Here is a 57,671-nt window from a genome sequence, read left to right on the forward strand (position 1 = left end):
TGCATCTACCTGCCGCGTTACTTTGGGGAGCCGCTGCAAAATCAAGACGACAAGGACACCGCGCCGGCGGCATTGCCCAAGGCCGGCGAGACGATCCTGGTGGTGGATGACGAACCGACGGTGCGCGCGCTGCTGACCGAAGTGCTCGGTGATCTGGGCTTTACCCTGATTGAAGCCGCCGACAGTGTTGTCGGGCTGAAACTGTTGCGATCCGATGTGCACATTGACTTGCTGATCACTGATGTGGGCTTGCCGGGCGGCATGAACGGTCGGCAACTGGCCGACGCTGGTCGGGAAGTCCGTTCGAACCTCAAGACCCTGTTCATTACCGGGTATGCGGAGAACGCAGTGATCGGCGCCGGGCAGCTCGGCCCGGGCATGCAAGTGCTGACAAAGCCCTTTGCCGTCGACACGCTGGTGTCGCGAGTCAGTGATCTGATGTCGTCGAAAACCGAATGAACAGCCGTTGCGGCGGTGCAACCCAAGCAGACTGGCTGCGGCCAAGGAGCGACACATGGTGAATTTTCTGATCTTTCTGATTGCCTGCGGTGCGGCGGCAACCACCGGGATGATCTTCAAACCCGGGCAATGGTATGCAGGGCTCAACAAACCCGCGTTCACCCCGCCCAACTGGGTGTTTCCGGTGGCCTGGACGACGATCTATCTGCTGCTGGCGTGGGTGGGCTACCGCTTGACGCTCATTCCCGGCGGACAACAGGTGCTGGCGTTGTGGGCGGCGCAGATCGCCCTGAACACGCTGTGGACGCCGGTGTTCTTCGGTGCGCAGCGGATTGTCGCGGCGATGATCATTCTTGTGCTGCTGTGGCTGGTTGTTGCGGTGATGGTGGTTCTGGCATTGCGCCTGGACGTGATCACCGGGTTGTTGCTGTTTCCTTACCTGGCCTGGCTGTGTGTGGCTGCGGCGTTGAATTTCTCGATTCTGCGCAATAACCGTGGCACGGAACGCCAGCTGTCATAAATCACATTTTTCCTGACAAAAATTCTCTTTGGCAGGCTTTCAAAAATGTCTTTGCAGCCCGTTGAAAGCGCAAGTCCCCGCTCATGAAGGGGATTTCGCAATGAACAACAGTTCATTGCTGAATTAGTGATTTAACTAGGTAGTTACCTATCTATATAATGCGCGTCTCATTTCAACGGGACATTCAACGTGAAGCAGAGTCAACGCCTCTCGGGCATATCAACATTCATTCTGGTCGGGCTGGGCGTAGTCATCGCCCTGCTCGGTCTGGCACTCGCTGCTGGTGGCGTGAAATTGGTCAGCCTGGGAGGCTCGTGGTACTTCCTGCTGGGTGGCTTGGCGATGGCCGTTTCCGGCCTGCTGATTGCGCGCTTCAAGCCGGCCGGTGCGTGGTTGTTCGCAGCGTTCCTGGTCGCAACGGCGATCTGGGCGGTGAGCGACGCCGGGCTGGTGTTCTGGCCGGTGTTCTCGCGCCTGTTCATGTTCAGTGCCATCGGCGTGGTCGTGGCGCTGGTGTATCCATTGCTCAAGCGTGCCAACGGCGGCGTACCAGGGCGCGGCGCTTATGCGCTGGCCGCTGTGCTCGCTATCGGTGTGGCTGTCGCGGCCGGCAACATGTTCGTCGCGCACCCGACTGTCGCCGCCACAGGCACAGGCCCGGGCCTGACTCCGGTTGAGCCGGAAAACGCGCAAAAAGACTGGGCGCACTACGGTAATACCGAAGGCGGCAGCCGCTTTGCTGCGCTGGACCAGATCAACCGCAATAACGTCGACAAGCTGAAAGTGGCGTGGACCTACCACACCGGAGACATCGCCGAGAGCGATGGCAACGGCGCTGAAGACCAGCTCACCCCGCTGCAGATCGGCAACAAGGTGTTCATCTGCACCCCGCACAACAACCTGATTGCGCTGGATGCCGACACCGGCAAAGAACTCTGGAAAAACCCGATCAACGCCCAGTCGAAAGTCTGGCAGCGCTGCCGTGGCATGGCTTATTTTGATGCCACTAAAGCCATCGCTCAGCCCAGCAATTCGAGCATCATCGAAGCCAAACCCGCGCCGGCCGCCAACTGCCAGCGCCGTTTGCTGACCAACACCATCGATGCGCGTCTGATTGCGGTCGATGCCGATACCGGTGAGTTCTGCCAGGGTTTCGGCACCAACGGCCAGGTTGATCTGAAGGCCGGTCTGGGGGATGTTCCGGACAGCTACTATCAGCTCTCCTCCGCGCCGCTGATGGCCGGTACCACCGTGGTGGTTGGCGGTCGCGTGGCCGACAACGTGCAAACCGACATGCCGGGCGGCGTGATCCGTGGTTTCGACGTGATTACCGGAGCCATGCGCTGGGCCTTCGACCCGGGCAACCCGCAGGATAAAAAGGCCCCGGCCGACGGCAGCACCTATGTGCGCAGCACGCCGAACAGCTGGGCTCCGATGTCCTACGACCCGGCGACCAACACCGTGTTCCTGCCGATGGGCAGCTCGTCCACCGATATCTACGGTGTCGAGCGCAGCAAACTCGATCACACCTACGGCGCCTCGATTCTCGCGCTGGACGCCACCACTGGCGATGAACGCTGGGTGTTCCAGACCGTGCACAACGACCTCTGGGACTTCGACCTGCCGATGCAGCCGAGTCTGATCGACTTCGACAAGGACGGCAAAACCGTACCGGCAGTGGTCATCGGCACCAAAGCCGGGCAGATCTATGTGTTGGATCGTGCCACTGGCAAACCGCTGACCGACGTTAAAGAAGTGCCGGTCAAAGCCGCGAACATCCCTGGCGAGCCCTACTCGCCAACCCAGCCGAAATCGCTGGGCATGCCGCAGATCGGTGCTCAGCACCTGACCGAATCCGACATGTGGGGCGCAACGCCGTACGACCAGCTGCTATGCCGGATCGATTTCAAATCGATGCGTTATGACGGCCTGTACACCGCGCCGGGCACCGACAAATCGCTGAGTTTCCCGGGTTCGCTGGGCGGCATGAATTGGGGCAGTCTCTCGACTGACCCGGTCCACGGTTTCATCTTCGTCAATGACATGCGCCTGGGCCTGTGGATTCAGATGATCCCGTCGCAGAACAAGGCTCAGGCCTCTTCCGGTGGCGAAGCGCTGAACACCGGCATGGGCGCCGTGCCGCTCAAAGGCACGCCGTATGCGGTGAACAAGAACCGCTTCCTGTCGGTCGCCGGCATTCCTTGCCAAGCTCCGCCGTTCGGCACGTTGACCGCCATCGACATGAAGACGCAGAAAATCGCCTGGCAGGTTCCAGTCGGCACCGTTGAAGACACCGGTCCTCTGGGTATCCGCATGCACCTGCCAATCAAGATCGGCCTGCCGACCCTCGGTGGCACCCTGTCAACGCAAGGTGGCTTGATCTTCATCGCCGGTACTCAGGACTTCTACCTGCGCGCCTTCAACAGCGGCAACGGTGAAGAAGTCTGGAAGGCACGTCTGCCAGTGGGCAGTCAGGGCGGCCCGATGACTTATGTTTCGCCGAAAACCGGCAAGCAGTACATCGTCATCACCGCCGGTGGTGCGCGCCAGTCGACCGATCGCGGCGACTACGTGATGGCTTACGCCTTGCCGTAAGCCGCAGTGCCCGCCTCGCTGGCGGGCATGCTCTCTGTGCGCGGCACCTGCGGGTGCGGCGCCGCTTTCCGATATCGCTATAGATTTGCGCAGGAAGATCTCCATGTTTCGTTTTACTCAATCGGCCTGGGTCAACGGTGTGCTGTTGGGCCTGACCTGCAGTGCCGCCCTGCCCGCCTTCGCGGATACCGATTCAAACCTGTTGACCCGTAATACCCTGACTGGCGACTGGGGCGGCCTGCGTCACCAGATGGACGAGGACGGCATCAAGTTCACCGGCGACTACAGCGGCGAAACCGCCTACAACGCCGAGGGTGGCCTGCACCGTTCGGCGCGCTACTCGCAGAACATCAAGCTCGGCGTGCAGTTCGACCTGAGCAAACTGTACGGCGTGGACAACGCGGGCAAGGTTCAGTTGACCATCAACGACCGACGCGGCAACAGCGCCTCCGAAGACCTGGTCGGCAACCGTCTGCCAATCCAGGAAAACTACGGTGGGCTCTACACCCGCCTGACCGAACTGAGTTACGAGCGCAGCCTGTTCACCCCGGCGCTCAACGTGAAGCTGGGCTATATGGCCATGGGCAACGACCTCGGCGGCCTGGACAGCGGCATTCTCTGCAACTTCATGAACGCCGGTTTCTGCGGCCACCCCCTGAACATGTCCGGCGGCAGCGGCTGGACCAACTACCCCAACGCCCACTTGGGTGTGCGCGTTAAGTACGACCTGTCGCCGTCCTGGCAACTGCGTGTGGCCGCATTCAATGTCGATCCCGAGAGCAACGGCAACTCCAGCCGTGCCTGGCATCTGGGCCCGAAACACACCACCGGCACCGTGGTGCCGCTCGAGCTGGTGTACAAGCACGCGGGCGAACTGCCGGGCGAGTACAAGCTTGGCTACTACTACGACAGCTCCGACGTGAAACGCATCGGCAGCGACAAAGAAGTCTCCGGTCGTGGCGGTCATTACCTGCTGATCGATCAGGCCGTGTGGCGTTCGCAATCGTCCGAGGGCCGCAGCCTGCACGCCTTCGGCCAGTATTCGGCGGCCAGTGAAGCGGCTTCGCCGTTCAGCAAGTGGTATGGCACCGGTCTGGTTCTGTACAAGCCGTTCGAAGGTCGCCCGCGTGACACCGTCGCCCTGGGCTACGGTCGCGCCGTGCCCAACCCGCGCAGCCGCGACGTGCAGCAGGATGCCGCGCTGGCCAATGGCGCAGCGTTCCCGAACCTGGACAGTGGCGAGCAATTGATCGAACTCGGCTACGGCTATCAGGCCACCCCGTGGCTGACGTTGCGTCCGAATGTGCAATACATCATCGAACCGGGCGCGTTTTCCGGGCAAGACATCGACAATGCACTGGTGCTGGGATTGCAGGTGAAAGCGGCGCTCTGAGGCATGCGAAGCAAAAAAAACGGCGCAAGGCCTAATGCCGATCAGTCAAGTGAACTCAATGCTCAAAGCAACGAAGATCAATTGTGGGCGCCGGCTTGCTCGCGAAGACGTCGGCCCAGCAAACATTGACGTTGACTGCCCCAACGCTTTCGCGAGCAAGCCCGCTCCCACAAAGGGGCCGCGCTTGACTGATCGGCATTCGGCGCAAGGCAGGTTTTTTTGTGCGCGATGATTACGCCTGATCCAAGGCCTCCACCACGCCCTTGTCCTCCCCCAGGAACCCGCCGCTCTGATGCTGCCACAGCCGCGCATAGACGCCGTTCTTCTCAAGCAGTTCGGAGTGAGTGCCCTGTTCGATGATGCGTCCGTCGTCCATGACGATGAGCCGGTCCATGGCGGCAATCGTCGACAAGCGGTGGGCGATCGCGATCACGGTCTTGCCCTGCATCATCTCGTCGAGGCTTTCCTGAATCGCCACTTCGACTTCCGAGTCCAGCGCGCTGGTGGCCTCGTCGAGCAGCAGGATCGGCGCGTTCTTGAGCATGACCCGGGCAATCGCGACACGTTGGCGCTGGCCGCCCGAGAGCTTGATCCCCCGCTCACCCACCAGCGTGTCGTAGCCTGTATGGCCTTGCCGATCGCTGAGTTGGCTGATGAACTCGTCGGCCTGAGCATTGGCCGCCGCGCGGCGGATCTGCGCGTCGGTTGCATCGGGTCGGCCGTAGGCGATGTTGTCGCGAATGGAACGGTGCAGCAACGAAGTGTCCTGCGTGACCATGCCGATGGCGCTCCGCAGGCTGTCTTGCGTCACGTGCGCGATATTTTGCCCGTCGATGCGAATCTCCCCGCTGTCGACGTCATAAAAGCGAAGCAACAAGTTGATCAGCGTGGACTTGCCCGCACCCGAGCGGCCCACCAGACCGATTTTTTCGCCCGGGCGGATACTCAGGCTCAGGCCATCGAGCACCTGGCGTTCGCCGCCGTAGTTGAAACGCACCTTGTCGAAGATGACTGCGCCACCGGAGGTCACCAGTTCACCGGCATCAGGCGCGTCCTGCACTTTGGTGCCTTGGGTTAGCGTCGCCATGCCGTCCTGGACGGTGCCGATGCTTTCGAACAGCGAAGTCATTTGCCACATGATCCAGTTCGACATGCCATTGATCCGCAACGCCATGGCGGTGATCGCCGCCACGGCGCCGGCGCCGACATCCCCCTGGTGCCACAGCCACAGGGCATAGCCCCCGGCCGACATGATCAACCCCACCACCAGTGCCTGATTGACGATTTCGAACAGACTGACCAGACGCATCTGGCGAAAGCCGGTTTGCTTGAAATCCTCCATCGCGGCCCGTGCGAAATGCGCTTCCCGATTGGAGTGGGAGAATAGCTTCACCGTGGTGATGTTGGTGTAGGCGTCGGCGATACGCCCAGTCATCATCGAGCGCGCGTTGGCCTGCTCCTGCCCGACCTTCCCCAGGCGCGGCACGAAGTACCACATGGCCAGACCGAACAACACGACCCAGGCCAGGAACGGCAGCATCAGTTTCAGCGCAAAGCCGCCGGCCAGCGCAATGATCGCAATGAAATAAACGCCGATCCCCGGCAAAATCTCGATCATGGTAAACAGCACGTCGCGCACCGCCAGCGCGGTCTGCATCACCTTGGTCGTGACCCGGCCGGAAAACTCATCGGAAAAAAACGAAAGGCTCTGCCGCAGCATCAACCGATGGAAATCCCAGCGCAGGCGCAGCGGCAGGTTAATCGCCAACACCTGATGCTGGACCATGGTGCGCAACGCCACCAGCCCGACGCTGAACACCATGACGATGCCCATGCCCCACAACACGCGACTTTCCTGCACCGCCGCTTCACCGCCGGCCTGCCACGTCGAAAGCAGGTCAACGACCTGGCCGAGGAAGGAAAACAGCCACGCCTCATAAATCGACACGCCGGCACTGAGCAGCGCCAGCGCCAGGATGTAACCGCGGGCACCCCGGGTGCAGGCCCAGAGAAATTTTGCCAGGCCATTGGGCGGCGGTGGTACCTCGTCAGGCGGGAAAGGGTCGAGTCTTCGTTCAAACACACGAAGCATGGTGTTCTCCAAAACAATCAAGTCAGGGAGATTCTGCCATTGAATGGATGTCAGGGGTGTTTTGCACGATGGTGGACGTTCATCAGTCCAGTCCTGCGAACAGTTTGAACCCCCGCCTCCTGTATGGCTCCGCTGTCATGCTCAGACCGCAATACCTTCGCTGTCGAGCCCGGTTACGCGGCGCCGGCGTTCGAACCAGAGATAGACCACAGGTGTCGTGTACAACGTCAGCACCTGCGAAACCGTCAGGCCACCGACGATCGCGATACCCAATGGCTGTCTCAGTTCCGACCCGGCGCCATGCCCGAACGCGAGAGGAACAGCCCCGAGAAGTGCAGCAAGTGACGTCATCAGAATCGGCCGCAGGCGCAGCAGGCAGGCTTCTCTGACGGCGTCGCGGGCTGACAGACCTTGCTGCTGCGCCTGCAACGTGAAGTCGACGATCATGATCGCGTTTTTCTTGACGATGCCAATCAGCAAAATGATCCCGATCATGCCCAATACCGAGAGATCCTGGCCACAGAGCATCAGTGCCAGCAGCGCGCCAAACCCGGCGGAAGGCAGCGTGGAGATGATCGTCAGCGGGTGGATGGCATTTTCATACAGCACGCCAAGCACGATGTAGACCGTCAGGATCGCCGCCAGAATCAGCCAGGGTTGCGACTTGAGCGAGTCCTGAAACGCCTGGGCTGTGCCCTGGAAACTGCCCGTCACCGTATCGGGCAGCGCGACCGCCAGGGATGCCTGGTTGATTGCGCTGACTGCGTCACTCAAGGCATGACCGGGGGCGAGATCGAACGACAGGGTAATGGCCGGGAATACGCCCTGATGGTTGATGATGATCGGCACCTGCTCGGTCTTGACGCTGGCCAGCAGATTCAGCGGCACCAGCGCTCCGGAACCGGCGCGGACGAACAGATGCGCAAGCGTCGCAGTGGATGTCTGCCAGGCTGGATCGAGTTCCAGAATCACGTGGTTCTGATCCAGTTGCGTGAACATCGTCGCAATCTGCCGCTGACCGAACGCGTCATATAGCACATCGTCGATGGCTTGTACCGTCACCCCCAGGCGTGCCGCCGTCGGTCGGTCGATGACCAGGGTCGATTGCGCAATGGCCTGCTGCTGGTCGGACGTCACATGTTGCAACTGAGGCAGGCTCTTGAGTTTGGCCAGCAGCACCGCGCTCCAGTGATCCAGCTCGGCGCTGTCCGGGTCCTGCAAGGTGTATTGATACTGGGTTTTACTGGCCCGGCCGCCAATCTGGATATCCTGGTTGGCCTGCATGTACACCTTGATCCCGGACAACGCGTCGAGCGCCGGTTGCAGGCGCCGGATGACTTCAGCGGCGCTGACGGTGCGCTCGCTGAACGGCTTGAGGTTGATCATCACCTTGCCCTGGCTCACGGTCGGATTCGGGCCGATCCAGAAGTACACTCGGGCGACCGCCGGATCTTCACCGATCACTTGCGCGGCGCGATTGACCTGCGCGCGCATGGCGAGCGGAGAAATGTCCGCCGCTGCTTCGGCCACGCCCTGAATCAAGCCGTTGTCCTGTTGTGGAAAGAAGCCCTTGGGGATGCCGACATACAGGATTGCCGTCGCGACTACGGTCGCGATGGCCACGGCCAGGGTCGTGCGCTGATGATCGAGTACCCAGTCCAGACTGCGGCGATAGCCGTTGTGCACGCGTGCGAACCCTCGTTCGCAGGCCTGGGCAAAACGTCCTTCCACCTGGTCGTCATGAGGCTTGAGCAACCAGGCACAAAGCATGGGCGTAAGCGTCAGGGAGACGATGCACGACATGCTGATTGCCACACTGACCGTGACCGCAAACTCACGCATCAGGCGCCCGACAATTCCCGACATCAGCAGGATCGGCAGGAATACCGCAATCAGCGACACCGTCATCGAAACAATGGTGAAGGCCACTTCCCGCATCCCGTCAACGGCCGACTGCAGTCGGGATTTACCCATTTCCAGATGCCGGACAATGTTCTCCATGACCACGATGGCGTCGTCCACCACGAACCCGACGGCAATCGCCAGGCCCATGATCGACAGATTGTCGAGGCTGTAGCCCAGCAGGTACATGACGCCGAACGTGGCCACCAGCGACAGCGGAATGGTCAGGCTCGGAATCAGTGTCGCCGTGGCTTTGCGCAGGAAGACAAAGATCACCACGACCACCAGGGCGATGGACAACAGCAACGTGAACTGCATGTCATTGACTGACGCTTCGATGGTCTGGGTGCGATCACCCACCACCTGCACTTGCACATCGCGCGGCAGCGAGGCTGTCAACTCGGGCAATTTGGCCTTGATCGTGGCAATGGTCGACAGCAGGTTGAAACCCGGTTGCTTGTGAATGTCGACGATGACGGTCGGGTCGGCCCCCAATTGCGCCGCCTGCTGGGTGTCCTCGGCCCCGGCGATGACCCTGCCGAGATCGCCCAGTTTGATCGGCATGCCGTTCTTGTAGGCGATGACCTGATCGCGATAATGCTGCGGGTCCAGCAACTGATCGGTTGCACCCAGCGTGATCGAACGGCTTGGGCCATCGAGGCTGCCCTTGGGCTGATCCAGAGTGCTGACGCCAATGACGCTGCGCACGTCTTCAAGGGTCAGCCCCCGGGCAGCGAGTGCATCAGGATCAATCTGTACGCGCACCGCCGGTTTCTGTTCGCCATGGAAATCCACCAGGCCCACCCCGGGCATCTGCGACAGACGCTGGGCGATGTAGTTGTCGGCGAAGCGATCGAGCTCCGGCAAGGTGCGCGTTGGCGAAGTGACCGCCAGTGACAACACAGTGCCTTCGGCCGGGTTGACCTTGTTGAAGGTCGGCAAGCTGGACATGGTCTTGGGCAGGTTGGGAGTGGCGGTGTTGATCGCCGTCTGCACGTCCTGCGCAGCGCCATCGATGTCTCGGGACAGATCGAATTGCAGCACGATCTGGGTCTTGCCGGCGGCGCTCGAAGAGGTCATCGAGGCGACTTGGGGCACAGCGGCAAACGCGCGCTCCAGCGGCGTGGCAACCGACGACGCCATGGTTTCTGCACTGGCGCCGGAGAGCTTGGCCGTGACCTGAATGGTCGGGAAATCCACCGTCGGCAAGGGCGCCACCGGCAATTGAGAGTAGGCAAAAGCACCGAGCAGCATCACGCCCAGTGCCAACAGGCTCAGGCCCACCCGTCGTTGAATCAAACCGGCCAGGGCGTTCATGGATTCACCTGCGCCAGATCAGCATTGGCATCCGTTTTGACCGGCACGACTTTCAGTCCCGGCGCAACGCGGGATTGACCCTGCACAACCACCGTTTCACCGGCCGTCAGTCCCTGGCGTATCCATTGTTTGCCGCCGACCACGGTCGCTGCATCCACCTGTCGCGGTTGCACGCGTTGCTGCGCATCGACCACGTAAACGAAATGGCCCTGACGTCCCAACTGCACGGCTTCAGCCGGCACGACCGCCACATTGCGCCGGGTTTGTACCAGCAGGCGCGCACTTACCAGTTCACCGGGCCAGAGTTTTGCAGCGCTGTTGTCGAACTGGGCCTTGAGCTGGATCTGACCACTGGCGGCGGTCACCTGGCTGTCGATGAAACTCAGTTGACCACGGGCGATTTCCTGTTGACCGTCGCGGCTCATCGCAACCACTTGTAACGCGCCCTTGGCGTTTTCTTCGAGGATCTCTGCAAGGTCGTCCTGCGACACGGCAAACGCCACGGAGATCGGATTCATCTGCGTGATCGTTACCAGCCCGGAAGCTTCCGCACCATGAGCTATCGCGCCGACATCCAGCAGGCGCTGGCCGGTTCGGCCGGTCAGCGGAGCCTTGACCTGAGTGAACTCCAACTGCAGGCGCGCAGTGTCCAGCGCCGCCTGATCGGCCTGTACCGTGGCCTGCTGGGCCGCCAACTCCGCGCGATACGTGTCGACGTCCTGAGTCGGCCCGGCCTTGGCGGTGGCAAGTTTCCCGGCTCGCTCGAGATTGACCCGCAGGTTGGCCAACTGGGCCTGATCCTTGGCGACCAGCGCCTGGGCCTGAGCCACCTGGGCTTGATAGACGCGCGGGTCGATCACCGCCAGCAGGCTGCCGGCATTGACTGTCTGCCCTTCGGCGAACAGCACTTTCTGCAGCTCGCCGTCGACCCTCACCCGCACATTGACGCTGTTGAGTGCCTGCACATTGCCGATGGCACTGATCCAGATCGGCAAGTCCTCGACGCTGACCCGAGCCATTTGAACCGGCACCGCGCCTGCCTCGGTGTTTACCGGTGTGGCCTGGGCACGGCGGACCCATTGCGCAGTACCGAGGACAGTGGCCAGCACGACCAACAACAGACTGCCCAACACAATCGGACGACGTAAGCGGGAGACATTCATGGGTAAGCCACCTGGGCAGGAGAGAGAGAAGCGAGGGTGTTCGGCGCGAAGTCCCCGCCCAGCGCGCGGAACAGTCCGACGGCGGCTTGCAGGTGTTGCAGGTGTACCTGCAACAGCGTGTCTTCGGCCTGATATTGAGTGCGTTCGACGATCAGCAGAGTCTGGAAATCGGTTGCCCCCAGTCGATAACGCACTTGCGCCAACCGCGCCGCTTCGCGCGCCGACGCCACCGCCGACTGGTTCAGCGCGTAGCTTTTATCCAGTTCGCGCGCGGCGCTGAGCTGGGTTTCGACGTCTTGCAAGGCTTCGATGATCGACTCGCGGTAACTGGCAGTCAGCTCCTCGACATGCGCCTGATCAAAATGCAGTTGTCCATTGAGCTGGCCACCGGCGAATACCGGCTGGCTGAGGGTGCCGATGGCGCTCCAGATTTTTCCACCGGCGATCGTGTCGATACCGCCCAGCAAGTCCAGCGACAGATTGGGCAGAAACGCCGCGCGAGCCACCCCGACATCGAAATTGGCCGACACCAGCCGCGCCTCGGCAGCTTGAATGTCCGGACGCTGGCGCAGCAGACCGATCGGCAGCCCCGATGCCGGGTGCGGCACTTGCAGAGCGCCCAGACCGTTACCTTGCACATGGAAACCCTGAGGCTGCGCGCCTACCAGCACCGCCAATTGATACAGGGCCAGATCGCGCTGCTGACGCAACGCAGGCATCGCGGCTTCGAACGTCTGCATGGCGTTGCGCTGCTGCTCGACTTCGAGGTTCGACACGGAGCCCTGGCTGGCCTGGACTTCCACCAGTTGCAGAACCTGCCGGGCATCGTCGGCAATCGACTGCGCCAACCGCAGCCGATCTTCCAGGGACAGCACCTGAAAGTAACTGTCGGCGATATTCGCGCCCAGGCTCATACGCAAAGTATGGGCATCAAATACCGTCGCTTTGGTCAGGGCATCCGCAGAATCGGCGGCAGCGCGCTGCTTGCCCCAGAAGTCCACTTCATAAGTGGCCTCGGCAAATACACTGCGTTTTTGTGTGGTGCCGTAATTGTTCTGGCGTTGGAAGTTGCCGCCCAGGTTCAGCGCCGGGTATTGCCCGGCACCGACCACCTGCGCCGATGCTCGCGCTTCGTCGATGCGGCTGGCCGCCGCTTTGAGGGTGTAATTGGATGTCAGGCCCCGGGCGATCAACGCGTCCAATTCAGCGCTGTGAAACTGCAGCCACCACTGCCCTCCTCCCGCTGAAGACGAGTCAGCAACGCCGTCCCATTGCCGAGCCAGTGGTAAATCCGGTTGCCGGTATTCAGGCACCATCGAGCATCCGCCGATCGTCATCGCGCCGGCAAGCACTAACATCACAGATAAATGCAACGCCCGGAGTACACGGCGCGTCGGCAAGGTTGTAACTGACATGGGCAAGCTATCCCCCGCTTGAGCCTCTGTGGCCTGCGCCACGAATGCGGGAAAGATAGCGAGGGGCGCCTGCCAGAGCGTTCGCCGGCAGATAAACTTTTATTTAACTGTCCCGAGCGCGGGCTTCACTCCTCGACCGGCGCGACCTGAAAACTGTACCCGGCGCCCGGTACCGTCCTGATCAGCGAGTACGCGAAGCCCTCATCAAGTTTGCGGCGCAAGCGGTGGATGTGTTTATCGATGACGTTGTCGTTGGGGTCGAAATCGTAATTCCAGGCACTGTCGAGCAACATGTCGCGCGTTACCACCTGCCCGCTGTGGCGCATCAGTTTTTCCAGCAACAAGGCTTCGCGGTGCTGCAGGGCAATGACCCGCCCGCCGCGCACGGCGGTACGCGTGGCGCAGTCCAGTTGCAGTTCGCCAACCGCCAGTTGCCGCGCCGGACCGCTGACTTGATCGCGACCACGCAACAAGGCATCCAGACGCGCCAGCACTTCGGCGAACGCATAAGGTTTGCCCAGATAGTCATCGCACCCGGCTTGCAGCCCTTCAACCTTTTGCGCAGTGGTCGACTGCGCGCTGAGCATCAGAATCGGCACGCGCAACTGTTGTGCACGGATGGCTTTGATCAGGCCAATGCCATCCAGGCCGGGTAGGCGCCGATCGACAATCAAGGCGTCATGAATCCGCTCCAGGGCCATGTCCATACCGCTGTTGCCATCGCTGGCGATATCCACCACGTGGCCACTTTCACTCAATCCGCGCTCCAGATAAGCCGCCGTCTGAGCGTCGTCTTCAACCACTAGAATGCGCAAGGAAAACTCTCCATCGATCGAACCTGAACTTTTATTTACCTGGCGGGAACGTGGCGCCCCGCCAAGCTTTGCCACACTATGCCATCTCAGTCTGACAATGTGAGCGGTTCAACTGCCATGACCCATGTTCTGGTCGTCGAGGACGACTTGCCTACCTGCCGTGAAATCGAAGCGGCGCTGTCTGATCACGGATTTACGGTGAGTTGCGTCAACAATGGGCGCGATGGCTTGCTCAAGGCCTTGAGTGAACCGTTCGATCTGATCGTGCTTGACCGGATGTTGCCCGGTGGCCTCGACGGCCTGGGCGTGCTGACGTCCTTGCGCGCCGCGAGTGTGACCACGCCGGTGCTGATTCTCAGCGCCCTCAGTGCGCTCGATGAGCGAGTCCGTGGCCTGCGCGCCGGTGGTGACGATTACCTGACCAAACCGTTCGAGTTCATCGAGTTGACCGCTCGCCTGGATGCCTTGAATCGTCGCCGCAACGAAGTGCCGACGCAGGCCCGCGAAACCCGTCTACGGGTTGCCAGCCTGGAAGTCGACCTGCTGAGCCGGACCGTGCGACGCGGTGAGCGGGTCATTGATCTGGTGCCGCGCGAGTACGCCCTGCTCGAACACTTGATCCGCAACGCCGGTCAGGTCGTCACGCGCACCATGCTGTTCGAGGCCGTGTGGAATTACAGCTACGACGAACGTACCAACGTGATTGAAGTTCACATGAGTCGTCTGCGCCGCAAGATCGACGGTGAAGGCGAACTGCCGATGATCCATACCATTCGGGGAGCCGGTTATGTTTTACGTTCACCTGAGTGAAATTCCGCGCACCATCAGCTTTCGCACCGGGCTGTTGTTTCTCGGCCTGTTCGGCGCCTCGTTCTTGGCGTTGTTCGGCTACATCTATTGGCAAACCGCGTTCTACCTGAAAACCGAAGCCGATACGGCGTTGTATCGCCAGGTGGAAAACCGCAGTGCGCAGCCCCCCGAGTTGCAGCTCCAGGAGATCCGCAAACATGCCGTGCAGGATGCCGAAGCGCGTTTGCCGCATAGCCTGTTCGATGCGCAGGGCAAGTTCATCGCCGGTGCCATACAGGAACTGCCGCCCTACTCTGCTTTTGACAAACCGCAGGAGTTTCGCTGGCTCAAGGCCAACGGTCACCACCGCCCTGTGCGGTTCATCGTGCACCGTCAGGCCGACGGCAAGCTCCTGATGGTGGCGCAAGATGTTCATGACATCCGCGAGTTCGATGAACTGTTGATCAATGCACTGATTTCCGGCGGTGTGCTGTTACTGGTTGTCGGTCTGTGTGGAGCAGTCGCCCTGGGGTATTCGGCTCACCGGCGCCTGGACAAAGTCAGTCGTTCGATCAAGGGCATCATCGAAGGCGATCTCACCGGACGGCTGCCCATTCAAGGGACCAACGACGATATCGACCGCCTCGCGGATGTGGTCAACGGCATGCTGGATGAGCTGGAACGCCTGATGAGCGAAGTCAAAGGCGTGTGCGACGACATTGCTCACGATTTGCGTACACCGCTGACCCGGCTGATCGCCGGGCTTGAACGTGCCCAGCGTCGCGGACTGGATGAAGCGCAATACGCTGCCAGCATCAACGCCGCTTTGACTGAAGCCAAGGCGCTGCTGCTGACGTTCAAGGCGCTGCTGCGTATCTCGGAAATCGAAAACAGTGCACGCCGCAGCCACTTCGCGACGCTGGACCTGAACCTGATCTGCGCCGACGCCGCCGAGCTCTATGAGCCGTTGGCCGAAGAGCGCGGTATCAGCCTGACGCTGACTGAAAGCCGGCTTCCGGCGATGATCGCCGGCGATGCGCAACTGTTGTTCGATGCGGTCTGCAACTTGCTGGATAACGCCATCAAGTTCAGCCCGGACCATAGCCAGGTACGCCTGAGCGTTATCGCTGATCAGGAGTCGACAGGCATTCAGGTAGCGGACAACGGCCCGGGAATTGCGCCGGCGGAACGTGAAGCGGTGTTGCGCCGACTTTACCGGGCCGAATCAAGCCGTCATACACCGGGCAACGGCCTGGGGCTGAGCATGGTAGCGGCCGTTGCACGCCTGCATGATATGAAACTCAGCGTCAGCGATGCGTCTCCGGGCTGCCGGATCGATCTGCTCGGCAAGACCGGAGCAAACGCCCTCGCGTGATTGCTATGATGCTCCCCGTTTTGCCCCCCGGGCCGCGCCCAGACCTCCAGACACCTTTGGAATGTGAAGAACATTGATGCCGTTGCGAAAAAACCTGCTGGCCCTTGCGAGCCTTGCTACCTGCCTTTTCAGCGTCCAGATGACCCAGGCCAGCGAACCGTTGCTGTACACCGTCAGCGCCACCCGGGCCTTGGCGGGTGAAGGCCACAGTTGGGGCTTTGGCGCACTTGATCCGCAACGGCCTTACTTGTTCATTGCGCGCCGGGAAAACGGGCTGTCGGTGTTCGACGTCGAGCGGCAACGGTTGTTGAAAACACTCGACAATTCCGCCGGCGCCAATGCCGTCACCTTCGTGCCTCGGCATAACCGCCTGTATGTGGCGAACATGGACGGCTCGCTGAGCATCGTGGCGCTGGATCGGCTGCAGGTGCTGCAGCGGCTGGAACTGGACTCAGGCAACCTGAACAATCTGCTCTACGACGCAAGTCGCGACCGGGTGATTGTCACCAGCGGTCGCCGTGGGGATCATTCGACGCTCTACCTGATCGATCCGAAAAGCGACCGGCTGACGGGCTCGGTCGATGTCCCGGCACAAAAGCTCGATGGCCCACTGGTGCTGGATAACGGCACCTTTTTAGTCCCCATGCGGGATGAAGACCAAGTGGCCGTGCTGTCCGGTGCAACGCTGGCGCAGCAGCAATTCTGGACCTTCGAAGGCTGCAGCAAGCCCGGCGCGATCGCCGCCGATCAGGTGCATCAGCGTTTGTTCGTGGCCTGCGGGGGTGACAAGCCTCGCTTGGTCATCGCAGATCTCGCGACCGGAAAGTTACTGGATACCCTGCCCATCGGGCACGCGGTCAACACGCTGGCCTACGACCATCAACGCGACCAACTGCTGGCTCCCAGCGGCGCCGATGCGAGTCTGGCAGTGATTCAGCGCAGCGCTCAGGGCAGCTATCGTTTGCTTGGTTCGATCGGCACACGGCCTTGGGCACACAACATGGTACTGGATGCCAAGCGCGGGCAAGCCTACCTGTTCAGTGCCGATTTCACGCAGCCGGCCCCGAGTCAGGATCAACCCAGACCGGACCCGGTGTTCCATCCGGACACGTTTACGGTGCTGACATTGCAGGCGAATTGAGGCAACGGTACGGCGCAGTCGTCGGGATCCGACGGTTCAAGGCGCGTTATCCCAGATACGGTTTGAGCATGTCCTGCGCCTGGGGAGTAAAGCGGTACCTTCTGTCCGATTGAGCGTTGATCACGCCCACTTCGGCAAGACGTTTGAGTACTTCGCGCACGCTGACAATCGGCAGTTGGGGAAAAGACGCTTCTATATAGGCATGCACGCCGGGCACGCCGATCAGGCGCCCCTCTTGCGCAGCGAGGATCAGAGCGTTGATCACCTTCAACCGAAAGAGGCTGGTGCGCAGTCCGTAAACCCGCAACATCTCACGGATGTGGCGATTGCCGCTGCAATCAAATTCGAGGGGGAGTTGGTGAGTCGTGACTTGAATCGGGCGACACTTGATTGTCGAGGTAAATCCCGGATTTTCCAGCATGCGAGTACTCCTGCCCGCCCATTGAAAATGGCAGACAGCAGCCAACCGGCTGTGCCTGCCCTCGCGCATCAGAAATCGACCGTAGCCGATAGCTGCAAGGTGCGCGGATAGCCCGGCGAGAACGCGCCGTAAGAAGCAACGCCCGACCAGTACTCACGATCAAACACGTTCTGCACCGTAGCGCGGAAGGTCGTCGGCCGGCCTTCGATTTTCGTTGCGTAGCGTGCGCCGGCATCGAAACGGGTCCAGGAATCCAGTTCCTGGGTGTTGGCCTGGTTGACGTATTGACTGTCGGTGTAAATGGCCCCGCCCGTCAGGGTGAAACCCTCCAGCCATGGCGTATCCCATTCCGCCCACAGATTGGCCTGCACGTCTGGCACACCCACTGGCTTGTTACCTTTGTTGGCCGCTGTCGCTGAATCGGTCAACTTGCCATCCAGCACCGTCACGCCGCCCATCAAGCGCGTGCCCGGTGCCACTTCGCCGAACATGCTCAATTCGATCCCGCGATTGCGTTGTTCGGCTTGCACCGAGAACACGTTGTCGGCGCCGACTTCACCGCTTGGTTTCTCGATCTGGAACAACGCCAGGGAGGTCATGAACGTACCGTGCTCGTACTTCACACCCAGTTCATGCTGCTTGGATTCATAAGGGGCGAATGTCTCGCCAGCGTTGACCGCTGTGCCGGGGGCAATGTCGCCTTTACTCAAGCCTTCGACATAGTTGTAGTAGAGGGAAACGTCGTCCCAGGGCTTGACGACTACCCCCACCAGTGGCGTCGTCGCGCTGTCGTTGTACTTCGAACTGACGGAGCCCGACGCATTGTAGTTGCGCGACTCGATGTCCTGACGGCGCACGCCGAGCGTCAACTGGAAGCGGTCGTCAAGCATCGACAGCGTGTCGGTGAACGCAACGCCGGACAGATCCGATTCGGAAACACGCAGCACCTTCGGCGAGCTGATGTATTGCTTGGGCACATCGATCGGGTGATAGATGTTCGAACGGATTTCCGTGCCGTTGTTGATGCCGCGGGACAACTCGTCCTGGTACTGGGTCGCCATCAATGTGGTGGTGTGGGTGATCGGCCCGGTGGCGAACACGCCACGAATGCCGACATCGGCGGTGGAACGATCAACGTTGAATTTGTAGTAACCGGGGATGTTGCTGGTATCCCCCGCCTCGTTGAGGATGCGTGGCACCTGGTCGGACATGCGCTTGACGTCCGACTTGCCGCCACCGGCATGGGCAAATACGGTGACCGTATCGCTCAGGTCATATTCGCCGCCGAGCAACGCCGACTGCTCTTTGGTGTCCGACCAGCCCCAATCCTGCGACAGGTTGGTGCGGCCATTCGGCGCGGACGGTACAGCGACGCCCGCTGCGATGGTGAAAGGTCGCGAAGCGCCCTCCCAGCTTTCTTTCTGGCTGATGTAGTCCAGGTTCAGGCGCAAGCGCTCACCGCGATAATCCAGGGCGATGGCACCGATACCCAAATCACGGCGCTGATCATCGATGGCCGTATCGCCGCCTTGCAGGTTGCCGTTGAAGCGCACGCCAAACTGGTTTTCCGAGCCGAAACGACGGCTGAGATCCAGATGACCGCCGACCTGGGAATCCGACGCGTAGGTGGTAGTGACCCGTGTCAGGTCTTCGTCCAGCGGACGCTTGGGAACGATGTTGATCACCCCGCCTACGCCACTGTTCGGTGAGATGCCGTACATCAGCGCACCCGGCCCCTTGAGCACTTCGACCCGTTCGGCGTACTCGGTGAACACCCGGTAATTGGGCGCGACGCCATACACGCCGTCGAACGCCAGCTCTCCCAGGTTGCCTTCGCCAATCGGGAAGCCACGGATGAAAAACGAGTCGACGATGCCGCCCGTCTGGCCGGTGGAGCGCACCGAGGGATCACGCTCCAGCGCGTCCGCGACCGTGACGGTTTGCAGATCGGCGAGGGTTTTGGCGGTGTAACTGGTGACGCTGAACGGTGTGTCCATCACGTCTTTGTTGCCCATCATGCCCAGCCGCGCACCCCGTGCAACCTGGCCACCGGCGAGGGTTTCCGGCAAGGCCATGGCGCCGTTGTAACGGGCGTTGACGTTGGTGGTGTCGAGGGTCAGCGCGTCCGTGCTGTCGTCGGCCAGAGAGACTGGCGCGTTCGAGGTTTTATCGGCGGCAACGTCTTGTTGCTCGGGGCTGGCGGCCCAGGCGTTGGCGCTTCCTGCGACCAGAACGAAATTCAACATGGCGGTACGCACGGCGAGTGTTAACACCCGCTCACCGCTAGGACGACTGACAACAGGCATGACGAGAGGATCCTTTCATCGAGAGAAAATGGTAATCACTCCTATTGCCAGTCGATCTGCGAAAAAGTATCACCTGCAGTCAAAGTTTTTTGGTTTTGATCCGGTCCGGGTCAGTCGTAGAGGCGTTCCAAAGGGATCGCGACCACCGGTAGCGCGGGGTCAAACGCGTGTCGGGTGGTCTTGTACGGGAAGATCTCGCCACGGGCGATGGTGCTGAAAATCCGCGCGACTTCGAACGCTTGCCCGGTCTGCCAGTGCCGCACACACACCCGCGGATCGGCGTAATCGAGCTGGATGCACGGCACGCGCTTCAGGCCCAATTGCAACGCCGCGTTGAAGCGGTGATTGCCGTCCATGACGATGCCTTGCGAACGCTCGACGATGATCGGTTCCAGCCAATGGCCGGCGCGGACAATCGACTCGCGCAGCATCGTCACATTGGCCGGATCGACCTGCTCCGACTGCTGCACGTCACACAGCGGCCGCAACGCAATCTGATAACCGTGTTCCATGGTGGATCTCCTGATTGAGCGGGTTTCAGCAGGCGTCGGCGCGGGGAACCGGCGCGTATTGGCTGGCCACATCGAGCAGCCGCTGGGCGTGCTCGATCAGCGGCAAGTCGACCATCTCACCATCCACTTGCACCGCGTGGCTGCCCGTGGCGACCGCGCTCATCACCCGACCGGCCCAGGCCAGTTGATGCGAATCCGGCAGGAAGGCGCGCTGTACCGACACCAGTTGCGCGGGATGGATGCACAGCTTGGCGCCGAACCCCAGCGAGCGTGCGTACTGCGAGTCTTGAGTGACCACCGCCAGGTCGCTGATGGCGGGAGTAACGCCGTCGATCGGTGACGGCAAATCCGCTGTCCGCGAAGCCAGCACTATGCGGTTGCGGGCGAACAGAAATGCTTCGGGAGTCTGGCTGCAGTCGATATCCAGCGAGAAATCCAGCGAACCGAACGCCAGCCGCGCCAGGCCCGCAATCGCGGCAATCGCCTCGACCTGCTGCAGGCCTTTGGCGGTCTCGATGATCGCCACGATCTGCAGTCGTGGCTGCCACTCCAGCAAGTGTTCAACCACCCGCGCCAGGGTTTCGGGGCATTCGGCCTTGGGCAGGAATATCCCGTCGCACCGTTCGGGGTAGCGCATGTCGCCAAGCCAGGCCAGGTCCTGGCGAAACAGCGTGCTGCTGACGCTGTTCAGGCGAATGTATCGCTCGCAGGCAACCTTCGGCGTGTTCTCCTGCCATGCGCGGATCGCGGCGCGAGCGGCGGCTTTGCTGTCGGGGTGAACGGCATCCTCGAGGTCGAGAATGATCGCGTCCGGGCCAGCCTCGACGGCTTTGGAAAACCGCTCGGGGCGGTTGCCCGGTACGAACAGGTAGCTGATCGCGGGTGGGGTTTTGCGGCTGAGTCGATCGGATTGCATGGCGTTGCTCCTTGGCGTGAACCAGTCATGATTTCTGAAAAATTTCAGGCCCTGCCGACAGCGATTTTCGAGGCGCTGCCAGGGCTTCTCGCAACAACCCTCAACGCCTTGTTGATCAAGGAATCGAGGGGCTTTTTTATCTCAGGGCGAACGTGTCCTTGAGCGTGTAAATACACGTTCATTGATTCGCCTTTCGCAGGTCTTTATTCAAAAATATTTGAAAACCTTACTTGATAATCGTTCCTGTTCGCAATATTGTTCACGCCGCCAAGAGGAACTATCCTCGTTCCAAAGCAGATAGTCAGCGTCACGGGAAGTACATGTCAGTGATGTCATTTGAATGTCAGTTACTGTTCAAAAACCGGAATTGACCGACAACTAGCGGTCAATTAGCACATCCGTACAAGCCTTAGGGAATGGGGTTCTCATGCAATTGTTTGGTGAACCATTTATTACGATCGATGCTGCGAATTTATCTTCATTTTTTATCTGGCCGCCGCCAGCATCGCATTTAAATACTCGCAGCTGACGAGTAACAAATACGACACTCATCGATAACGATCGGTTATCGAAACATCAATGGCGAGATTATTTTCGACGCCAGGGGCCAACTATGCCTACAACAAATGCAGCACCTGTTGAACAGCGAAATAAAGTTCATCATCCGGAACTGTTAAAGCCGTTGATTGACCCGTTTATTTCCACATTTATCAATGACTTTCCGAGCAAGCTTGCGAGCCTAGTTAAACAACACGGTTCGCCGCTGAATGTGGTCTGGCCCCACGCTTTTGAATTGAATGCACAGGCGTTGTTGGCGGTATTAAAGCAATACAACGTGGCGCACGCGCTCTTCTACGGAGCCAAGGCCAACAAGTCCCAGAGCCTGCTCGGCGCGGCGGCGAATTCGGGCATCGGCGTCGATGTATCGAGTATCCACGAGTTGCACGCCGCACTGCGGGCCGGTACGTCGCCAGGCAAAATCTGCGCCACGGGACCGGCCAAAACCGTTGCGTTTCACCAGGCGTTGGTCAGCGCCGGCTCGTTGATTTGCGTGGACTCGCTGGAGGAATTCGATCACCTGACCCGTGTGCTCGCCTCACAGCCAACGACGATGAAGGCCCGGGTTTTACTGCGTTACCGGCCGAAAAGCAGTCTGAAGAGCCGGTTTGGAATGGGCGCGGAAGACGTGCTTGAATGCCTGCAACGCCTGACCGGGCAGCCCACGTTTTTCCATTTCGAAGGTTTCCACTTCCATCTCGGCGGTTATGGATACGAATCCCGTGCACAAGCCTTTCGTGAGGTGACCGGCTTCGTCGAAGCCGCCAGAGAAATGGGCCTGAATCCGCAGATGATCGATATTGGCGGAGGCTTGCCGATCCGCTATGTCGAGCCGCAGGCCTATGCCCGGTTTCTGCAGAACGACAATAACCCCGGCAACTATTACAGCCAGAAAGTTCCGACCACTTATTATCCCTATGGCAGTGAATTGACGGCGCCACAATGGCTGGCATTATTGCTCGAAACCGAGCATTCACAGGGTTTGTCCATCGCCGGTTACTTGAAGCTTCATGATATAACCCTGGCCCTCGAACCAGGCCGTAGCCTCGTCGATCAAGCGGCCATTTCGATATTTCGCGTCACCCGAAGCAAACAATTGGCCGATAACAAAACCGTTCTGTTTGTCGAGGGCAGCAGTTTCAGTGCCTGTGAAACATGGTTCGCCTCTGAATACCTGGTCGACCCAATACTGATCAGTGCCGAACAACTACCCGGCACACCCACCCAAGCCTATATCGCCGGCCATAGTTGCCTGGACGATGACGTAATAACCCATCGCCTGATCAACTTTGCCACTGCCCCCAAGGCCGGAGACTTATTGATCTACGTCAATACTGCCGGTTATCAGATGGACCTGCTGGAGAACGAGTTTCATCGCCACCCCTTGCCCCGGCGGTTGACGGCGACCTGCTGTACGGAAGGTAACTATGTGTTTTCACCTGACTACTAAAGGGAACAATTGAAATGATATTGAATAAAGTATCAGAGCTTATTGGTAATACACCGATGTTGGGTATAGATGTTCCGGATACCAACGCCCGCTTGTTATTGAAGATTGAAAAGAACAACCCCGGCGGCAGCATCAAAGACCGCATGGCGCGCAACATGGTGCTGGCCGCTCTCAAGTCCGGTCGTTTGAAACCCGGCGGCGTGGTTGTCGAGTCGTCGTCCGGCAATACCGGGATCGGTCTGGCGATGGCAGCGGTCGAGTTCGGTCTGCATTTCATTGCGGTGGTCGATCATCACGCCGCGCAAGACAAGATTGCCGTGATGAAAGCCCTCGGTGCCGACATTCGCTTCGTCAAAGGCACCTATCGCGAGGACGAAGTCGCGGTGGTCGAGCGCCAACAAATGGCCGCGCAACTGGCGACCGAGATTCCCGGCGCCGTGTTCATGAACCAGTCCGACAACGCAGCCAACGCCGGCGGCTACAGCGATTTCGTCCGCGAAACCGTCGCTCAGGCTGAAGGCGCTATCGGTGCTTATGTCGGCTGTGTCGGCACCGGCGGCTCGATGACCGGAATCGCTCGCGGTTTGAAAGTGCACAACCCGGACACCGTCACCGTCGCGGTGGAACCCGCCGGTTCGATCGTCTTCGGCCATCCCGGCTATCCCTATTATCAATCGGGTACCGGCACGCCAGCTGGCGACACCGTGGGCCTGGTGCTCGATTACAGCTGCATCGATCTGGGTGTGCAGGTCACCGACTCTCAAGCGTTTGAAACGGCCCGCTACATCGCGCGCAATTTCGCGTTGTTGGTGGGCGGTTCGACCGGCGGCGCGATTTTCAAGGCGCTCGAACTCATCCACAAAGGCGTGCTGAGCGGCAACGTTGTCGTGCCGATTGCCGACGGCGGCGAAAAATATCTGCACACCGTGTTCGATGACACATGGCTGCAGGAACGCGACCTGATCGACGCAAGCATCGCCCCGCAACTGGACGCCTGGCTGGGCAAGACCCAATGGCTGGAATCCGTTTCCGCGCCGCTGCAACTGAGCGTCGCATGACCCACCCTTCACACAGGAACGCCTCTCGATGAATCTGTTGAAAGTCGCCATTTGCGGTGGTGGCAGGACCGGTCACCTCAACGCCATCCTGTTCAAACAGCTGCCCGATGTTCAGGTTTCGATGCTTACCAGCAACCTGGAGATCATCGAACAACACGCCCGTCAGACGCCAACGCAGGCGCTGCTGCCTGACGGTTCGACCCTGAGTGCCCGACTGGATCGGGTGACCACCGATGCCAGAGCTGCCGTCGAGGATGCCGACATCGTCATCATCACCGTGCCGGCCCATGCCCGCGCGCAAACCCTGAAGGACATCGCCCCGCATCTGAACGCGAGCAAACCGGTGTACATCGGTGCGATTCCCGGTTTCTGCGGTTTCGACTGGCTGGCCGAAGCCACCCTCCCCGACCGCCCGAACCTGGTGATCTGGGGCATGAAGGATGTCCCGCATACCGCGTTCGAGCTGACGCCGGGCCGTTCGATCAAAATGGGCGGCGGCAAAAGCCAACTGTATGTTGCGACCCACGCCCGGGAGCCGCAAACCGCCCGCCGACAGCTGGAGAAGATACTCACCAGGCTGTACGGCCCCTGCGTGACGATGCTGGACAATTACCTGGAAATCACCCTGACGCCGGGCAACCCGATCATGCACAGTTCGGTGATCTACGGACTGATAGGCCCCTACGGCCAGTGGCATCGCAAGATTTTTCCGCAGCGTATGTGCTGGTGGACCGAGTGCCCGGAACTGGGTGCCTACTTCCTCGAGCGCATGGACCAGGAAAGCCAGGCGTTGTGTGCGGTCATCAGCCAGCGCATGGGCGTTGACCTGTCCTCGGTCAAGTCACTGAAACAGGAAATCGTCGAGGCCTACGGCGAACAGATCCGTGACCAGAGCAGCATGTTGTCGATTCTGCGCACCAATCAGGCCTACAACGACATTCTTGCACCCATGGTGCCCGCCGCCGACAACCGCGCCGGTTACGTGATCGAACGCGAGAGCCGTGCCTTCAACGAAGACGTTGCCTACGGCCTGGTGCTGTTGGTGGAGATGGCCAAGCGTTTCGACCTCAAGGTGCCCTACATCGAAGAAGTCTTGCACTGGAGCGTTGGCTACATGCAGGGCCTGCGCGACTCGGCACTCGACTATTTCCCCAGCCACTGGCCTCGCACGACAAGCGCCGCCGCGTGATCTCTTTATTCAATTTTCGACGAGCAGACCGCTGATATGGATGACTTCAAGACACTGATCGCCTACTCCCGTAAAAACGCCATGCGCCGCTTGATTCGCTGCCTTTTTGCGGAAAACATCCTCGACCGTTCGGCCCTGAGCTTTTGCGCCGAGGGCAACCAGGCCACTTACCCGCTCAAGGGCGGCCGCGCTCATCTGGCCTTTGCCGATATCGCCAAAGGCCCGGCCGACACGGTGGTCAACGACGGTGACGTGGTGCTGGTGACGGATGAAGGCGTACGCCAGGTCATCACCAGCCATCAGGACATGCTCGATGTGCTGCGCGACAGCTTCGACTTCGAACCGACTGACGAAGGCTTGGCCGGGCTCAAGGCCGACATGGAAAACAGCCTGACCAACGACGCTCACGCCCGTCAGCATCGCCAGCGCTGGAACGCCCGATTGGAGCAGGCTGCCAAGGATGCCGGGCTAGACAGCTTCACCGACTACCTGCGCCAGCACGCCAGCACCAAGGACGCTGCCATTCTTCTGGACCAGTGGGGTTCGCTGGAAGGTCACCCGTATTACCCGACCTGGAAAGCCCGCCCGGGCCTGACCGATAAAGAAGTCGAACAACTGTCACCCGAGTTCAATGCACAAGTACCGCTGCGCATCGCCGCGCTGCGCGCCGACAACGCGAAAAGCGAAAGCATGCCGCACGTGATCGATTACCGCGCCTGGTTCGCAGAAAACTTCCCGGCGCAATGGGAGCAATGGAAAGCCTCGCTGAACAACAAGGGGCTGGACGAAAATCACTGGTTGCCATTGCCAATCCACGGTTGGCATTTGCAGGCCTACGTGCTGCAGAATTTCGCGCAAGAAATCGCCGACGGCATTCTGATTACCGACGGCCCCGACCTTCCAACGCTACCGACCATGTCGTACCGCACGATGATGCCCGTGCTGGATGAATGTGCGCCGCTGATCAAGCTGCCGATTGCCGTGTGGATGACCAGTGAGTTGCGCAGCCTGCAAGCCAAATCGATTCACATGGGGCCGCGTATCAGCACCGTGATCAGCAAGATTCTTGAGGTTGAAAACGGCTTTGATCAGCGCCTGGAAATCTTCCCGGAAGAAATCGGCGTGCGTTACAAAAACGCAGTCACTCAGGACGATCATCCGGGCCGGCACTTGTCCGTGGTGTATCGCGCCAGTGCCCCTGCGTTCGAGCGACGCGACGATTGCCTGCCAATTACCGTAGCGTCGCTGTTCACCCGTTTACCGGGCAGTGGTCGTCCGTTGTTCACCGATCTTATCGAGCGTGATGGCGTGCGGGCCAACGTTGCACAAGTCGAGAGCTGGTTCCGTGAGTACGCGAAAGTGGTCACTCACCCGGTGGTGGCGATCTATCTGATGTACGGCGTGGCCCTCGAAGCCCACCAGCAGAACACCATGGTGCTGTTTTCCCCTGACGGCAAAGCACGTAGTCTGCTGATCCGCGATTTCGGCGATGGCCGCACTTACGCGCCGCTGCTTGAAGAACGTGGCTACAGCCTGCAACCGCATGTGCAGCCGGGCATTCTGCCGACTGTATTCTCGGGCGACATCGAGCCGGTGCGCATGTTCGTCCTGGATGCGGCGTTCCTCACGCATCTGCACGAAATGGCCCTGTGGCTGACCAAGGAATACGGCTTGAACAACACCCGGTTGTGGCAGGTATTGCGCGAGGAAACCGACCTGGCCTTCGAGGCTGTGCGCGATCGTGTCGCGCCAGCGCTGTGGGAAGTCGAGCACAAGGCGTTCGTTGAAGATCCATGGCCGACCCGCTCGTTGTTGCGCATGCACATGATGCAGTACAGCAACTATCGTTTGCAGCACACCCTGACCAACCCGCTCGCTAGCGTTTAACCGAGGCAGTCTCATGTCCCATGCAGGTGTCATCCAGGGTTCGAGAGTAAGAATCCTGATTTATCTTCTATTCGCGATCCAGTTAGTGTCGATGGGCGCGATGGAAATGAGCGGGCCGTTCTGGCCTGTCCACCTGCGTGGGCTGACGACGTCGGAGTCGGTTTTCAGCTTCGCCAGCATCGCCGTGTATGTCGGGCCGATGCTGGGCATTATTCTGACCAGTGCATTCTGGGGCCGTATCGGCGATCGCTACGGCCACAAGTTGATGATGATCCGCGCCCTCGCCGGCTTGTCGTTGACCCAGCTTGGGCTGGCCCTCTTCAGTGATATCTGGGTCATTCTGATTCTGCGCTTTCTGCAGGGAGCCTTCGCCGGCTACATTGCCCCGGCACAGGCTTACGGAGTCAGCATCGAGGCCCCTTCGCGGCGAGCGCGATTGTTCGCCATCCTGCAAATCTCCACCAACGTCGGCTCGTTGCTCGGCGCGGTGGTCGGCGGGTTGATCCTCGATTACGCGACGTTCTTCTGGATCAACATCATTGCCTCGGTACTGTGCGCCGTGTGCACGGTGATCGCTGCCGTGACCTTGCCGGACGTACCGCCGGTGAAGAAAACGCAGGTCGCGGACAACGCCGCCTCTGCGCGTCGTTCCGGCAGTCTCTGGCAAGGTTCGCCATTGCTGTCGCTGCTCGGCGTAATGGGCATTCTGCTGTTGGCGCGGATGCTGCCGCAGACCTCGTTCTCGCTGTACGTCAGCTCGGTGTTCGAGGTCAGCAACTCGGTGGTCGGCCTGTGCTACGGCTTGCTGGCACTGGGGTTTATTCTGTCGGCCACAGCCTGGTCGCGTTACTTCGAACACCGGAGCCAGCAGGACACCCTGCACCGCATCACTTACATCGTCATCGGCTGCATCGCGCTCACTGCTGTGGCAGGCGTCACGCGTAATCCGCTGGTATTTGTGGTCGCCTACTTCATCTGGGGCGTATTGCTGGGGGCTACCACTCCCGTGCTGATGGCCTTGATTTCGAAAACCGCTGACAGCTCACAGCAGGGTCATGTGCTGGGCATCGCTCAGGGCACCGCGCAGTTTGCCTCGATCGCCGGGATTTCTGCCGGTGGCCTGCTCAGTCAGGTCTACGGCTTGCAATACACCTATCTGTTCGTTTGCCTGGCCTACGTGGTGGCGCTGATCCCGATTATCGCCCTGCGCTACTGGCCCGCGGTGATGCAACCGAGTGCAGCCCCACCGGGGGACTGATCAAGGAGTCTGCTTTTGAACATTGAACAACTGCGTGCCGACACACCCGCTGTCGCGCACCTGATCCATTTCAACAATGCCGGCGCAGCGCTGATGCCCGCGCCGGTGATCGAAACCATGACCCGACACATCCAGCTTGAAGCGAATCTTGGCGGATACGAGGCCGCCGGGCAGTGCTCAGCCGAGGTGGAAAGTGTCTATGGCACCATTGGCCGCTTGATCAACGCGCAAGCCGATGAAATCGCAGTCATCGAAAACGCGACGCGCGCCTGGGACATGGCGTTCTATTCGTTGCCCTTGCGACCGGGCGATGTGGTGCTGACCTCGACCACCGAGTACGCCGGCAACTACATTCCATACCTGCAATTGCAACAGCAGCGTGGCATCGAGATTCGCATCATGCCCAACGATGAACACGGCCAGGTCTCGTTATCGTCGCTCAAGGACATGCTCGACGATGATCGGGTTGCCCTGATTTCCCTGCCCGTGATCGCCACCAATGGCGGGCCGGTGCAACCTATCGAACAGATCGGTGCCCTCGCCCGTGCGGCCGGCGTGCTGTATTTGCTCGATGCCTGCCAGGGCGTCGGGCAGATGCCGATCGATGTGCAGAAGATCGGTTGCCACATGCTCGCCGCCACCAGTCGCAAATACTTGCGCGGGCCGCGTGGCATGGGATTTCTGTATGTCGAACGCGGGTTGTGTCAGAACCTTGAACCGGCCTTCCTCGATTTGCATGCGGCCTCTTTGCAAACCGCTGACAGTTTCACCATTCGCCCGGACGCGCGACGTTTCGAAAATTGGGAATGCAACGTCGCGGCCAAACTGGGCCTTGGTGCAGCGGTGGAATACGCGTTGGCGCAAGGTATCGAACCGATGTGGTTACGAATTCAACACCTGGCGGAGTACCTGCGCCAGCAACTGACGGAGATTCCGGGCGTCACTCCGCGAGACCTTGGCGCGATCAAGTCTGGCATCGTCACCTTCACTCATCGCGATAGCAGCGCCGCGCAGATTCAGCAGTGGCTGGCCGCTCAGGGCAAGCGCATCAACGTCACAACGTCGACCTGCCGTTCGACACTGCTCGACATGCAGCAAAGAGACTTGCTGGAAGTCAGTCGCGCGTCACTGCACGCGTACAACACCGAGGCGGAAATCGACACCATGATCGCGGCTCTGCGCCAACTGCCATCAGTCTGAACCGGACACCAATCGGCGCTTGCGTCACAGCCAGTTTGTAAACTAGCATTGGGAATACTTCTCAATTGCATGAATGCCTGCAGCCATGAGCCAAACCCTTCCCGCGAACAACGACAATCACCTGCGCGCGATCGAAGCCTTGTACAGCGGCCATCACGGCTGGCTGTACGCAACGCTGAGAAAAAAACTGGGTAACGCCATGGATGCGGCGGATCTGGCGCAAGACACCTTCACGCGCATCCTGGCCTCGCAAGTCACTGTCATCGAGCAACCGCGGGCCTATCTGAGCTGCGTGGCCAAGGGCATTCTGGTCAACTGGTATCAGCGCAAGGCGCTGGAGCGCGCCTATCTGGACGCTCTCGCCCACGTGCCTGCGCAGGAAGTACCTTCGCCGGAATTGCGCTTCATGGTGCTGGAGACCCTGCATGAAATCGACGCGATGCTCGACGCGCTGCCGCCACTGGTCAAGCGTGCGTTCCTGCTCTCGCAGATCAGCGGCCTGAAATACGACGACATCGCCGAAGAGTTGGGCGTGTCGCTGATCACCATCAAACGCTACATGAAGCAAGCCTTCGTGCAATGCCTGCTGCTGGTGGAGTGAATGCTCACCCTGCGCAGTCAGCCTCATCCCGATCAACAAGCCCTAGAGGAAGCGGCCGACTGGCTGATCCGCTTGAGTGAAGGCGAGCTCAGCGACACTGAGCAAGCCGAATGGGAATACTGGAAAACCAGCACCCCCGAACGCAGTCGCGCCTGGGCGCGGGCGCAGTTGCTGCAAAGCAAACTCGGTGGGTTGCCGCCGTCGTTGGCGATGTCGTCGCTAGATCGTCCGAGCAGTCCCGAGCGCCGTGCGGCACTGGGCAAACTGGCGATGATCCTGGCGATCCTGCCGGCCGGCTGGGGCAGCTGGAAGCTGGCAGAGTCTCAGCAATGGTCGGCCGACTATCGCACTGCTGTCGGCCAGCAACGCGAACTGACCCTGGCCGACGGCTCGAAAATCACCCTGAATACCGCCACCGCCATCGACGTCCTGTTCGATGCCAATCAACGGCTCGTTCATCTGCGCGAAGGCGAAATACTGGTGCAGACCGCAACGGACAACTCGCCGATGCCCCGTCCATTTCTAGTCAGCACCCGGCAAGGCCGCATGCAGGCGCTGGGCACGCGCTTCACCGTTCGAGAGCTGGAGTCGCGCACTCACCTTGCGGTGCTCGAGGGCGCGGTAAAAGTCGAGCTGGCGGAAAATCGTCAGGGGACACCACTGATCGTCAATGCCGGGCAACGTACCGAATTTTCGGCGCATACCTTCGGCCAGGTCAGCATCGCCGACCGCTACGTCGGCGCCTGGGCGCAGGGCATGTTGATGGCCGACAAGATGCGCCTGGCGGACTTCGTCGACGAGCTGACGCGCTATCGCCGTGGGTTTGTGCGCCTCGACCCGGCGATTGCCGATCTGCGTGTGTCCGGTGCCTACCCCATCAGCGACACCCAGCGCACCTTGAACATGCTCGCGCAAACCTACCCGATCCTTGTCAGCGGCCATTTGAATGGCTTCTGGGTCATGCTTTCCCCCGCCTGAATCAAAAAAATATTTACCGATCCGGTGATACTTTTTCTGATCTCGACTGGCTAGTAGGGAGAAGCACTCTACCGTCCTGTTTATAGGTCCATCCATTCATGCTCGCTGCACGCCATCTGCGTCCGGATCGTCAGTTCAAACCAGTTGTTCGCAGTGCGTTGCTCAGCCTTGTCCTGATCGCGGCCGTCAGCCCGCTGGTGGTGGCGGCTGTGCCAGTGCAACTGGACACTGTTGCGGTGCGTGCCTACAACATTCCCGCAGGGCCGCTGGGCGCGACCCTGTCGAGTTTTGCCGTGGAGGCCGGTATCGCCCTGTCGTTTCAGCCATCGTTGACCGAAGGCCTGAACAGCCCTGCGCTGATCGGCCAGTTCTCTACCCGGGACGCGGTCAATCGCTTGCTCGAGGGCAGCGGTCTGGACATGGTGTTACGCAGCGACGGCAGCTACACCCTGGTACAGCGCCGACTGACGCTGGACGAAACCGCGGTGATCGGCAGCGAAAAAACCACCGATGCCTTGCCTCCGGTGTACGCCGGCGGGCAGGTGGCCAATGGCGGACGCCTGGGGATCCTCGGCAATACCGATGTGATGGACGCGCCATTCAGCGTCAGCACCTACACCTCAACGCTGATCAAGGACCAACAGGCGGTCACCGTGGGGGATGTGCTGGAGCGCGATTCTTCGGTGCGCTCCACAGGCCAGACCGGGGGCATCGTCGACTCGTTTTTCATCCGTGGTTTTCCCGTCGGTGAGGGCAACCTCGGTGAACTGGCATTCGACGGCGTTTACGGTGTGGCACCCAACTACCGAGTGTTTACCGAGTACGCCGAGCGTATCGAGCTGGTCAAGGGCCCCGGCGCCTTGCTCTACGGCATGTCGCCGAACAACGCGGTCGGCGGCGTGATCAACGTGGTGCCCAAGCGTTCCCTCGATGAAGACCTGACCCGTTTCACCGCCAGCTACGCCATGAACTCGCAGTTGGGCGGCCACCTCGACGTCAGCCGGCGTTTCGGCGAGGAGCGTCGGTTCGGCGTGCGCCTCAATGGCAGCACGCAACTGGGCGACACGGCCATCGACGATCAATCGCGGCATGTCGATATCGGCGCGCTGTCCCTTGATTATCAAGGCGAACGCCTGCGCACCAGCTTCGACTGGCTCAATCAGGAAGAACGCTTCGACGCCGCTTCTCGGCCCTTTTTGATCGCCCCCGGCGTGGACATTCCTTCGGCAGCCAATGGCCGCATCAATGTCAGCCAGGACTGGGGCTGGTCGCGAACCCGTGACCAATCCGCCCTGCTCAGTGGCGAATACGACCTGAGCGACGCCCTCACGGTGTTCGCCCACGCCGGCGGCGGCAAGTCGGATGTCGCGCGGATGTCCGACCAGACCCCGACCATCATCAACGCTGCCGGCGATACCTCCTCGACTCCCGGCTATTACAAGTTCGAAGTCGAGCGCTACACCGTGGACGCCGGTGCGCGCCTGCGATTCGACACCGGGCCGATCAGTCACCGCGCATCGCTGCAGGTCAGCCGTTATCGTGATGTGCTGTCGCGCGGGATCATTTCCGGCGCACCGATCCTGTCGAATATCTATCACCCGGTAGAGCGCCCGAAACCCTACATCCCCAAGCCGGACACACCGAAAGTCTCCGAGAGCGAACTGACAGGCGTGGCACTGGCCGACACCCTGTCGGTACTCGAAGACCGGGTGCAACTGACCGTCGGCGTACGCCAGCAGAACATCAAGTCCGACAACTACAACGCCGCCGGGGTTGTCACCACGTCCTACGACGACGGCCGGGCCACGCCGCTCTATGGCGCGGTGGTGAAACCCTGGGACCACGTTTCGTTTTACTACAACTACATCGAAGGCCTGAGCAAGGGCGACATTGCCCCCTCCACGGCATCGAACGCCGGCGAAATCTTTGCCCCCTACATCTCCCGCCAGCACGAACTCGGGGTCAAGGCCGATTACGGCACCTTCACGTCCACCCTCTCCCTGTTCCAGATCACCAAACCCAGCGGCGAACTGGCTTCCGGGGTGTTTTCGGTGCAGGGCGAGCAACGCAATCGCGGGCTTGAGCTGAATGTGTTCGGCGAAGTCGTGCCGGGCACGCGACTGCTCGGTGGCGTGACCCTGCTCGATGCACAACTGACCAAAACCTCGGTGGCCGGCAACCGTGGCAACAAACCCGTGGGCGTACCCGAGGTGCAAGCCAACCTGTGGGCCGAATGGGACACCTCGTGGCTCGAGGGGCTGACGCTCACCGGTGGTGCGATCCATACCGGCAGTCAGTACGTCAACCAGGCCAACACGCAGAAACTCGATGACTGGACCCGCTTCGACGTCGGCGCGCGCTACACCACGCGAATCGACGAACGACCGACCACGTTTCGCGCCACCGTGCAGAACGTGTTCGATCACGAGTACTGGTCGGGCGTCGCCTCCTATGGCGCGTTCTCCCAAGGCTCACCGCGCACTTTATTACTGTCGGCAACAGTCGATTTCTGAAACGTTCAGTCCGGTGGCGGTGTGAACCGTTGGCCGAACTGACTTTGCAAAGGCTTTGAGCATGGTGATTTTCGATCGACGCAGCTACGCGCTGGCGGCGCTGCTGATGGCAGGACTGCTGGCTCTGTTTTCTCTGGTGCCGCGCACGGCGCACGCCGCCGAAGCAGATGCGGCACGCACCGAGGTGACCGATCTGCTGGGGCGCAAGGTCAAGGTTCACCTGCCGGTCAGACGCGTCATTCTTGGCGAAGGACGGCAGTTGTATCTGGTCGCCGCCCTCGACACGCAAAATCCCGTCGAACGCATCGTCGGCTGGCGCAAGGACCTGATTCAGTCGGACCCGGACACCTACAACGCCTACCTGCGCAAGTTTCCCGACATTGCCAAAATCCCTACCTTCGGCGGCTTTGAAGACGGCACCTTCGACATCGAGCAGGCGATCTCGCAGCGCCCGGACGTGATCATCCTCAATGTCGAGGCGCAGCACGCCACCGAGGATGCGCGCTATATCGAAAAACTCGACGCACTGGGGATTCCGGTGGTGTACGTCGACTTTCGCAACAACCCGATGCAGAACACCGAACCGACCATGCGCCTGTTCGGCCAACTGTTTGGCAAAGAACAACGCGCGCAAGCGTTCATTGACTTTCGCAACCAGCAGATTCACCGCGTTACCGACGTCATCGAAAAACAACACCCGGCCCGGCCCAGCGTGTTCATCGAGCGCATCGGCGGTTACATCGACGATTGCTGCCTGAGTTTCGGCAACGAGAACTTCGGCCTGTTCGTCGATATGGCCGGCGGCAACAACATCGCCCGGCGCATCATTGCGACCACGTTCGGCCAGTTGAATCCCGAGCAAGTGATCGTCGCCAATCCGGCCCACGTGGTGGTCACCACCGCCAACTGGGAAGCGTTTGCTCCTGGAGGTCATTGGGTCGGCGTCGGCCCGGGTGCGGACATGGCCGAGGCGCGCAAGAAACTGGCCTGGTACACCCAGCGGCCAGCGTATGCCGGTATCAAGGCGCAAGACACGCAAGCCTTTCACGCCATCTGGCATCAGTTCTACAACAGCCCGTATCAGTTCGTCGCCATCCAGCAATTGGCGAAATGGTTTCACCCCGAACTGTTTGCCGATCTCGATCCCGACGCGTCATTTCGCGAACTGCATGAGCGCTTCCTGCCGGTGCCTTATGAGTCTGGCTACTTTGTCAGCCTGCGTGCGCCTGAGGTCAAGCCATGAGCTCATTGACTGACGCGGTGGTCGTACAGCGCGAAGCCTATCGTCGGCTGGTGCTGCGCAAACGGCTGATCCTCGCAGCACTGGTGTTCTTGTTGCTGTGCAGTGTGCTGCTCGACCTGGCATTGGGGCCGGCGAGTTACAGCCTTGGCGAAGTCCTCGGTGCCCTGATTTCACCGGACAGCGCCTCGCCGCAGGTGCGTGTGGTGATGTGGGACATTCGTCTGCCCGTCGCGCTGATGGCGGTGGCCGTGGGTGCGGCGTTGTCACTGGCGGGTGCGCAGATGCAGACCATCCTCAATAACCCGCTGGCCAGCCCGTTCACTTTGGGCATTTCCGCTGCCGCCGGTTTCGGCGCGGCACTGGGCCTGGCGTTCGGTGTCGCGCTGTTTCCGCTGGCGGCGCAATTCATGGTGCCGCTCAATGCGTTCATCATGGCCATGCTTTCGGCGTTATTGATCCACTTCCTGAGCATGCGTCGTGGCGTCACTGCCGAAACCATCGTATTGCTCGGCATTGCGCTGGTGTTCACCTTCAATGCGTTGTTGGCACTGGTGCAGTTTTTCGCCACCGAACAGGCGGTAGCCGCCGTGGTGTTCTGGACCATGGGCAGCCTGACCAAAGCCACCTGGCCAAAACTGGGGGTGATCTGCGTGGTAATCCTGATCACCCTGCCGATCTTCGCCAAACGCGCGTGGGCCTTGACGGCCCTGCGTCTTGGCGACGACAAGGCCGCCAGTTTCGGCATCAACGTACGCAGCCTGCGTTTTCAGACGCTGATCATGGTCAGCCTGCTCGCCTCGTTCCCCGTGGCCTTCGTCGGCACCATCGGCTTCATCGGGCTGGTCGGGCCACACATCGCGCGCATGCTGATCGGTGAAGACCAACGGTTCTTCCTGCCCGCCTCACTGCTGACTGGCGCGCTGATTCTGTCGGCCAGCTCCGTGGTCAGCAAAACCCTGATCCCCGGCGCGATTTTTCCCATTGGCGTGGTCACTTCGTTGATCGGCGTGCCGTTCTTCATATCTCTGATTCTGGGCGGGAAGAAAAACTCATGGTGAAGCTGCAACTGGACAATATCGGCGCCCGTTACGGCCAGCGCGAAATCATTCGCGAGGTGTCGACGGCGATGTTTTTCGGCGGTCAGGTAGTGGCCGTGGTGGGGCCGAACGCTGCGGGAAAATCGACGCTGTTCAAACGCATGGCCGGGCTGGTCGACGGCCCCGGGCAAGTGATTCTGCAGGACTCGAAAAAAGGTCCGGCAGGCATCAGCTATATGCCGCAGGGGCTGAATGCCAGTGCGCGCCTGACGGTCTATGAGTCAGTGTTGCTGGCCCGCAAGCAACTGACCCCGGGGTGGGCGGTGAACGATGACGAGTTGAAACTGGTCGACGAGATTCTCGCGGCACTGGGCATCAGCGACCTGTCCTTTCGCAACCTCGGCGAACTCAGCGGCGGGCAACAACAATTGGTGTCCATTGCGCAGACGCTGGTGCGCGAGCCGGAGGTTCTGCTGATGGACGAACCGACCAGCGCTCTGGACATGCACCGCCAGGTGCAGGTCCTGGACTTCATGCGCACGCTGGCCCGGCGCCGCGAGGTCATCGTGTTCATCGCCATCCATGACCTGAACCAGGCACTGCGCTTTGCCGATCAGGTGCTGGTCATCGCTGGCGGCACCACACAAGGCAGCGGCCCCAGCGGTGAAGTCATTACGCAAGGGATGCTGCGCGAGGTGTACAAGGTTCAGGCGAGAATCGAGCAGTGCAGCCGCGGGATGCCGCATATTCTCATCGACGGTGTTGTTTGAGCTCCGGCAAAGTGAATGTCCACTGTTGCAACCAGTACGAGCCAGAGGCCTATCGGCGCTCACCACACCGCAATATGCGAATCGGCCCTTGGCTCAGTCCCACCACACAGCACGCCAGTCACCGGGTCACGCAGAATGATCTGCCCTCTCCCATAATCCGTCAGGTCGCTGGCGATCTGCACCTCATGCCCTCGACGGGCCAACGCATTGGCCAGATCCCTTGAAGCGCCCTGCTCGATGCCAACCTTGATACCGCCCAGCCATTGCCAACGAGGAGCGTCCAGTGCCGATTGCGGGTTCAAGCCGAAATCCACCAGGTTCATGACCATCTGCACATGCCCTTGCGGCTGCATGTAGCCGCCCATCACGCCGAACGGCCCAAGCGCCTGGCCGTCCTTGGTGAGGAAGCCGGGAATGATCGTGTGGAAGGTCTTCTTGCCCGGCGCCAGCGCGTTGGCGTGCTCGGGATCAAGGCTGAATTCCTGCCCGCGATTTTGCAGGGCAATGCCGCTGTCAGGCAGTACCACGCCCGAGCCAAAGCCGTGGTAATTGCTCTGGATGAACGAAACCATATTGCCTTGCCCGTCGGCCGTGGCCAGATACACCGTGCCGCTGGCGTGAGGGTCTCCAGGCTTCGGTGGCTGGGCCTGCTCGCCAATCTGCGCGCGGCGGCGAGCGCTGTAGCCATCACTCAACAGATCGGCCACGGCCACGCGCATGTGCAGTGGATCGGTGATGTAGTGCAGGCCATCGCTGTAGGCCAGTTTCATCGCCTCCAGTTGACGGTGCCAGGTGTGTTGGCTGTCACGGTGATCGAAATCGAAGCCCTCGAGAATCTTCAGCGCCATCAGCGCAACCAGTCCCTGCCCGCTCGGCGGGATTTCCCAGACATCCACGCCCCGGTAATTGACGTGGATCGGCTCCACCCATTGCGCACGGAAATGCTCAAGATCCGTGGCGCGCAGATAGCCGCCAGTTGCCCGCGAATGCGCATCCAGGCGTTGTGCCAGGGCGCCGCGATACAAGCTTTCACAGCCACTCGCCGCCAGTTCTTCAAGGGTGCGCGCCTGCGCCGGGTTGCGGAACAACTCCCCAGCCTTGGGCGCGCGACCGTCAATCAGGAACGTGTCGAACCAGGCATCCAGCACCTCATCGCGATGGGGGCCGAACTCTTCCAGCGCGATCTGCCACTGATGGGCAACCACCGGCGACAGCGGAAAACCGTCCCTGGCCAGGCTAATGGCCGGTTGCAGCAAATCGGCGAACGGCAGCACGCCAAAGCGTTGCGACAGCTCGGCCCAGGCCGATGGACAACCGGGCACCGTCACCGACGTCCAGCCATACAGCGGCATCTGTTCATGGCCGGCCGCCTTGACCGCTTCAATACTCAAGCTGGCCGGGGCATGGCCGTTGGCGTTGAGCCCATGCAACTGATCCTTGAACCAGACCAGAGCAAACGCATCGCCACCCAGGCCGCAGCCTGTTGGCTCGACTACGGTCAACGCCGCAGCCGTGGCGATGGCGGCGTCGATCGCATTGCCCCCCTTTTGCATCATTTCGATACCGGCCTGAGCGGCCAGCGGCTGGGACGCCGCGACCATGCCGCGACGGGCAAACACGCTTTGGCGTTGCGATGGATAGGGATACTCGTGAGCAGAGAATTTCAACATGGCAAAGACTCTTCAAATCAGCAATTCATTGGCCGGACTTGATCCGGTTCCATTCGCGGGTGATCAGGCGCTGGATGTTTTCCGGCAGATCGGCCGAGACGAAGGCATGGTTGATCACCTCGTCCGTCGGGTAGATCCCCGGATTAGCGCTGACTTTTGCATCCATCAGCGCCGTGGCGTCCTTGTTCGGGTTGGCGTACCCGACGTAGTCGCTGATCGGCGCAATCACCTCAGGACGCAGCAGGTAGTTGATGAACGCGTGGGCGTTGGCGACGTTGCCGGCGTCCTTGGGGATCGCCAGCATGTCGAACCAGAGGTTCACCCCCTCCTTGGGAATCAGGTAGCGGATGTCGATGTTTTTCCCCGCCTCGCGCGCCCGGGTCCGGGCCTGCATCACGTCGCCGGAATAGCCGATCGCCACGCAGATATCGCCGTTGGCCAAGTCAGCGGTGTACTTCGATGAATTGAAATACGTCACCGAGGGCCGCAAGGTCATCAGCAGTTTAGACGCCTGCTTGTAATCGTCAGGCTTGACGCTGTTGGGATCCAGCCCGAGATACAGCAAGGCCTGAGGAATGATCTTCACTGGCGCATCGAGAAACGCCACGCCACAGTTTTTGAGCTTGGCGAGGTTTTGCGGATCGAACACCATCGACCACGAATCCAGCGGCGCATCCTTGCCGAGTACCGCGCGGACTTTCTCTTCGTTATAGCCGATGCCCACGGTGCCCCACATGTAAGGCACCGCGTATTTATTGCCTGGGTCGGCGGCTTGCAGGCGCTGCATCAGACGCGGATCAAGGTGCCTCCAGTTATCCAGCAATTCGCGTTGCAGCGGCTGATAGGCGCCGGCGCGAATCTGCTTGGACAGAAACTGGCTGGACGGCACCACCACGTCATAGCCCGAGTGCCCCGAGAGCAACTTGGCCTCGAGCATTTCATTGGTGTCGAAGATGTCGTACTGAACCTTGATCGCGTTGTCTTTCTCGAAGTTCTTCAGCGTGTCGGGGCCGATGTAATCGGACCAGTTGTAAACCTTCACCACCGCATCGGCAGCCTGAAGCATGGGCACCACGGCGACGCAGCACAGCGCCGCGAACACACTCGATAAACGCATCGTCGATTTCCTTGTGAAGTTCACAGCACGCGGCTGAGAAAAGCTTGGGTACGGGGATGAGTGGGACGGCTGAAAATCTGTTCCGGCGGGCCTTGTTCGATCAGCTCGCCCTGGTCGAGAACCACCACCCGGTCAGCCACCTCGCGGGCAAAACCCATTTCATGGGTGACCACGACCATGGTCATGCCCTCCTCGGCCAGCTCCTTCATGACCTGCAAGACCTCGCCGACGGTTTCCGGGTCGAGGGCGCTGGTCGGCTCGTCGAACAGCATCGCCTGGGGCTTCATCGCCAGTGCCCGGGCGATCGCCACCCGTTGCTGCTGGCCACCAGAGAGCATGGAGGGGTAATGACTGGCCTTGTCCGCCAGGCCAACTCGCTTGAGCAATGCTTGCGCCTGTTCCAGCGCGATCTGGCGCGGCACACCCAATACCTGGATCGGCGCTTCGATGATGTTTTCCAGTGCGGTCATGTGCGGGAACAGGTTGAAGCGCTGGAACACCATGCCGATGTCCCGGCGCTGGCGAGCGATGTTGCGCTCCGAATCGCGCACCAGACTGCCGTCCGCCCGGGTGCGATAGCCCATCGGCCGGCCGCTGACGCGAATCTCCCCGGACTGAATGTCTTCGAGCAGATTGATACAGCGAATAAACGTGGTTTTGCCCGACCCCGACGCACCGATCAGCACTACCACTTCACCGCGCCGCACTTGCAGGGAAATGCCCTTGAGAATCTGCAGATCGCCGAAGGCCTTGTGAATGTTCAGCGCCTCGATGATCAGTTCGTCACTTTGCTGCGCCATGATTAACGCCCCCTCAGCAATTTCAGCGTGCTGCGACCGAACATTCGGCTGGAGGCCGGCGGTGGCGCAGAAGGTCTGTCCGACTGACCGAAACGGCTCTCCAGCCAACGCTGAAAGAAACCCCACAAGGTGGTGAGCAACAGGAAATAGATCGCCACCACCAGGTACAGCTCGAACACCCGAAAGGTCGCCGAGGTGACCATCTGCGTACTGAGCAACAGCTCCTGCACCCCGATCACGCTGACCAGCGTGGTGTTTTTCAGCATCACGTTGAACTCGTTGCCCAGCGGCGGCACGATCACCCGGAACGCTTGCGGCAGCACGATGCGGCGCATCAATTTGGCGAAGGTCATGCCCAGTGATCGGCCGGCCTCATACTGGCCCTTGTCCACGGCGCCGATACCGGCACGAATGATCTCGGCCATGTACGCACCTTCGTTGAGGCCCAGGGCGATGATCGCGGCCTGGATGTTGCCGGGAATCACCAGCCCGAACAGTTCAATGTCTTCGAAGCGAAAAATCCCGCCCGCCGCCAGCGCCGTGTAGAGAAAGACGATCTGCACCAGCAACGGCGTGCCCCGCATCAGCCATACATAAAAGCGCACCGGCAGGTGCAACAACGGATTCTTCGACAGGCGCAACAGCGCGGCGGCCAGGCCCAGAGCACAGCCCAGCACCATCGCCAACACACTGATCAGACACGTCAGCCAGAGCCCGTTGAGGTACACCCCGCTGGGTTGCAGCAGGTATTGCCAGAACACATCCCAATTGAAGTTCATCAACGCTTACCTCAATCGAGTGTGTCGCTGGAAACGTGCCACTTACTCAGGAGCTGGTTGTAGCTGCCGTCGCTGCGCATGTCGGTGATGATCTGCTGCACGGCGGCACTCAATTGCGCATCGTCCTTGCGAATACCTAAACCCGTGAGGATCCGGCTAAAGGCCGGCACCCCCTCCTCGAACAGGTCCGGGGCCATGGCGGCGTAGTAACCAGCGGTTTCTACCGTGGTGCCGTAAGCGTCGACCTGATTGATGCGCAAGGCCTGGAAGGCATCGGTGTCGGTGTTGTAGACCACCAGTTTCATCGGTGGCTTGCCGGCCTTGACCAGGTTTTCATTTTCGCTGTCGAGCAGGGTCTTGATGGTCGAACCGTTGAGCACTGCGATCTTGTGCCCGCTGAGGTCGGCCAGCGCCTTGAGCGCCTTCGGATTGCCCTTCGGCACAACGACCGCCTGACTGGAATACATGTAGTTGACGATGTCGATCACCTCACGGCGCTCGGGTTTGTCGAACAACTGGTCGACGATCATGTCGCACTGTTTGGCCAGCAACGCCGGGAGCAATCCGGAAAACGGAATCACCCGCCAATCGACCTTTTTGTCCCCCAGACGCCTGGCGATTTCCAGCCCTAGGTCGACGGTCAGGCCCGTAGGTTTTTGCGCTTGATCGAAGGACACCAGCGGCGGTGAATCCATGCCCGAGCAATAGGTGAGTTTGTCGACCTTGACCAGGCGCTCCGGCACGGTGGGCGCGGCGACCGCCCACTGCGTACAGAGTCCCAGGGAAATTGCAGCCAGTAACAGGCGAGGCATATGCATGACCAGACACTCCAGTTCGGTTAGTAACGGGGCAGTACTCAAAGTCAAAACATCGGCGGACTGGTGTTCCGCTCTGTGGTTATTTCTCTGTTTGCAGAAACCTGATCAGCTCGGGCACCGTGCCTTCGATGTGTTCGCGCACCACGGCCTCGGCCTTGTTGGCGTCGCCGGCGCGAATCGCATCGAGGATCATCTGGTGTTCCTGGCGTGCACTCAGGGGCTTTTCGATGTGTTGCAGCCAAAGGCGCATGGGGGCTTCGATCAGCGAGTACAGCGCGCTGATCTGCTTGACCAGCCGAGGGCGGCCACTGAGGCTGCACAGGTATTCATGGAACTTGCGGTGGCGGCTGACCCACGCCGCGCTTTCCTCGCGGTAGTCATCCATTTCATCGAGAAGCCGCTCCAGCGCCGTCAACTGACGCTCGCTGATCCTGGGCACCGCGATGCGCATCGCCAGCCCTTCCAGCGCGCTGCGCATCTCGAAGACTTCGTGCATTTCTTCGACATCCAGACCGCTGACCACGGCGCCACGGTTAGGCCTCAGCGTCACCAGCCCTTGCGCATCGAGCCTGCGGAAGGCTTCCCGCACGGGCATACGGCTCATGCCGATTTCGCTGGCAATGTCCTCGGCAATCAGCCGGTCGCCCTTGCGATAACGACCGCCACAGATGCCCTCCAACAGAAAGTTGTAGGCCTCTTCTTCGGCGGTCATCGGTTGACGCTGGTCATAGGCGGGAGCGAATTGCATGGCAGCACCTTTTGTATTTTTGTATCCAATTATCCACGGATACAAAAAAGCACGATGCATGCCAGATTTCTCTGCACCGTGCCAAGCGCTTGATTTGAATGATCTAACGAAAAATTTCGGCGTGCACAGCGCTCCGTCACTGCCGTTCAAGACTTGAGATGTGCTACCCGATGGCTCACGGGGAGCCCCGCAAAGGTGCAGAACGGTAGCTGAGTAACACTCAACTGATCGGCACCCTTGCGGTACGTTTCATTGCGTCACCACCACCTTCCCGATCATCTGCGGATGCAACACACAAAAATATTCAAACTCCCCCGGCGTATCGAACACCCAGGAAAAACTGTCATTGGTGTCCAGTGCCCCCGAGCGAAACACCTTGTGGGTTTCGGCCACCGTGTGCGGAATCTGATCGTCATTGACCCACGTCACCTTGGTGCCGACGGCCACGGTCAGGTCTTTTGGGCCAAACATGAATTCCTTGATGTCGATCTTTACGTCCGCCGCCCACACCGGCGTTGCCAGCATCAGGCCCATCAGCGCCAACAGTCGTCTTTTCATCGGTCCGCCCTCCGTTAAACCAGTGTCGAATCAATCAACGCCAGCGGGTGATCGCCCTGGGTCGCGCGCACCTCGGTGATCCCCAGGTAATTGCGCAGTTGATCTGCCGCCACGGTCATCGGCCCCGGTGACGGCGCCGCACCCGGTGCGGGTTGCGGATACGCCGTGCCACGGGCGGTGTGGAAGGTGATGTTGCCTTCGACTTTCTGGATGACCTGGTGAATGTGGCCGTTGAGCACCGTTACCGAGCCGTACTTGCGCAGCATTGCGATCGCCTGATCGCCATCCTCTGTGCCCCAGCCCCACGGCTGATAAATCGTCCAAAGCGGGATGTGGGTGAACACGACGACGGGGGTACTGGTGCTCACCGCGCGCAAATCATCGGCCAGCCAGGCCAGTTGATCAGCGCCGAGGGTGGCTTCATGGCCGGCCTGGAAATTGAAGACATTGATCAGCGCGATGAAGTGCACGCCGTGGTCATCGAAGCTGTACCAGCCGTTGCCTTTGGTGCCCTTGCCGTAGCGTTCCAGATAAAGCTTGCCGCCGCCCTCGTCGAGGGTGTCGTGCTCGCCCGGTATGTAATGCACGGTGGACGGCAGACCTTTGAGCAACTGCGCGGCAGTGTCGAACTCCTCGGCTTTGGACAGGTGGGTGATGTCGCCAGTGTGCAGGATCAACGAAGGCCGCTTGGGCAGCGCGATGACCTTGTCGATCGCCACCTGCAAGGTCTTGACCGGCTCCGGGTTGGCTTCCTTGTTGAAGCCGATATGCGAGTCGCTGATCTGCACGAAGTGAAAGGTGCTGGCCAACGCCTTGGGATCGCTGACGTTGCCCGATTCATCCAGCGCAAAGGCTTTGGGAATGCCGCCGCTCAGGGCCCAGAGCACCCCGGCCCCGGCCCACGCCGAGCATTTGAGCAGGGTTCGCCGGTCCGGATCGAGTGGGCCGTCGGTGCGCAGTGGGTGTTTTGCTTGAATGTCCATCGGTGTGTCCTCGCGGGCGAACTACAGTGAGGTAGCTGACACGAGTTAAACCTTGCGGTGCGATGCTTTATTCCACGTCAAAAAATAAATCTTTTTGCGCGAATAAAACCCGCCGCGGCACGGTTATAGGGGTGTGACGGTGCGGAACCCACCATGAAGCGATTTGAGGAACTGATTGCGCCGCATCTGGACGCGGCCTACAACCTTGCGCGCTGGCTTACCGGCAACGACAGCGCCGCGCGCGATGTCGTGCAGGAAAGTGCCCTGCGCGCCTTCCGGTTTTTGCAGCGCTTTGCCGATGGCAACGCCAAGGCGTGGTTTCTGACCATTGTGCGCAACGAAAGCTACAGTTGGCTCAAGGCTTCGGCCGGGCATCGCTGGGTCGCCATCGATGACGAGATGGCCGCTGGCGAAGGTCCCCTAAGCCACAGCCAGACCCCGGAACTGCTGGCCATTCACACGGAAAATGCCGCGTTGCTGCAGCAAGCGCTGTGCGCCCTGCCACCGGCGTTTCGCGAGGTGATTGTGCTCAAGGAACTTGAAGACCTGCCCTACAAGGACATCGCGCTGGTGGTCGATATTCCCATCGGCACCGTCATGTCCAGACTGGCCCGGGCGCGTGCCCTGCTCAAGCTCGAACTACTGAAGTTGCACGATCATGAATGAACTCGACTGCACGGTTTGCCAGACACAGTTGCACGGCTATCTGGATCAGGAACTGGATCCGGCTACGACTGCGCGGGTGGCAGCGCACTTGAGCAGTTGCGCCGAATGCACGCGGCTGCATGATGAGGCGAAATTGCTCAAGATCAGTGTGAAGCGCCATGCAACGCATTACCCGGCCCCGGCCTCACTGGCGGCCAGCGTATTCGCCGCCGACAAACTCGCGCCCGGCTTGATGCAGCGTTGGCGAAACTGGTTGGCCCCGGCGTTTTCCGCCACAGCGCTGGCCCTGGCGATGGTGTTGTATGTCGCCACCCCGGGCAGCGAGCAACCCTTGATCGACGAGGCCGTCTCCAGCCATGTGCGCTCGTTGATGGGCGAACACTTGAATGACGTGGTGTCCTCCGACCGCCACACGGTCAAACCGTGGTTTACGGGCAAGCTCGACTTTTCACCCCCGGTGTTCGACTACACGGCGCAAGGCTTTCCCTTGCTCGGCGGGCGTCTGGATTATCTGCAACACCAGACCACCGCCGCCCTGAGCTACGGGCATGCCAAGCACATCATCAACGTATTCATCCTGCCCACGACCGAGGCCGACAAAGCCGTGCAAAGCCAAAGCATTCGTGGGTTCAACGTGGTGTCGTGGCAGGCCGCTCACATGCGTTTCGTGTTGGTGTCGGATGTGGAGAAAGCTGAGCTGGAGGCGTTAGGGCAGTTGCTCAGGGCGCAATAGCGTTGCTTCAAGGCAAAATCCCCAGGCATTCACTACGCTTGGAGAACTCGCCTCGGCGCAATCATCACAAAAACCTTGAACATTTCGCGCTGGCCGCTGTTCCAGATGATTCAGATAGCGAATCAAGGACGAGCCTATGGATATCTTCACGCCCGCTGCGCCTGTTCCGCCTCAGCAAAGTGCAATCACCCGCCGCCTGGCGTTTGCAGTCGGCGCGCTGTTTATCGTCGGGGTGATGGCCGCCATCGGCACCTTGATCGGGATTGCCGCTCGCCTGGACCGTGAGGATGTCGAGCAAACCCGCTTCTACACGGCCCGTGCGCTGGAAAACCGCATCGCCGCGTCCAAAAGCTACATCACCAGCTACGCCGACTGGACCACGGCCTACGAACACTTGCACAGCAAAGTCGACACCGACTGGGCCTACACCCAGCAGAACATCGGCAAGACCCTGTTCACCAGCGACGGCTATGACGGTGTGTTTGTGCTGGATCGGGACCGAACCAGATACGCCGTCGTGCAAGGACAACTCGAGGACGTGGACATCAGCGGTCTGCTCCAGGTGTCTGCCGCATCGCTGATTGATCAGGTGCAAAGTCAGGCCGACCTGACTGTGCCGATCAACACCTACTCGCTGTTCGACGGCTGGCCGGCACTGGTCACGGCCGCCGCGATCCTGCCCAACGACGAGCGCCCGCTGGGCGATCCGAAGCAGACCTCGGTGCTGGTATTTGTCGACAAACTGACACCCGCCAAACTCCAGGCGATCAGCACCGCCTACGGCCTGCAGAACCTGGCCCTCACACAGGCTGACACACTCGCTGACGAACAGCCTCGGGTGCCGCTGGGCAACATCGGTTACAGCCTGAGCGCGGACCTCGAACGCCCCGGCCAGCAACTGTTGTGGTCGTTGCTGCCGACGCTCGGCGGCGTGCTGGTGGTGCTGATGCTGTTGACCGCGTACTTCTTGCGCCACGCGTTGCGCTCCTCAACCTATGTCGACCAGAGTTTCAGCACGCTGCAGGCCTCGAATCAGGCACTGGAAGCGGCCAATCATGCGCTGGAAGCCAGTGAAGAACGTTTTCGCGCGGTGGCCGAAGCGGCGTCGGACTGGATCTGGGAAGTCGATAACCATTTGTGCCTGACCTATCTTTCGGCGCGCTTCAGCGAGGTGACCGGTTACCCGCAAGCCCAGTGGCTGGGGCAAGGCATCGGACAATTGGTCTCGTGCGACACCACGCCGCTGGAGCTGTGGCTGAAGAAGCTCAGCGAAGACAGCAATGCCAGCGACCTGCGTTGCACCTACCGCGATCACGCCGGGCAGCAGCGTCACTGCCGATTGTCGGCGCGGCCGATCATCGACAAGCACGCCGTGAGCGGCTATCGCGGTACTGCCAGTGACATCACCGACGAAGTCGCCGCCCATGCGCAAATCCAGCACCTGTCGATGCACGATGCCCTCACCGGCCTGCCCAATCGCAACCAGTTGGCGCGCTATCTGGATGACGCGCTGCTGCTCAAGGAACACGCGCCACCGCTGTCGTTGCTGATGATCGACCTGGACAATTTCAAACCGATCAACGATTCACTGGGCCACCCGGCCGGTGATGCGGTGTTGCAGGAGGTTGCCAATCGCCTGCGTGAATGCACCCGCGAGCACGATATTGTCGCGCGTCTGGGTGGCGACGAATTCGTCGTGGTCCTCAATGGCATGGACAGCCGTCTGGAGGTCGACCGGTTCTGCACGCGGCTGGTCGAAAGCCTGCACCAACCGCTGATCTTCGAACATCATCCGCTGCACGTGGGCGCGAGCATCGGCATTGCCCTGAGCCGGCGTCAGGGCTTTGTGCCCAGTGAGCTGATTCGCTGCGCCGACATCGCGCTGTATCAGGCCAAGTCCGAAGGCAAGAATACCTGGTGCTATTTCGAAGCACACATGAGCGACCAGATCCAGACGCGCCGGCAGATGGAAAGCGACTTGCGCGGCGCGCTGAAGAACGACGAATTCGTCCTGCACTACCAGCCGCGCTACACGGTCGACGGCAAGCACATCGTCTCGGTCGAAGCCCTGGTGCGCTGGCAGCATCCGACCAAGGGGCTGCTCGGGCCGGACCTGTTCATCGGGCTGGCTGAGCAGACCGACCTGATCGTGCCACTGGGCCGCTGGGTGTTACGCGAAGCCTGTGAAACCGCCCTCACCTGGCCGTCGGACATCCTGCTGTCGGTCAACCTGTCGCCGGCGCAGTTCGCCCTCAGCGATGTCGTCGAAGACGTGCGCGAAGCACTGGTGCAGACGCGTTTTCCGGCCAGTCGCCTGGAACTGGAAATCACCGAGAACGTGATGCTGGTCGACACCGACGGCGCGCTGGCCACCATGAATGCACTCAAGCAACTGGGCGTGCGCCTGAACATGGACGACTTTGGCACCGGCTACTCATCCCTCGGTTACCTGCGTGCCTATCCGTTCGACGGGATCAAGATCGACAAGCGCTTCATCGCCTCGATCAGCCACGGCGCCAACGATCGCGCCGTGGTGCAGGCAATCATCGGTCTCGGCAAGGCCATGGGCCTGACCGTCACAGCTGAAGGCGTGGAAACCGAAGAACAACTGGACATTCTCGGCAAGGACCAATGCAACGAGGTTCAGGGGTATTTCATGAGTCGGCCGATCGACAAGGCGGCGTTCGCGCAGTTGCTGAACAGTGCCAGAGCCGAGCCGGCCGATCATTCGCCGCCGAAGAAAGGCCGCGTCATATAGCCGACCCGCTCACGGAACTTCAACTATCGTATCTGGACAATCGACGCTTCTAGGTAGCGACGATCGAACCCATGCTCAGGGTAGGACGAAGAATGGCCACTTATATAGTGCTGACAAGAGATGGAGTCGCGGATAAAGGCCAGGAGAAGTTGCTGGCGGATCTGGCACAAGCCCTCAACAAACCTGATGCGAAGTTGTTGTTGCACCTTCACGGCGGCTTGACTGATGAAGCTGCGGCAATAGCCAATGCCAAACGACTCTCCGGCAATGAACCAGGCAGCTGGAACCTCGGTGATGACTGGACGCAAGTCTATGTCGTGTGGCGAACAGGTGCGCTTGAAACCATCCAGACCAACTGGACCGAGCTTGTCCACGATGATCGTCTCTATCAAACCATTCAGCGCAAGTTATTGGCTTTTGTCGCCCGCAAACTCGGGGTATCGATCCCCGGAGCTCGTGGGGCCCCACCGGTCGTACTTTCCGAAGCGCAGATACAACAACGCATTACTGGCAAACAGGGACCTCGACCTTTCGACGACGTCGATTCACATTTGCCGGCCGGTCAAACGGCAGGCCAGCGTGCAGCGATATTCGCCGGGCAATCTGAAGCTGATCTGGCCCTGGAGTTCAAGAAAGAACTTCAGAGTGATACAGGGTTCCAGCAAGCTCTTGCAGATATTGACGAGGCCATCAACGTCCCCAGTGGCGCCCGGGCAGCCTCGGCGGGGGCGAATCCTGTATCAGGCAGAAAAATGCTGGAACGCCTGGACGAAAATATCCAGGAACAGCTGGAGCCACCTGCGGCAATCACGGGGCAGCCACGCGGGTTGGTCACTGTTGCAGCGTTCCTGCTCAAGCACGCTGCCAAAATCGCGCTCAGATGTTTCAACCGATTCAACAGCGGTCGGGATCATGGTTTCCACGCAACCGTAGTCGAGGAAATCTGTCGGGAACTGTACGGTGATCTGATCGGCGCGAAAGTGTGGGGAATGATGGTTAACGACGCCGCTGATCACTTCGGTAGCGGTAAATTCGGCAGTGCGCTACTGACAATGCTTAAAACACACCAAACGCAGGACTTCGTGGTGACCGCCCACAGCGCTGGCTCCATCTGGGCAGCGCATTTGCTGCAACACATGAAGGCCGAAAGCGTTCCGGGAAAGGTCAAACTGTTCCTGCTCGCGCCTGCTGTGCGCAAGGATGTTTTTGCTGCAACGCTTGATCGTGCCGGTGATCTTGTCTCCCGGTGTCGCATGATAACCATGACCGATGAACTGGAACGCCGCGACGCTGTACTGGGACACGACAAGGGGTATATCTATCCAAGCTCCCTACTGTATCTGGTCTCCGGACTCTTCGAAGAGCAAACGCACGAAGCCTACACCGATGCCCCACTTCTGGGGATGCAGCGCTTCTCGCGACTGTCAGGCCTGACGCAAGTAGAGAGCGCGATAGAGAAACGCATTTCGGCGTTTTTCGAGCAGGACGACTGCAGCATCATTTATTCGCCCACGCCAGCGCTGTCGATGGCTGACAGCCACGGGGCGTTTGATGAAGAACTCTTGACTCTGGCCACAGCCCGCAAGCTGTTCTGAGGTCCAATCAATGAAGAGTTGGGCGATTGTTGTAGGCATCAATGTCTATCACCGGCGAGCCGCGCAGAAACCGTTGGAAGGCGCTGTCGCCGATGCATGTGATTTTGCCGATTGGGTACTGGATCCTCTGGGTGGCAACGTACCGGCTGAAAGGCTTTTTTTCTGGACGTATCCCTGGCCTGCCGCGTTATCTGCGGGGCGGCTCAAAAGTTATCTGGAAGGCGAGTTGCCGAACTGGTTCATCCCTGATGACAAAAAGGATAGCGATTGGCAACCTCCTGATAATGGGCGCGCACCCAAGGCGACGGAAATTACATCCACTATTGAAACTGTCGGACGCGGTGCGTACTCCACCGCATTTGTTGACAATGATGAAGAAGCCAGACGCGTGTATGTCTTTCTCGCCGGCCATGGCATTCGGGCTCGAATATATGGTCGCGGGCAGGATGAAACCTGCTTTATGGCAGGTGACTTTCATCCGAAATCCAGCGAACTCGCGGCAGGTTTGGTGCCTTGCGAGAGCTTTCGCAAGGCCTTACTCCACGAACGCTTCAACGAAGCCATTTTGTTCGCTGATTGCTGTAGGTCAGAGGCATCACGATTAATGACCCAAGTACAGCCGGTTTCTGATTTTGACGGTGATCCAATAGCGCCTTGGGGAATGGCATTCGCGGCCCAAGAGGGTCAACCCGCGTACGAAACGCGCACGGAGCCGTGTCGGGGTGCCTTTACCAAAGCCTTGATGGATGGTTTACGCACGCATCGCCCAGGCAGCGCAGGTGAGCTATACGCGGCTCCGCTTCGAGACTTCATCCATTCCAATATCAAAAGCTATACCGACAATGATCAGGTACCCCATCTCTCGTATCGACCTGATCCGCACGGACCATTGATTGTGACGGGGCCGGCGGGCCTTCCCAATGGTCCGGTTCTGAATGTCTCGACATTGGCAACCGGAACCAGGCTGATTCTCAAAGGTGGCGACAATAAACCCGTCGCAGATATGCCTGCCTTCGTCGTCACCGGACCGACCCTGTCATTGCCTCCCCTGCCGGAGAGCCTTTATGTGATCGAAATCGATGACGGCTCGGGGCGCCACAGAATGTTTGTGCAACCCACTCGGGAGAACATCCATGTCCCATGAGTCCGGCACTTCTCGGTCACTGTACAAGTTGTCTCTGGTTACCCGGCCGGGCATTGCCATCAGATTGCTGGATTCCAGCCTGAGCGAGATCGCGCGCGGCTCCGGGCAACTTGCTACCTGGTTGCCCGAAGGGCTGTATCTGGTGCGCTGGAATTCTGCCGGTCATCAGTCGGAATCGATGGTGCGCCTGGATGGCCGTCAGGAAGAAACGCAGTTGAAGTTTGACCCCAGCGAGATGGAGTCCGACATATCAGGACAAAGTAGCAAGCCGCAAACTCATGCGCTGATTGATGCGGTCAGCGATGCTTTGACACCCTCCGAACGAACACAGGACTCTTCAATCGTCGTGATTGTCACGGGTGAGCGCCATCTGCTCGAAAATGTGGCAGACCTGCGTATTCGCCTATACGACCGAAACGATGTTGCAATGCGAAGAGACTCTGCCCAGGCGCTGAATCTAGATCTGCTTTCCAATGAAAAAGGCTACATATACCAGGTCAAACCTGGCCGTTTCCATGTCGGTTTCCGATCCATCCTCAATGAGCGGCTTGGACTGATCGTTCCGTCGCTGGCTGGCCGCAAAACGGTGGTTTTTCTAAAGGTCACGCGTACGCGGTTGATTGTCCCTGACGTCGAACGGTTCGTGGCAGAGGATAGCGTTGGTATCGATCCTGCCGAGACGGTAATCGTCACTGTGCGTGGCGATGAAGAAACCTATCGCATGCGTGAGCGAATGCGCCTTGCGCAGTTGCTGATTTACGATCTCGCCAATGGAACAAACTCACTCACACACGATGTCGTGTCTGTTCTTGATAACCCGAAAACCGACCCCTTGCTCAGGTTCTATGGAGCGCTGGTTGCACTTTCAACCCTCAAGCGGGGTGAAAGCTTGCAAGCACCAGATGAAAGCGCGTCTGTCGGATCGGGTGCAGACGTTTTGCAACGATGGGGCAGGCGAATCCTCGACTGGATTCCAAACCCCGCCCAGCCAGGCATACCGGCAGACGCGCTCGCAGCGCATTGGGAATTGGCGCGAGCCATACCGCAGGCAATCAACCCGGACCGCTTCAGAATCCTTCCCAAGCGTATTGAAAGTCCGCCGATGCTCGATTGCGCCTGGCGCTGGGCAATCGAGGAGAGTATCGCCCGCCCCACCGCTGTGCGCGGTACCGCGCTTGTGGCAGCCGCTACCCGCTCTTCAGGAGGCACCGCCGCCTGGTTGTGCTGGCAATTATCTGCCAGTAAAGCGCGGCTGCGCCGAACTTCCGCGACTGAGGACTTGCCATCGCTGCTTGATCAAGTTGTAGCAAAACTTGAAACGGTAACCGGTAATGCGAGCATCAATCGTATGGCCGATAAAATGAAGCTCTGGAGTTCGGATATTCAAGAAACGGCCCTGCGGGCACTTAATCTCATCAACAACACAGACCACCGCCCCATGGATACTGTTGGCATCACAGATCTGGCAGTCTCACTTGGCCTGCCCGCGCGGCAACTGACCAGCCGGCTGGACAGGTTCAGTAAAATGCTTGATGCGGCCGTGACCAACGCATCAAAGGAAGAACAGGAGGATTGCGCTAGCCTCAGACCCATCGAGACCGCCCCCGCGCTGAAGCGACGGGTGATGTACCGCGATGATCTGCAAAGAGGCCGGTTCGGTGGCAAGGCCAGCCTTGCAGGGTTCAGGGTTTCAGCGGACTTTTCAGAGGGCCGCTCCAAAAACTGGGTTCGTATCAAACTGCTGGTGGAAGGGCCGGGAGAGGATGGTGAGGAAGTCGAATTTCACCTCCACGACAGCTTCAAACCGCCGTCTGTCAAACGCCGATTCAAAAAAGGTGTCGCTAAACTCCTGGTTTCGGCCTGGGGTGGCTTTACTGTGGGGGTCTGGATTCCCGGGCCAGAAATAGAGCTGGAACTCAATCTTGCAGCGCTCCAGACCGCACCTCGAATCGTTCAGGAGCGCTGATCCTGGCCTTCACAAGTACCAGCGATACTCCCGCGCACTGATCTCCTGCATGAACGCCAGGTGATCCTGGCGCTTGTTCTCGCAATACACGTCGACGAACTCGGCGCCCAGTCCCGCGCGCAATTGCGGTTGATTCTGCAGGGCGCGCACGGCATCGAGGATTTCGCTGGGGAAAGCGATGCCGCTGTTGCGGTCGTCGTTGAGTGGCGGGATCGGTTCCTTGCCGGTTTCCAGCCCGTGTTCCAGGCCCACCAGAATCGCCGCCAGCACTAGATACGGGTTGGCGTCGGCGCCAGCCAGACGGTATTCGATGCGCAGGTTTATTGAGTCCGACTCGGGAATGCGCAGGCACGCGTCACGGTCCTCGTAACCCCAGCTTGCCTTGGTCGCGGTGTTCACCGTGCCGCTCAAGCGACGCATGGCATTCTGGTTCGGCGCGAAAATCGGCATGCTGTGCGGCAGTAAGTCCAGGCACCCGGCCACCGCATGGCGCAGCGGCTGTTGGTGATTGGCGGCCAGCAGGTTATTGCCTGCCGCGTCATACAGGCTGACGTGCACGTGCATGCCGCTGCCCGGATGCTCGACGTACGGCTTGGCCATGAAACTGGCGCGGTAGCCGTGCTTGAGCGCAACACCACGGGTGCTGCGACAGAACAGCGCCGCCCAGTCGGCGGCACGCAGACCGTCGTCCAGATGCCCAAAATTGATCTCGAACTGTCCCGGCCCCAGCTCCGCGGTAATTACCGTGGCGTCGATGCCTTGGGTCCGCGCGGCTTCGACCATCTCATCCAGCACCGGGGCGAAACGCGACAGGCGCTCGATGTGCATGTTCGGCTGATCATCGGCATCGTCGCTCAGCTCGTCGCGAGGGAATTGCGGCAGGCCGTCGCGCAGCTTCTTGTCGAACAGGTAGAACTCCAGCTCGAACGCCACCACCGGATGAATGCCTTTGCGCGCGAGGCGATCGAGCACCTGTGCGAGCACTTCACGGGGTTCGAACTCGATCGGCTTGGCGGTGCCATCGGAGGTGATCAGCATCTGCCCCAGCGGCTGTGCTTCCCAGGTCACCGGTTTGAGTGTACCCGGGACGAGGCGGCGCGCGGCGTCCGGGTCGCCGTCGTTGAAGCAGTAATCGCCGATCTTGAACAGGCCGCCCTGCACGCCCAGCAACACGCAGTTTTGCGGCAGTTTGAGCGCGCTGCCTGCAGCGACTTTTTCGAGCATGTCCACCGGATAACGCTTGCCGTAGAAATGCCCGGGAATGTCCAGGGAAATCAGGTCGACATAACGCACCTCGGGGTAGCGTTGGCGAAACGCACGCACTTCAGCGAGCAGGTCAGAGCAGACAGCGTCCATCGTCGGTGTTCCTTTTGTTGTTGTCAGGTGTAGACCCAGAGCACGCGCGTGAGCTGCTGGGTGAGGTTGCCGTAACGGCAACGGGTGTGGCTGTCGAATTGAAAGCTGTCGCCGGCACGTAGCGCGACCGGGTCCTCGTCATCGCCCAGCCACAAGGTCAGTTCGCCTTCGAGGACATAGCCGCCCTGCTCCGAACTGTCGCTCAGGTGCCGGTCGCCGCTGCTCGCGCCTGGTTCCAGATGACTTTCGAGCATGGAAAACGAAGCCCGCATCTGCGGCGACACCAGAATGTCGGTAATGCCGTTGGCGTAATACAGCGTGCGGCGCTCGTCGGGGCGGGTGACCCAAGGCACCTGTTTGGGTTTGGGCAGGCTGTAGAAATAGGTGGTCGGCACGCCCAGGGTTTCGCTGATCGCGGTCAGGTCGGCCACCGTCGGCCGCGACAGACCGCGTTCGACCTGCGAGAGAAAGCCCACCGAACGGCCGATTTTGTCGGCCAGTTCCTTCAGGGTGTATTTCTTGTGCTTGCGCAGGTCGTGGATCAGGATCGCCAGCGCAGCGATTTCTTCTTGCTTGTTCATGGCCGGGGTTCCGGAAAATTTTTCATCAAATGCTGTCGCGCAGTCGATACCAGGCCTTGCCCATGGCTTCCAGCGGTGCGGCGAGGTATTTACCGCCGGGAAAGCTGCCATTGCTCAGGCCCTGATACAACGCCAACTCATCGTCTTTACCGAGAATCGCGTCCGACACTGCGCGGGCGGCGGCCAGTGTCGGCAGCACACCGTGGCCCGAGTAACCCTGCAGCCAATAGCGCTGGCCGTCACGACCAATGTCCGGGGTGCGCTTGATCGTCAGGTCGATGTGCCCGCCCCAGGCAAATTGCAGCCCGACGCCTTTGAGCTGCGGGAATACGCGCTCGAGAAACGGCCGGGTCGCCGCCGCGATGTCCTTGGGCATGCCGCCCAGATAGGTGCAGCCGCCCCCGAACAACAAGCGGTTGTCGGGCGTGCGGCGGAAGTAATCGAGGACAAACTGGTTGTCGGTCACGCAGACGTTGCTCGGCAGCAGCGCCGTGGCTTGCTCCGGTTTCAGCGGCGCGGTGGCCACCTGATAGGTGCCGACCGGCAGAATGCAGCTGGCGAGTTGCGGGTCGAGTTCATCGAGATAGGCGTTGCAGGCCAGCACCAGCACGTCGGCCTTCACCGAACCACATGCGGTGTTGACCCGGAAACCATCGCCCTCAGGCTGATAGCTCAACGCTTTGCTTTGCTCGTAGATGCGCCCGCCGGCACGCTCGAAGGCGGTGGCCAGCCCGAGGGCCAGTTTCAGCGGATTGAGGTGTGCGCCTTCGGCATCGTAGAGCCCGGCCTGATAGCGCTCGCTCGCGATCCATTGCGGCAGATCTTCACGGGGAATGAATTGCAGGCCGTCGTGGCCCCACTTGTGACTGGCTTCGTGTTGCCATTCGGTCAGCAGGCTGACCCGACGCGGCATCACCGACGTCCACAAATGCCCCGGGCGATAGTCGCAATCGAAGCCGTGACGCCCGGGCAGTGCGCGCAACTCCTGCGCGGCCCAGCGCATGCCGTCCCACAGGCGCCTTGCCCGTTCATACCCCAGCGCTGCTTCCAGCGGTGGCATGTCGCACGACCAGCCCAGAATCGCCTGCCCGCCGTTGCGCCCGGATGCGGCCCACGCCACGCGATTGGCCTCCAGCACGGTGACGCGCTTGCCCGCCAGGGCCAGGCGCAACGCCGTGTGCAAGCCACTGAACCCCGCGCCGATGATCACCACATCGCTGTCCTGCGCGCCTTCGAGCACCGGTCGCTGGGTGAGGATATCGGCGCAACTGTGGGCGTAGTAGCTGTCGACATGGCGCTGGGATTGCTGAAACATTCGCGGCCTCGTGAAATTCTGTTCTTGTAATTTCATGAAAATCTACAGAACAAATTTCATATCGGCAACAGACAACTGAGTCCTCCAGCGGGATCAGTGCTCCAGCGCATAACGCCGGCAGTGCTCCAGATAGCCTTTCTCATGCCTGCCCACCAACTGCACGACACTCGACCACAACCACGACGGTGCATCCAGGGTCTTTGAGCGACACGCTTGCAGTTCGCGCATCCACGAGGCCCGTGTGCTCAGGTCCATCTGCCGGGCATGCGCCAGTCCCACGACGCGGGCCAGATACCCGGCGGCCAACATCGCATCGGTCTGACTCAACTGATCCAGCTCCAGTTTCATGTCTTGAGGCAGCAGCTCACGAATGAAGAAACCATGGTCGAGCACCCGGGCCGCAATCATCCGATTGCCAAGGCCCGGCGAGAGAAACCGCGCACCTTCGACGACCCGTTTGCCGTTGTCTCTGGGCATTGCCGCCCGGGCCACCCGCGGGGCCGCAGCGGCGACCGCTTCCTTGATGTCGAGCAAGCAATACTCTTCGTCATCGCCATCGCCCACCCCGAGTAAAACCGCATAGCGCTTGAGCCCCAGCGAACTGCAGCCTTTGACCCAATAGGCCGAGTCGAGCATTTTCACTCGATCATCCTTCGAGCGGCCCTTCAGTGACGTCACCAACGTGTGCAGATCTGGCGTGGCGCACAACGTCTTCAACGCGCTGCGCTCCTCGCGGGACAACGACCAGAAATGCTTGCCCAGCGGAATAGTCGGCTTGGTGTTTTCGATGCGCTCCTGGGCCAAATGCTTCCAGGTGCGCTGCACCGCGCTGCGCATCCCGGCTTTCACTTGCGCGGGGCGTGGTGGTTCTTTATCGACGTCGTCTTCAAACGCCTGCTCGTAGCCGCGCATCATTTCTTCGAGCATCCGCGCAGTCGCCACGCCGGGCAGATCCGAGCCACGGGCGGCGGTGGCCAAGGACAAGGCCAGACGGACCAGATCATGCGCAGGATTGCCGATAACGGTTTGGTCGAGGTCGCGGATGTGGATATCGATGCGCCCTTTCAAGTCGCCCGTCGGCCCCAGGTTCCCGGCGTGACAATCGCCACAGATCCACACTGCCGGCCCTTGCGGCAGGCGGCGTCCCGGCTGGCTGTGCAGCCACTCGTAAAACTGCACCGTACTGCCGCGCACGTAAGCGTGCGCGGAGC

At 60.3% G+C, this 57,671-nt stretch carries 45 protein-coding genes and 2 pseudogenes (2 of these 47 only partly in view); 25 read left to right on the forward strand and 22 right to left on the reverse strand.

Annotated elements, in window-relative coordinates; all coding sequences use genetic code 11:
* The 4 genes from AC1UK9_RS14185 to AC1UK9_RS14200 all read left to right on the forward strand — a co-directional run.
* Nucleotides 1-459: the 3' portion of an ATP-binding protein gene (locus AC1UK9_RS14185; RefSeq protein WP_482577714.1), read on the forward strand. 1,731 nt of this gene lie to the left of the window's left edge; 459 of the gene's 2,190 nt are visible here — the last part of the coding sequence; its start codon lies off the left edge, out of view; its stop codon occupies nucleotides 457-459.
* A gap of 58 nt (nucleotides 460-517) precedes the next feature.
* Entirely contained in the window at nucleotides 518-979 is a 462-nt protein-coding gene (gene tspO, locus AC1UK9_RS14190; RefSeq protein ID WP_473015995.1) for a tryptophan-rich sensory protein TspO, read from the forward strand.
* Nucleotides 980-1,168: 189 nt separating this feature from the next.
* A complete protein-coding gene (locus tag AC1UK9_RS14195; RefSeq protein ID WP_482577715.1) occupies nucleotides 1,169-3,574 on the forward strand; it encodes a glucose/quinate/shikimate family membrane-bound PQQ-dependent dehydrogenase in 2,406 nt (801 codons plus the stop codon).
* A gap of 103 nt (nucleotides 3,575-3,677) precedes the next feature.
* Complete coding sequence (locus AC1UK9_RS14200; protein WP_482577716.1) at nucleotides 3,678-4,967, forward strand: carbohydrate porin; 1,290 nt, start codon at nucleotides 3,678-3,680, stop codon at nucleotides 4,965-4,967.
* A 232-nt stretch (nucleotides 4,968-5,199) separates the two neighbouring features.
* Here the strand turns inward: AC1UK9_RS14200 and AC1UK9_RS14205 are convergent, their stop codons facing one another.
* The 5 genes from AC1UK9_RS14205 to AC1UK9_RS14225 form a co-directional block, all read right to left on the reverse strand.
* On the reverse strand, nucleotides 5,200-7,059 hold the full coding sequence (locus AC1UK9_RS14205; RefSeq protein WP_473015753.1) for an ABC transporter ATP-binding protein: 1,860 nt from the start codon (nucleotides 7,057-7,059) through the stop codon (nucleotides 5,200-5,202).
* A gap of 141 nt (nucleotides 7,060-7,200) precedes the next feature.
* On the reverse strand, nucleotides 7,201-10,278 hold the full coding sequence (locus AC1UK9_RS14210) for an efflux RND transporter permease subunit (RefSeq protein ID WP_482577718.1): 3,078 nt from the start codon (nucleotides 10,276-10,278) through the stop codon (nucleotides 7,201-7,203).
* Nucleotides 10,275-11,441, reverse strand: coding sequence for an efflux RND transporter periplasmic adaptor subunit (locus tag AC1UK9_RS14215; RefSeq protein WP_482577719.1), 1,167 nt, complete (start codon nucleotides 11,439-11,441; stop codon nucleotides 10,275-10,277). Before AC1UK9_RS14215 ends, AC1UK9_RS14210 begins: the two co-directional genes overlap by 4 nt.
* Entirely contained in the window at nucleotides 11,438-12,757 is a 1,320-nt protein-coding gene (locus tag AC1UK9_RS14220) for an efflux transporter outer membrane subunit (protein ID WP_482577721.1), read from the reverse strand. Before AC1UK9_RS14220 ends, AC1UK9_RS14215 begins: the two co-directional genes overlap by 4 nt.
* A 224-nt stretch (nucleotides 12,758-12,981) precedes the next feature.
* Nucleotides 12,982-13,671 carry a response regulator transcription factor gene (locus tag AC1UK9_RS14225; RefSeq protein WP_482577722.1) on the reverse strand — a complete coding sequence of 230 codons (690 nt, stop codon included), beginning with the start codon at nucleotides 13,669-13,671 and terminating at the stop codon, nucleotides 12,982-12,984.
* Between the two features lie 117 nt (nucleotides 13,672-13,788).
* Between AC1UK9_RS14225 and AC1UK9_RS14230 the strand changes: the two genes are divergently transcribed.
* The 3 genes from AC1UK9_RS14230 (at nucleotide 13,789) to AC1UK9_RS14240 (ending at nucleotide 16,976) form a co-directional block, all read left to right on the forward strand.
* Entirely contained in the window at nucleotides 13,789-14,481 is a 693-nt protein-coding gene (locus AC1UK9_RS14230) for a response regulator transcription factor (protein ID WP_473015758.1), read from the forward strand.
* A complete protein-coding gene (locus AC1UK9_RS14235) occupies nucleotides 14,459-15,835 on the forward strand; it encodes a sensor histidine kinase (RefSeq protein ID WP_025109689.1) in 1,377 nt (458 codons plus the stop codon). The genes AC1UK9_RS14230 and AC1UK9_RS14235 overlap by 23 nt, the downstream gene beginning before the upstream one ends.
* 76 nt (nucleotides 15,836-15,911) lie before the next feature.
* Nucleotides 15,912-16,976, forward strand: coding sequence for a YncE family protein (locus AC1UK9_RS14240; RefSeq protein WP_482577723.1), 1,065 nt, complete (start codon nucleotides 15,912-15,914; stop codon nucleotides 16,974-16,976).
* A gap of 46 nt (nucleotides 16,977-17,022) precedes the next feature.
* Here the strand turns inward: AC1UK9_RS14240 and AC1UK9_RS14245 are convergent, their stop codons facing one another.
* From AC1UK9_RS14245 to AC1UK9_RS14260, 4 genes are all read right to left on the reverse strand, one after another.
* The gene (locus AC1UK9_RS14245) at nucleotides 17,023-17,397 is read right to left on the reverse strand and encodes a fe2+ zn2+ uptake regulation protein (protein WP_482577724.1); all 375 of its coding nucleotides are present in this window, start codon (nucleotides 17,395-17,397) and stop codon (nucleotides 17,023-17,025) included.
* A 68-nt stretch (nucleotides 17,398-17,465) separates the two neighbouring features.
* A complete protein-coding gene (locus tag AC1UK9_RS14250) occupies nucleotides 17,466-19,703 on the reverse strand; it encodes a TonB-dependent receptor (RefSeq protein WP_482577725.1) in 2,238 nt (745 codons plus the stop codon).
* A 110-nt stretch (nucleotides 19,704-19,813) separates the two neighbouring features.
* Nucleotides 19,814-20,215, reverse strand: a complete 402-nt coding sequence (locus tag AC1UK9_RS14255) for a ParB N-terminal domain-containing protein (protein ID WP_473015763.1) — start codon at nucleotides 20,213-20,215, stop codon at nucleotides 19,814-19,816.
* Nucleotides 20,216-20,240: 25 nt separating this feature from the next.
* Nucleotides 20,241-21,131: an HpcH/HpaI aldolase/citrate lyase family protein gene (locus AC1UK9_RS14260; RefSeq protein WP_482577726.1), complete on the reverse strand. Its 891-nt coding sequence runs from the start codon at nucleotides 21,129-21,131 to the stop codon at nucleotides 20,241-20,243.
* Nucleotides 21,132-21,744: 613 nt separating this feature from the next.
* Between AC1UK9_RS14260 and AC1UK9_RS14265 the strand changes: the two genes are divergently transcribed.
* The 12 genes from AC1UK9_RS14265 to AC1UK9_RS14320 all read left to right on the forward strand — a co-directional run bounded on the left by AC1UK9_RS14265 (nucleotide 21,745) and on the right by AC1UK9_RS14320 (nucleotide 36,873).
* The gene (locus tag AC1UK9_RS14265) at nucleotides 21,745-23,139 is read left to right on the forward strand and encodes a Y4yA family PLP-dependent enzyme (RefSeq protein WP_482577727.1); all 1,395 of its coding nucleotides are present in this window, start codon (nucleotides 21,745-21,747) and stop codon (nucleotides 23,137-23,139) included.
* 56 nt (nucleotides 23,140-23,195) lie between these two features.
* Nucleotides 23,196-24,197 (forward strand): PLP-dependent cysteine synthase family protein, encoded by a 1,002-nt coding sequence (locus tag AC1UK9_RS14270; protein ID WP_482577728.1) that lies wholly within the window; start codon nucleotides 23,196-23,198, stop codon nucleotides 24,195-24,197.
* 28 nt (nucleotides 24,198-24,225) lie between these two features.
* Nucleotides 24,226-25,386 (forward strand): NAD/NADP octopine/nopaline dehydrogenase family protein, encoded by a 1,161-nt coding sequence (locus tag AC1UK9_RS14275; RefSeq protein ID WP_482577729.1) that lies wholly within the window; start codon nucleotides 24,226-24,228, stop codon nucleotides 25,384-25,386.
* 36 nt (nucleotides 25,387-25,422) lie between these two features.
* A complete protein-coding gene (locus AC1UK9_RS14280) occupies nucleotides 25,423-27,273 on the forward strand; it encodes an IucA/IucC family protein (protein WP_482577730.1) in 1,851 nt (616 codons plus the stop codon).
* A gap of 13 nt (nucleotides 27,274-27,286) precedes the next feature.
* Entirely contained in the window at nucleotides 27,287-28,531 is a 1,245-nt protein-coding gene (locus AC1UK9_RS14285) for an MFS transporter (protein ID WP_482577731.1), read from the forward strand.
* Between the two features lie 15 nt (nucleotides 28,532-28,546).
* Nucleotides 28,547-29,731, forward strand: coding sequence for an aminotransferase class V-fold PLP-dependent enzyme (locus AC1UK9_RS14290; RefSeq protein WP_482577732.1), 1,185 nt, complete (start codon nucleotides 28,547-28,549; stop codon nucleotides 29,729-29,731).
* Nucleotides 29,732-29,816: 85 nt separating this feature from the next.
* Entirely contained in the window at nucleotides 29,817-30,332 is a 516-nt protein-coding gene (locus tag AC1UK9_RS14295; protein WP_025109677.1) for a sigma-70 family RNA polymerase sigma factor, read from the forward strand.
* Complete coding sequence (locus AC1UK9_RS14300; RefSeq protein ID WP_473015773.1) at nucleotides 30,333-31,310, forward strand: FecR domain-containing protein; 978 nt, start codon at nucleotides 30,333-30,335, stop codon at nucleotides 31,308-31,310.
* Between the two features lie 98 nt (nucleotides 31,311-31,408).
* Nucleotides 31,409-33,823, forward strand: a complete 2,415-nt coding sequence (locus AC1UK9_RS14305) for a TonB-dependent siderophore receptor (RefSeq protein WP_473015774.1) — start codon at nucleotides 31,409-31,411, stop codon at nucleotides 33,821-33,823.
* Between the two features lie 61 nt (nucleotides 33,824-33,884).
* Complete coding sequence (locus tag AC1UK9_RS14310) at nucleotides 33,885-35,066, forward strand: ABC transporter substrate-binding protein (RefSeq protein ID WP_482577734.1); 1,182 nt, start codon at nucleotides 33,885-33,887, stop codon at nucleotides 35,064-35,066.
* Nucleotides 35,063-36,124 (forward strand): FecCD family ABC transporter permease, encoded by a 1,062-nt coding sequence (locus tag AC1UK9_RS14315; protein ID WP_473015776.1) that lies wholly within the window; start codon nucleotides 35,063-35,065, stop codon nucleotides 36,122-36,124. Before AC1UK9_RS14310 ends, AC1UK9_RS14315 begins: the two co-directional genes overlap by 4 nt.
* The gene (locus tag AC1UK9_RS14320) at nucleotides 36,118-36,873 is read left to right on the forward strand and encodes an ABC transporter ATP-binding protein (RefSeq protein WP_482577736.1); all 756 of its coding nucleotides are present in this window, start codon (nucleotides 36,118-36,120) and stop codon (nucleotides 36,871-36,873) included. The genes AC1UK9_RS14315 and AC1UK9_RS14320 overlap by 7 nt, the downstream gene beginning before the upstream one ends.
* 59 nt (nucleotides 36,874-36,932) lie before the next feature.
* Here the strand turns inward: AC1UK9_RS14320 and AC1UK9_RS14325 are convergent, their stop codons facing one another.
* The 9 genes and pseudogenes from AC1UK9_RS14325 to AC1UK9_RS14365 form a co-directional block, all read right to left on the reverse strand.
* A complete protein-coding gene (locus AC1UK9_RS14325) occupies nucleotides 36,933-38,543 on the reverse strand; it encodes a gamma-glutamyltransferase family protein (RefSeq protein WP_473015779.1) in 1,611 nt (536 codons plus the stop codon).
* A 25-nt stretch (nucleotides 38,544-38,568) separates the two neighbouring features.
* Complete coding sequence (locus AC1UK9_RS14330; protein WP_473015780.1) at nucleotides 38,569-39,660, reverse strand: polyamine ABC transporter substrate-binding protein; 1,092 nt, start codon at nucleotides 39,658-39,660, stop codon at nucleotides 38,569-38,571.
* Nucleotides 39,661-39,680: 20 nt separating this feature from the next.
* Nucleotides 39,681-40,460, reverse strand: a complete 780-nt coding sequence (locus AC1UK9_RS14335; RefSeq protein WP_473015781.1) for an amino acid ABC transporter ATP-binding protein — start codon at nucleotides 40,458-40,460, stop codon at nucleotides 39,681-39,683.
* A gap of 2 nt (nucleotides 40,461-40,462) precedes the next feature.
* Nucleotides 40,463-41,239 (reverse strand): amino acid ABC transporter permease, encoded by a 777-nt coding sequence (locus AC1UK9_RS14340; protein WP_473015782.1) that lies wholly within the window; start codon nucleotides 41,237-41,239, stop codon nucleotides 40,463-40,465.
* Nucleotides 41,240-41,250: 11 nt separating this feature from the next.
* Nucleotides 41,251-42,057 carry an ABC transporter substrate-binding protein gene (locus tag AC1UK9_RS14345; protein ID WP_473015783.1) on the reverse strand — a complete coding sequence of 269 codons (807 nt, stop codon included), beginning with the start codon at nucleotides 42,055-42,057 and terminating at the stop codon, nucleotides 41,251-41,253.
* A 79-nt stretch (nucleotides 42,058-42,136) separates the two neighbouring features.
* Complete coding sequence (locus AC1UK9_RS14350; RefSeq protein WP_482577739.1) at nucleotides 42,137-42,805, reverse strand: GntR family transcriptional regulator; 669 nt, start codon at nucleotides 42,803-42,805, stop codon at nucleotides 42,137-42,139.
* A 249-nt stretch (nucleotides 42,806-43,054) separates the two neighbouring features.
* On the reverse strand, nucleotides 43,055-43,363 hold the full coding sequence (locus AC1UK9_RS14355; protein ID WP_482577740.1) for a plastocyanin/azurin family copper-binding protein: 309 nt from the start codon (nucleotides 43,361-43,363) through the stop codon (nucleotides 43,055-43,057).
* 204 nt (nucleotides 43,364-43,567) lie between these two features.
* Nucleotides 43,568-43,681: pseudogene (locus AC1UK9_RS14360) on the reverse strand (hypothetical protein); the annotation flags it as partial.
* Nucleotides 43,639-44,346, reverse strand: a pseudogene (locus AC1UK9_RS14365) (metallophosphoesterase family protein); the annotation flags it as partial. The pseudogenes AC1UK9_RS14360 and AC1UK9_RS14365, both read right to left, overlap by 43 nt.
* A gap of 153 nt (nucleotides 44,347-44,499) precedes the next feature.
* Here AC1UK9_RS14365 and AC1UK9_RS14370 point away from each other — a divergent pair.
* From AC1UK9_RS14370 to AC1UK9_RS14395, 6 genes are all read left to right on the forward strand, one after another.
* Nucleotides 44,500-45,012, forward strand: coding sequence for a sigma-70 family RNA polymerase sigma factor (locus AC1UK9_RS14370; protein ID WP_025109667.1), 513 nt, complete (start codon nucleotides 44,500-44,502; stop codon nucleotides 45,010-45,012).
* Nucleotides 45,005-45,745 (forward strand): anti-sigma factor family protein, encoded by a 741-nt coding sequence (locus AC1UK9_RS14375; RefSeq protein WP_473015786.1) that lies wholly within the window; start codon nucleotides 45,005-45,007, stop codon nucleotides 45,743-45,745. The genes AC1UK9_RS14370 and AC1UK9_RS14375 overlap by 8 nt, the downstream gene beginning before the upstream one ends.
* Nucleotides 45,746-45,881: 136 nt before the next feature.
* Nucleotides 45,882-48,503 (forward strand): bifunctional diguanylate cyclase/phosphodiesterase, encoded by a 2,622-nt coding sequence (locus tag AC1UK9_RS14380; protein ID WP_473015787.1) that lies wholly within the window; start codon nucleotides 45,882-45,884, stop codon nucleotides 48,501-48,503.
* A 92-nt stretch (nucleotides 48,504-48,595) separates the two neighbouring features.
* Nucleotides 48,596-50,098, forward strand: coding sequence for an alpha/beta hydrolase (locus AC1UK9_RS14385; RefSeq protein WP_473015788.1), 1,503 nt, complete (start codon nucleotides 48,596-48,598; stop codon nucleotides 50,096-50,098).
* A 10-nt stretch (nucleotides 50,099-50,108) separates the two neighbouring features.
* Nucleotides 50,109-51,242, forward strand: a complete 1,134-nt coding sequence (locus AC1UK9_RS14390) for a hypothetical protein (protein ID WP_473015789.1) — start codon at nucleotides 50,109-50,111, stop codon at nucleotides 51,240-51,242.
* Nucleotides 51,232-53,208: a pYEATS domain-containing protein gene (locus tag AC1UK9_RS14395; RefSeq protein WP_473015790.1), complete on the forward strand. Its 1,977-nt coding sequence runs from the start codon at nucleotides 51,232-51,234 to the stop codon at nucleotides 53,206-53,208. Before AC1UK9_RS14390 ends, AC1UK9_RS14395 begins: the two co-directional genes overlap by 11 nt.
* 9 nt (nucleotides 53,209-53,217) lie before the next feature.
* Here the strand turns inward: AC1UK9_RS14395 and AC1UK9_RS14400 are convergent, their stop codons facing one another.
* The 4 genes from AC1UK9_RS14400 to AC1UK9_RS14415 all read right to left on the reverse strand — a co-directional run.
* The gene (locus tag AC1UK9_RS14400) at nucleotides 53,218-54,564 is read right to left on the reverse strand and encodes a glutamine synthetase family protein (RefSeq protein WP_482577742.1); all 1,347 of its coding nucleotides are present in this window, start codon (nucleotides 54,562-54,564) and stop codon (nucleotides 53,218-53,220) included.
* Nucleotides 54,565-54,587: 23 nt separating this feature from the next.
* Nucleotides 54,588-55,145, reverse strand: coding sequence for a helix-turn-helix domain-containing protein (locus tag AC1UK9_RS14405; RefSeq protein ID WP_025109663.1), 558 nt, complete (start codon nucleotides 55,143-55,145; stop codon nucleotides 54,588-54,590).
* 25 nt (nucleotides 55,146-55,170) lie between these two features.
* Nucleotides 55,171-56,460 carry an NAD(P)/FAD-dependent oxidoreductase gene (locus AC1UK9_RS14410; RefSeq protein WP_482577744.1) on the reverse strand — a complete coding sequence of 430 codons (1,290 nt, stop codon included), beginning with the start codon at nucleotides 56,458-56,460 and terminating at the stop codon, nucleotides 55,171-55,173.
* 93 nt (nucleotides 56,461-56,553) lie between these two features.
* On the reverse strand, nucleotides 56,554-57,671 hold the 3' portion of the coding sequence (locus AC1UK9_RS14415; protein WP_473015793.1) for a DUF2252 family protein. Its footprint extends 67 nt past the window's final position; only the last 1,118 of its 1,185 coding nucleotides appear in the window; its start codon lies beyond the right edge, outside the window — the gene reads right to left on this strand; it ends in the stop codon at nucleotides 56,554-56,556.

The organism is Pseudomonas sp. AK-TSAG1-1 (genome assembly GCF_056821665.1).

Bases quoted from the DNA above. Each gene is read 5' to 3' on its own strand.
- AC1UK9_RS14200 (WP_482577716.1), top strand. From the start codon at position 3,678: ATGTTTCGTTTTACTCAATCGGCCTGGGTCAACGGTGTGCTGTTGGGC.
- AC1UK9_RS14205 (WP_473015753.1), bottom strand. From the start codon at position 7,059: ATGCTTCGTGTGTTTGAACGAAGACTCGACCCTTTCCCGCCTGACGAG.
- AC1UK9_RS14210 (WP_482577718.1), bottom strand. From the start codon at position 10,278: ATGAACGCCCTGGCCGGTTTGATTCAACGACGGGTGGGCCTGAGCCTG.
- AC1UK9_RS14215 (WP_482577719.1), bottom strand. From the start codon at position 11,441: ATGAATGTCTCCCGCTTACGTCGTCCGATTGTGTTGGGCAGTCTGTTG.
- AC1UK9_RS14220 (WP_482577721.1), bottom strand. From the start codon at position 12,757: ATGGTGCCTGAATACCGGCAACCGGATTTACCACTGGCTCGGCAATGG.
- AC1UK9_RS14230 (WP_473015758.1), top strand. From the start codon at position 13,789: ATGACCCATGTTCTGGTCGTCGAGGACGACTTGCCTACCTGCCGTGAA.
- AC1UK9_RS14235 (WP_025109689.1), top strand. From the start codon at position 14,459: ATGTTTTACGTTCACCTGAGTGAAATTCCGCGCACCATCAGCTTTCGC.
- AC1UK9_RS14240 (WP_482577723.1), top strand. From the start codon at position 15,912: ATGCCGTTGCGAAAAAACCTGCTGGCCCTTGCGAGCCTTGCTACCTGC.
- AC1UK9_RS14245 (WP_482577724.1), bottom strand. From the start codon at position 17,397: ATGCTGGAAAATCCGGGATTTACCTCGACAATCAAGTGTCGCCCGATT.
- AC1UK9_RS14250 (WP_482577725.1), bottom strand. From the start codon at position 19,703: ATGCCTGTTGTCAGTCGTCCTAGCGGTGAGCGGGTGTTAACACTCGCC.
- AC1UK9_RS14255 (WP_473015763.1), bottom strand. From the start codon at position 20,215: ATGGAACACGGTTATCAGATTGCGTTGCGGCCGCTGTGTGACGTGCAG.
- AC1UK9_RS14260 (WP_482577726.1), bottom strand. From the start codon at position 21,131: ATGCAATCCGATCGACTCAGCCGCAAAACCCCACCCGCGATCAGCTAC.
- AC1UK9_RS14265 (WP_482577727.1), top strand. From the start codon at position 21,745: ATGCCTACAACAAATGCAGCACCTGTTGAACAGCGAAATAAAGTTCAT.
- AC1UK9_RS14270 (WP_482577728.1), top strand. From the start codon at position 23,196: ATGTTGGGTATAGATGTTCCGGATACCAACGCCCGCTTGTTATTGAAG.
- AC1UK9_RS14275 (WP_482577729.1), top strand. From the start codon at position 24,226: ATGAATCTGTTGAAAGTCGCCATTTGCGGTGGTGGCAGGACCGGTCAC.
- AC1UK9_RS14280 (WP_482577730.1), top strand. From the start codon at position 25,423: ATGGATGACTTCAAGACACTGATCGCCTACTCCCGTAAAAACGCCATG.
- AC1UK9_RS14285 (WP_482577731.1), top strand. From the start codon at position 27,287: ATGTCCCATGCAGGTGTCATCCAGGGTTCGAGAGTAAGAATCCTGATT.
- AC1UK9_RS14295 (WP_025109677.1), top strand. From the start codon at position 29,817: ATGAGCCAAACCCTTCCCGCGAACAACGACAATCACCTGCGCGCGATC.
- AC1UK9_RS14300 (WP_473015773.1), top strand. From the start codon at position 30,333: ATGCTCACCCTGCGCAGTCAGCCTCATCCCGATCAACAAGCCCTAGAG.
- AC1UK9_RS14305 (WP_473015774.1), top strand. From the start codon at position 31,409: ATGCTCGCTGCACGCCATCTGCGTCCGGATCGTCAGTTCAAACCAGTT.
- AC1UK9_RS14310 (WP_482577734.1), top strand. From the start codon at position 33,885: ATGGTGATTTTCGATCGACGCAGCTACGCGCTGGCGGCGCTGCTGATG.
- AC1UK9_RS14315 (WP_473015776.1), top strand. From the start codon at position 35,063: ATGAGCTCATTGACTGACGCGGTGGTCGTACAGCGCGAAGCCTATCGT.
- AC1UK9_RS14320 (WP_482577736.1), top strand. From the start codon at position 36,118: ATGGTGAAGCTGCAACTGGACAATATCGGCGCCCGTTACGGCCAGCGC.
- AC1UK9_RS14325 (WP_473015779.1), bottom strand. From the start codon at position 38,543: ATGTTGAAATTCTCTGCTCACGAGTATCCCTATCCATCGCAACGCCAA.
- AC1UK9_RS14330 (WP_473015780.1), bottom strand. From the start codon at position 39,660: ATGCGTTTATCGAGTGTGTTCGCGGCGCTGTGCTGCGTCGCCGTGGTG.
- AC1UK9_RS14335 (WP_473015781.1), bottom strand. From the start codon at position 40,460: ATGGCGCAGCAAAGTGACGAACTGATCATCGAGGCGCTGAACATTCAC.
- AC1UK9_RS14340 (WP_473015782.1), bottom strand. From the start codon at position 41,239: ATGAACTTCAATTGGGATGTGTTCTGGCAATACCTGCTGCAACCCAGC.
- AC1UK9_RS14345 (WP_473015783.1), bottom strand. From the start codon at position 42,057: ATGCATATGCCTCGCCTGTTACTGGCTGCAATTTCCCTGGGACTCTGT.
- AC1UK9_RS14350 (WP_482577739.1), bottom strand. From the start codon at position 42,805: ATGCAATTCGCTCCCGCCTATGACCAGCGTCAACCGATGACCGCCGAA.
- AC1UK9_RS14355 (WP_482577740.1), bottom strand. From the start codon at position 43,363: ATGAAAAGACGACTGTTGGCGCTGATGGGCCTGATGCTGGCAACGCCG.
- AC1UK9_RS14370 (WP_025109667.1), top strand. From the start codon at position 44,500: ATGAAGCGATTTGAGGAACTGATTGCGCCGCATCTGGACGCGGCCTAC.
- AC1UK9_RS14375 (WP_473015786.1), top strand. From the start codon at position 45,005: ATGAATGAACTCGACTGCACGGTTTGCCAGACACAGTTGCACGGCTAT.
- AC1UK9_RS14380 (WP_473015787.1), top strand. From the start codon at position 45,882: ATGGATATCTTCACGCCCGCTGCGCCTGTTCCGCCTCAGCAAAGTGCA.
- AC1UK9_RS14385 (WP_473015788.1), top strand. From the start codon at position 48,596: ATGGCCACTTATATAGTGCTGACAAGAGATGGAGTCGCGGATAAAGGC.
- AC1UK9_RS14390 (WP_473015789.1), top strand. From the start codon at position 50,109: ATGAAGAGTTGGGCGATTGTTGTAGGCATCAATGTCTATCACCGGCGA.
- AC1UK9_RS14395 (WP_473015790.1), top strand. From the start codon at position 51,232: ATGTCCCATGAGTCCGGCACTTCTCGGTCACTGTACAAGTTGTCTCTG.
- AC1UK9_RS14400 (WP_482577742.1), bottom strand. From the start codon at position 54,564: ATGGACGCTGTCTGCTCTGACCTGCTCGCTGAAGTGCGTGCGTTTCGC.
- AC1UK9_RS14405 (WP_025109663.1), bottom strand. From the start codon at position 55,145: ATGAACAAGCAAGAAGAAATCGCTGCGCTGGCGATCCTGATCCACGAC.
- AC1UK9_RS14410 (WP_482577744.1), bottom strand. From the start codon at position 56,460: ATGTTTCAGCAATCCCAGCGCCATGTCGACAGCTACTACGCCCACAGT.